Here is a 56018-nt window from a genome sequence, read left to right as displayed (position 1 = left end):
TCAGCGCCTGGTGCTCCTCTGGGTTGTGGGAGGCGTCCATGCGCTGGAGCCGGCCCAGCAGATTGGCCTTCTGGTGGGTGATCTTGAGCTCCACCAGCCGGTTGAGGATGGACTGGCAGTACTTCTCCAGATGCTCGTCGCTGTTGGTGGGCAGCGAGGTGACGGCCAGCTCGGAGACGAAGGACTTGATCGGCTCCGGCACCTCGTCGCGCACCGCCTGGACCCAGTTGCGCGGATCCGAGGCGGAGGCCGCGGCGATTCGCACGCCGTCGTGGATGGCCTGGTGCACCGGTGCGGTGAAGCGCACCGTGAAGATCTCCTCCCACTGCTCCGCGGTCAGATGGGTGGGGTGCTGCAGGATCACCTCCAGCGCCTGACGCTCCATGAGCACCGCCGGGTCGCGGGTGTCCGGGCGCGGATAGCCCGGCGCGCTGCGACGCAGCTGCTCCCCGTCCGGTTCGCCCTGACGCTGATCCCCCTGCCGCTGACTGCCTGTGCCCTGGTTGTTCGCGGCGGCCTTCTCGGCCTCCTGATGGGGTGAGGGCTGGTGCTTCTGCGCGTAGGCCACCGCCCGGGCGACGTCGTCCATCTCGGCTCCCAGCCAGCCGGCCAGTTCGCGGGTGTAGGCCGGGCGCAGCGCCGGGTCCTTGATCGCGCCGACGATCGGGGCGGTGGCGCGCAGCGCGCCGACCCTGCCCTCGATGGTGTTCAGGTCGAATTCACGCAGCTTCGCCCGGATCGCGAACTCGAAGAGCGGGGTCTTGGAGCTGATCAGCTCGCGCACCGCCTCATCGCCGCGGTGCTGACGAATGTCACAGGGGTCCATGCCTTCGGGGCCCACGGCGATGAAGGTCTTGGCGAGGAACATGTGGTCCTCCTTGAACGCCTTCAGCGCGGCCTGCTGGCCGGCCGCATCACCGTCGAAGGTGAAGATCACCTCGCCGACGCCGCCCTCGTCGGAGATCAGCCGGCGCGCGATCCTGATGTGGCCCTCGCCGAAGGCGGTGCCGCAGGTCGCGACCGCGGTCTCCACCCCTGCCACGTGACAGGCCATGACGTCGGTGTAGCCCTCCACGACCACCAGCTGGCGCTGCTTGGCGACGTGACGCTTGGCGTGTTCGATCCCGTAGAGCACCTGCGACTTCTTATAGATCGCGGTCTCGGGCGAGTTCAGATATTTCGGGCCCTTGTCGTCCTCGTAGAGGTGGCGGCCGCCGAAGCCCACAGTGTTGCCGGTCATATTGCGGATCGGCCACATCAGCCGGCCGCGGAAGCGGTCGTAGATCCCGCGTCCGCCGGAGGAGAACATCCCGGTCTCGGTGAGCTCCTCGTCGGAGAAGCCCTTGGAGCGCAGGTGTTTGAGCAGGTTGTCCCAGCCTTTGGGGGCGTAGCCCACGGAGAACTGGGCGGCGTGTTCGCGGGTGAAGCCGCGCCCGGTGAGCATCTCGCGGGCGGTCTGCGCCTCGGGGCTCTGCAGCGCGGCCTGGAAGAACTCGTCCGCGATCTTGTGCGCGTCCAGCAGCCGCTGCCGGCGCCCGACCTCGGCCTTGTCCGGGCCCTTGCCGCCGTCCTCGTAGCGCAGCTCGATGCCCATTCGTCCGGCGAGCTTCTCCACGGTCTCCTGGAAGCTGGTGTGCTCCATGCCCATCAGGAACGCGATCACGTCACCGGATTCTCCGCAGCCGAAACAGTGGAAGGTGCCGACCTGCGGGCGGATGTGGAAGCTCGGTGAGCGCTCGTCGTGGAAGGGGCAGAGGCCCTTCCAGGAGCCGATGCCGGCACCCCTGAGCGTCACGTACTGCTCGACCACCTCGCGAAGGTCTGCGCGCTCACGGACGGCGTCGATGTCTTCGCGTTTGATCAGTCCGGCCATGGCTCTAATCTACTCGGCACGGCCAAATGCCGAGCGGGTGTTCCCGGCCCTGTGGAGGGTGCCGGGGACTGATGCTCGGGAGTGCGCAGGTGGTGGCGCGGCGGAGCGGACCAAGTCTGGCTAGGCTGGGATCATGACTGAGCTTTCCGGACGTGAGCGTGTGCAGGCCGACGCCGATTCCCGCGCGGTGACCCTTGAATTCGTCCAGCGCGGACCCTCCTCCTCGCTGGAGGAGGCCGCCGAGAACCTCGGGGTCGCGCCGCGGGAGATCGTGAAGACCCTCGTCGCCAAGGCCAAGCTCACCCAGTCAGCCACCGAGCACAGCTACGTGGTGGCGCTGATCCCCGGGGACAAGCAGGTGGACTGGGCGAAGCTGCGCAGGCTGGCCGGGATGAAGAAGATGTCGATGACCGCGCCGGACGAGGCCGTGGCGGCCACCGGGTATCACCCCGGCACCATCACCCCCTTCGGCGCCCGCACCCCCGAGGGACAGGTGTGGCCGGTCTACGCGGATGAATCGATCTCCGGGCGGATCGCCATGGGAGCCGGGGAACCAGATCTCAACCTCTTCGTGGAGGCCGCCGAGCTGTTCGAGGCATTCGACGTCGTCGTCGGCGACATCGGGAAGTAACACCCCACCTCCCGCGTCGAGGGGCGGAGGATCAGGCGAAGAGGCGGTTGAAGACCGGGCGGCCGTGGACCAGGGTGGCGTACCACTCGAGCGCCGCACCGTCGGTGAGTGAGGCGATCTGGTCGATGATCGCGCGCTGCCGGGCAGCCTCATCGGCGGCGTCGTGGAAGTCGGCTTGGAAGGGCGGCTCGAGGAACTGGTCCCCGGTCTCGGTCAGCAGCCCGTGCAGGCCCTCGATGACCTCGCGCTGGCGGGCGTAGACCGGCTTCTGCTCGCGTGAGGCCATGATGTAGGTCGCGGCGATGCCCTTCATCAGCGAGACCTCCTCCAGCGTCTCCACCGGCACCACCAGGTCGGCCTCGTGGCGGACCAGCGGACGGTCCCCGTAGACCTCGCGGGTGGCGGTGAAGATGGCGTGGCAGAACCTGCCGATCAGCTCGCTGGTCATGTTCTTCAGCGCGGCCAGCGCCTGGCGGGAGCCGTCGGACTCCCCCACCCAGGCACCGGCGGAGGAGAGCCGCTCGAGCGCGGCCTCGATCCGCGCCGGGTCGGTCTCGGGCAGGTACCACTCGTGGGTGGTCTGGACCACGCGGCGGCGCTGCAGCGGGTCGGCGAGGAACTTCAGCTGGAACCGGCCGTTGACCACACCGTCCTCGATGTCATGCACCGAGTAGGCGATGTCGTCCGCGGCGTCCATCACCTGGGCCTCCATGGACTGGCGTCGGCCCTCGACGCCCTGTCGGATCCAGTCGAAGACCTCGACGTCGTCCTCATAGGCGCCGAACTTCTGGCTGCGGCTGCCGTCGGGCAGGGTCGGGGCCTCATGGGCGCGCCAGGGGTATTTCACCGCGGCGTCGAGGGAGGCGCGGGTGAGATTGAGCCCGGCCGAGCGGCCGTCGGGGTGGAAGCGCTTCGTCTCCAGCCGGGTCAGCAGCCGCAGCGTCTGCGCGTTGCCCTCGAACCCGCCGTGGGGTGCGGCGAGGTCGTTGAGCACGTTCTCCCCGTTGTGCCCGAAGGGCGGGTGGCCCAGGTCGTGGGAGAGGCAGGCGGCGTCGACGACGTCGGGGTCACAGCCCAGCAGCCGGCCGAGGTCCCGGCCCACCTGGGCGACCTCCAGCGAGTGGGTCAGCCGGGTGCGGGAGAAGTCGTCGACGTCGGGCGAGACGACCTGGGTCTTCGCGCCGAGCCGGCGCAGCGCCGAGGAGTGCAGCAGCCTGGCCCGGTCGCGCTCGAAGCTGGAGCGGTAGACGGACTTGCCGTGTTCGGGCACCCAGCGCGCCTCGTCGGCCTCGGTGTATCCCGGTCGCAGGGCGGCGTATCCGCCCTCCACCCGCTCCACGTTCTGCGCAGTCATGGGGTCAACCCTAACCGCCGGAGATGTCGACCTCTGCGGCCTGGATCATCTCGCGCTGCGCCTCGTCGAGCTCCTGGGACTCCAGCCAGTCCTGCGGCAGGTGCACCTTCTTGGGCGAGCCGGCGCGGCCGCGCGGGCCCTCGGCGTCGGCGCCGGGGTAGCTCAGGGTCTGATCCAGCTGCCCGAGCAGGTCCTCGAGCTGGGCCATGGATTCCACCGCGACCAGCTGGGTGCGCAGGTGCGAGCCCACCGCGTAGCCCTTGAAGTACCAGGCCACATGCTTGCGGATGTCCTGCATGGCCTTGCGCTCGTCGCCGTCGAAATACGGGATCAGCATCTGCGCGTGGCGAAGCAGGGTGGCGGAGACCATGGGCAGGTCTGGGCGGTGCCGCTCCGTCCGGCCCTCGAAGGCGGCCTGGAGGTCACCGAAGAGCCAGGGCCGGCCCTGACAGCCGCGGCCGACGACGACGCCGTCCACCCCGGTCTGCTCCACCATCGCCACGGCATCCTCTGCGGACCAGATGTCACCGTTGCCGAGCACCGGGATGTCGGGCAGGGATTCGCGCAGCGCGGCGATCGCGGACCAGTCGGCCTGCCCGGAGTAGTGCTGCCGGGCGGTGCGTCCGTGCAGGGCGACCGCGGCCACCCCGGAGTCGCGGGCGATCTTGCCGGCCTCGATGTAGGTGAGGTGGTCCTCGTCGATGCCCTTGCGCATCTTCACGGTCACCGGGATGTTCGCCTTCGACGCCTCTCGCACGGCGGTGGCGACGATGGACTCGAAGAGCCGGATCTTCCAGGGCAGCGCGGATCCGCCGCCCTTGCGGGTGACCTTGGGGACCGGGCAGCCGAAGTTCATGTCGATGTGATCGGCGCGGCCTTCTTCGACCAGCATCCGCACCGCGTGGCCGGTGGTGACCGGGTCCACCGAGTACAGCTGCACCGAGCGCGGGACCTCGTCGGGCTCGTGCTTGATGATCCGCAGCGATTCGGGCCGGCGCTCCACCAGGGCGCGGGCGGTGACCATCTCGTTGACGAAGAGCCCGCCGCCGTAGTCGCGGCAGAGCCGACGGAAGGCGGTGTTGGTGATCCCAGCCATCGGGGCCAGCACCACCGGGGTCTTCACCGTGATGGGTCCCAGGGTCAGCGGCGGCAGCAGCGCGGTGCCCTGCCCGCCGGCCCTCGGCGCGCCGTTCTCGAGCGCGCCGGTGTCCAGCGCCGCGGTGTCGGTGGCCTCAGCGGTCATGGGCTGCCTGCTCAGGCTGCGTCTTTGGCGTAGATGAGCGCCTCGAAGTCGTACTCGGCCTCGCCGGCGGCGATGAGCTCATCGGTGACGGTCTTCAGCGGCACCATCGCATCGTCGACCTCGACCTTGACCGGGAAGTGCGCGGAGAGCAGCGCGAGCATGGCGCGGCAGGCGGTCTCGGCGTCGGAGTCTTCCAACCCGGTGTTCCAGCCCAGCAGCACATCGGCGGGCTCATCGGTGCGCTCGGAGGTGTAGCTGATCGCGAAGGCCAGGATGCCGTTGTTCCCGCCGGCGCTGGTGTCGCGCAGCACCACCGCACCCGAGGCGCCGGTCTCCGGTCCGAGCAGCATCTGCTGGGCCTTGCCGACGGTCATCTCGGCGCGATCCCAGGCGTGCACGGTGTTGTAGAAGTCCGCGACCAGCTGGGTCAGCTCCACCGATCCGGTGGCGAGGTCTTCGAGGTCCAGTCCCGCGCTGTCCAGGTCCGGCAGCGAGATGGCGCCCGGCTGGACGACCACCTGCCTGGAGGCCTGGATCTTGGTGAAGCCGTTGTCCTTGAGGAAGCACTGGGCGGCGGAGCGCTTGGCCACGCGGGCCTTCAGCGACTGGACCGCGCAGTTGGGGACCTCGGCCTCGAGGATCTGCAACATCTGCGCGGCGACGCCGCGGCGGCGGTGCTCCGGGGCGACCTCGGCGTAGAAGGAGAGCCGGTCCGGGTGCAGCGAGGAGCGGAAGATCGTCGCGGCGGCCACGGGCAGGCCCGCGGCCTCGGCCACGATGCAGCGGGACCAGGGCTCGTTCGAGGAGGGCCGCAGCAGGCTGCGGTCCTGGTGGTGCATCGAGTTCTCCGGGTCGCCCCAGACCTGGAGCAGCTTCAGGTCATCGCCGTCGGCCCAGGGGCGCACGGTGAGACCGGAGTCCAGGGTCAGCCGGGCCGGGTTCATCGGGCGAGCCGCGGCGTCGTGCTCAATACTCATCACATTTCCTTAGACGAGACGGTAAGTGTCGTTCAGACCAAACAAGCCATGGTAGTCCCGCACCCGCGCCCGGACAAAGCTCACCCCTCACCCGCCCGCCATACCGGCTGTTCAGCGCCCGGACGTTCAGCCCAGGGCTGAGCGCGGCATGGTCCCAGCCACCGGACCACGCCGCAGCCGACTCAGCCGAGCAGCTTCACCGCCAGGTAGGACTGGACCTTGTCCAGCGAGACCCGCTCCTGGGTCATCTCATCACGGTCGCGGATGGTGACCGCCTGATCCTCGAGGGTGTCGAAGTCCACCGTGATGCAGAACGGGGTGCCGATCTCGTCCTGGCGACGGTAGCGGCGTCCGATGGCGCCGGAGTCGTCGAAGTCGATGTTCCAGTGCTGGCGCAGCTGCTGGGCCAGGTCCTGGGAGACCCCGGCGAGCTCGGGCTTCTTCGACAGCGGCAGCACCGCGGCCTTCACCGGGGCCAGCTTCGGGTGCAGCTTGAGCACGGTGCGGGTGTCCACTCCGCCCTTGGTGTTCGGCGCCTCGTCCTCGGTGTAGGAGTCCACCAGGAAGGCCATCATCGCGCGGGTCAGGCCGAAGGACGGCTCGATCACGTAAGGGGTGTAGCGGGTCCCGCTGGCCTGGTCGAAGTACTGCAGCTTCGCGCCGGAGGCCTCGGTGTGGGAGTTCAGGTCATAGTCGGTGCGGTTGGCCACGCCCATGAGCTCGCCCCAGGCAGAGCCGGCGAAGTCGAAGCGGTATTCCAGGTCGATGGTGCCGGCCGAGTAGTGCGCGCGCTCATCTTCGGGCACGTCGAACTTGCGCAGGTTCTCCGGGTTCAGACCGAGGTCGATGAACCAGTTGTAGCAGGCGTCCACCCAGTGCTTGAACCATTCATCGGCCTCATCCGGGTGGGTGAAGTACTCGATCTCCATCTGCTCGAACTCGCGGGTCCGGAAGATGAAGTTGCCCGGGGTGATCTCGTTGCGGAAGGCCTTGCCGATCTGGCCGATGCCGAAGGGCGGCTTCTTCCGGGCCGAGGTCACCACATTGTTGAAGTTCACGAAGATGCCCTGGGCGGTCTCGGGCCGCATGTAGTGCAGCCCCTCCTGGTCATCCACCGGGCCCAGGAAGGTCTTCATCAGGCCGGAGAACTGCTGCGGCTCGGTCCATTTGCCGGGCTGGCCGGTCTCGGGGTCGCGGATGTCGGCGAGGCCGTTCTCCGGCGGGTGCCCATGCTTGGCCTCATAGGCCTCGATCAGGTGATCGGCGCGGTAGCGGCGGTGCGTGTGCAGCGACTCGACCAGCGGGTCGGAGAACGTCTTGACGTGGCCCGAGGCGTGCCAGACGGCCTGCGGCAGGATGATCGCGGAGTCCAGGCCGACCATGTCGCCGCGGCCGCGGATGAAGGTCTGCCACCATTCGGCCTTGATGTTCTCCTTGAGCTCGGTGCCCAGGGGTCCGTAGTCCCAAGCAGAGCGGGTGCCGCCGTAGATCTCTCCCGACTGGAACACGAAGCCGCGGCGCTTCGCCAGGGAGATGACTTTGTCGAGTGCGGTCTCTTTGGCCATGTGGCAGATACACCTCAGGTAGAACGGGGATGAACACAGATTGCGTCAGCTTATCGCGCGCACGCACCGGGTCCGAAAGCGGGTCAGTCTCTGGACTTCGGCCGCGGGCGACCGCGCAGGATGTCGGGCAGCGACGCGAGTATCACCGCGATCAGGGTCAGCCCGGTGCCCAGCACGGTGGCGGTGGTGACCAGCGAGCCGGGCGTGGGCAGCAGCACGTCGAGCAGCAGCGAGCCCAGCAGCTGGCCGGCGATCATGCCCATCGCGGCGATCAGCACCCCGACGCGGGTGACCAGCAGCGCGCCCAGGGCGATGAAGATGATTCCCAGCGGCCCGCCCAGGTAGTGCCACCAGGTCAGCGACAGGGCTGGCTCCACCCCGCTGACCAGGGCCTTGCCCGCCCAGACCAGCAGCAGGAACAGCGTGCCGGCGAGGAAGTTGAACAGCGTCCCCGGCGCCGGGGAGGCGTAGGCCGCAGAATGGCGACCGTTGATCGCCTGCTGGGCCGCCTGCAGGAAGCCGCCGGAGAGCGGCAGCAGCACCAGCGCCAGCCAGGCCGGCCCCTGCCCGGAGGCGGCCAGCTGCGGGGAGACCGCCCACAGCACGGCCAGCACGGTCAGCGCCGCGCCGCCGACCCGGAACGGGTTCAGCCGCATCCGCCCGGCAGGCCCCAGCCCGATCCGGTCCCAGAGCAGTCCGCCCAAGGTCTGTCCGGTGACCACGGCCACGGTGAACACGGCCACGCCGATCAGCCCGATGGTCAGCGTCTGGGTGAGCACGAAGTAGGCGCCCACGCAGCCGGCCAGGAAGTACCACCAGCGAATCCGCCCCTCCCGCACCGCCGGGGCCACCCGGGCGATGGCCCGTCGGCCACGGCCTGTGCCGAAGGTCACCAGGACCAGGATGATGCTGCCCACACTGAAGCTGATGGTCGCCGCGAGCACCGGGTCCCCGATCTCGGTGGTCAGCGCGGCATTGACCCGCCCCTGGGCGGGGATCGCCGCACCCGAGGCGAGCATCAGCAGAAGCAGGAAGACCCAGACCAGCGGGGAGCGGGGGCCCGCTGCGGGCTCGGCAGAACTCATGGGCTCACCTTATCCAGACCGCTCCCCCACGCTTCACCGGGCGCGCATGACAGACTTGGGCCATGAGCCGAGAAGTGTCTGAGATCCCGATCCGCGATGAGTCCATCCGTCTGGGTCAGCTGTTGAAGCTGGCCGGGGTGGTCGAGAACGGGGCGATCGCCCGCGAGGTGATCGACTCCTCCGGTGTCCGCGTCGACGGCGAGGTGGAGACCCGCCGCGGCGCTCAGATCAAGCGCGGACAGCTCGTGGAGTTCGACGGCGAGCCCTTCGGCCTGCCAGCCGCGCGACTCATGCCCGTTCAGGGCTGACGGGGCTGAATCCGCCTCCCTGAAACCGCGTGTACAGTGCCTCTATGGGCCGGGTGCGCGCGTGTGCGCCGGGCCTCACATGACATTTTCTGCGAGGTGCCTGCCGGTCTGAGATGACCGGCGCCGGGGGGCTGCGTCTCGCCCTGTGAACTAGGGGTGCGGTTGCGCATTTGCATCATCGCTTCGAGCCAGTTTCCCATTCGGGAACCCTTCGCCGGGGGGCTCGAGGCCTTTACACACACGGTGGCAAAGAAGCTCATCGGCAGAGGTCATTCGGTGACGCTGTTCGCCGCAGGCGGCAGCGACCCGGAGCTCGGCGCCCAGATGCTCCTCCCGGAGCGGCTGGAGCTGACCGCCGCTGCCCGCTCTGACGTGGGCGCGATGCCGGCGGACTGGATGCAGCAGCACCACGCTTATCTCGGCCTGATGCTGCGACTGGCGGAGTCCAAGGACTTCGACGTGGTCCACAACAACTCGCTGCACCACCTTCCGGTCGCGCTGTCATCGTTGATCCCGATGCCGGTGCTCACCACCTTGCACACTCCACCGACCCCATGGTTGGAGTCCGCGATGAACTACGCCGCGCCCTCCTCGGTGTTCACCGCCGTGAGTTCCGCCACGGCCAAGGCCTGGGCGAGCTCAGTGGCGTCCAGCGTGATCCCCAACGGCGTCGACACCGACGTGTGGCATCCCGGCCCTGGCGGCGACGGATGCGTCTGGACCGGGCGCCTGGTGCCCGAGAAGGCCCCGCATCTGGCCATCGACGCGGCGCGCGCCGCCGGTCGCAGCATCACCCTGGCGGGCCCCATCATGGACCGCAGCTACTTCGAGGGTCAGGTCGAGCCCCGGCTCGGCGACGACGCGGTGCATGTGGGGCATCTGCGCCACGCTGAACTGGTCGAGCTCGTGGGCTCCTCCGCAGTGGCCGTGGTCAGCTCCCAGTGGGATGAGCCCTACGGCCTGGTGGCGGCTGAAGCCATGTCCTGTGGGACGCCTGTCGCGGCCTTCCCGCGCGGCGGGCTGGTAGAGATCGTCACCGAATCCTCCGGGGCCCTCGCCGCGGACGGGTCGGTGGCCGCCCTCGCCGAGGCGATCACCCGGGCCGCACGCTGCGATCGCACCCAGGTCCGCCAGCGCGCCGAAGGAGATCTCTCGCTGGAGCGGATGGTCGACGAGTACGAGCAGCTCTACACCCAGATGGCTATGGAAGCCTCCCCGCAGCCCAGCGCATCAGCGCGATGATCGGCTGGTACATCCACCATCAGGGCCGCGGACACCTTCACCGCGCCAGCGCCGTGGCTCATGCCGCCGCCGCGCGCGGGGTCCGCATCACGGGGGTCTCCTCGCTGCCCCCGCCCGCCGACTGGCCGGCGGACTGGCTCCAGCTGGACCGCGATGACGCCCCCGACCCGGACGACGGCGGCAGGTTCCGCGAACCCACCGCCGGCGGCGCGCTGCACTGGGCCCCCCTGCACCACTCCGGGCTGCGCCGGCGCAGCGCGCAGGTCTCGGCCTGGATCGATCACGCCGCACCTGAGCTGCTCGTGGCCGATGTCTCGGTGGAGATCGCACTGCTCGCCCGGCTCCACGGGATCCCGGTGGTCACCGTGGCGCTGCCCGGCGACCGCAGCGATCCTGCGCATCGGCTGGGCTATTCGATCTCCTCGGCCGTGGTGGGGATGTGGCCCGCGCAGGCCACCGAGATCCTCGCCGGGGCACCCGACGTCCAGGCGCTGGGCGGGCTCTCCCGCTTCACCCCGGACGGGACCCCGGTTGAGAATCAGCAGCTCGAGGTCCTGGTGCTCAGCGGAGGCGGCGGCGGCGCGGTGAGCGCCGCGGCGATCGCCCAGCTGCGCCGGACCCTGCCGCAGGCGCGACTGCGCATCCTGGGCGGCGAGTCCTCCTGGGAGGCCGACCCCTGGCCGCTGCTGAAGCGCGCCGACCTGGTGCTCACTGCGGCCGGGCAGAACTCCATCGCCGAGGTCGCCGCCAGCCGCACCCCCGCGCTGGTCACCGCGCTGGACCGTCCCCACCAGGAACAGGCCCATATGCTCGCCGCACTCGAACGCGGCCCCTGGCCGGCGGTCCGCGCCCCCGCGCCCGACGACGACGCCGGCTGGGACCGGGCCGTGGCGCATACGCTCAGCCTCGACGGTGCGGACTGGACCAGCTGGTGCGACGGCGCTGCCGCGGACCGGTTCGCAGCGCTGCTTCACTCGATGCTCGCCCCCACGCGCAGGACCTCGCCGACGGCACCGAGGTGACCCGATGAGCAGGCCCAGCCCCACAGGACCACCCAGCCCCACCGGACCATCCAGCTCCCCGGGACCTTCCAGCCGACCCAGGACGACACCGCGCGCCGTCGTGGTCACCGCCGTCCATTCCCGGCACACCCATCTGCGCCGTCAGCGCACCGCGCTGGCACTCAGCGATCAGTCCCCGGTGGCGCACGTGGTGGTGGCCATGGAGGACCCGCAGATCAGCGCGCAGCTGGCGGTGGATCAGCCGACCAGCAACAGTCGGGCCAGCGACAGCGCGGCCCGGGCCGACGCCGGGCTGTCCACCCAGGTGCTGGAGATTCCGCGCAGCTCAGGCCGGCTGCCGCTCGCCGCGGCCCGGAATCTGGGCGCCGCACGGGCCCTCGAGCAGCTCAGCGGACCCGATGACCTGCTGATCTTCCTGGATGTGGACTGCATCCCGGACCCCGGACTGATCAGCGCATACATCGAGGCCTCGCGGCTGCGGCCCGAGGATCTGCTCTGCGGACCGGTGGCGTATCTGCCCGAGCTCCCCGGGGAGGTGCTCGACGCGGCCACGGCAGATCAGCTCGCCGAGTGGGCCGCGCCGCATCCGGCACGGCCGGCACCGGCACCCGGGGAGATCCTCACCCATGGAGAGCATGCGCTCTTCTGGTCATTGTCCTTCGCGGTGCGCCGGATCGTCTGGGAACGGATCGGCGGATTCGACGAGGCCTATACCGGCTACGGCGCCGAGGACACCGACTTCTCCTGGCGGGCCAGAGCTCGCGGAGTCGAGCTGACCTGGGTGGGAGGGGCCTGCGCCTACCACCAGCACCATCCGGTCTCCCGGCCGCCGGTGGAGCATCTCACCGACATCCTGCGCAACGGTGCCATCTTCGCGGACCGGTGGGGACACTGGCCGATGGAGGGCTGGCTGCAGGAGTTCGAACGGCTGGGGCTGGTACGGCGCGACGGTGAGGACTGGGTGCTCAGCGAGAGTTGAGCACCGTGTGGGTCAGGAACTCCCCCACGTGACTGATCTCCTGCGGCACGACGCCGTGCCCGGCCCCGGCGTAGAGCACCTTGGTCAGCTTCACCGACTTGGTCGCCCAGCCGTGGGTGTACTCCACATGCTCCGCCGGAATGATCGGATCCTCCTGGTCGCGGCCCCAGAAGAACGGCACCTTCGCGGAGGCCAGCGCCTCGTCGTCGAAGTAGTCCTCGATCCCCTCTCCTCGGGTGGGGTCCACGGCGAAGCCGGAGAGCCCGACGACGGTGGCGAACTCCTCAGGCCGGCTGCGCAGCAGCGAGGTGGCGACCGCCATCCCCATGGAGAATCCGAGCAGGCTCACCGAGCTGTGCTGGTCCTTGACCGCGGCGATCCACTCCCAGAGATCCTCCACCGCCTCGCGTGCGGCCGATGACGAATAGGCCAGCCGCTCGACATCCAGGTCGAACCAGGTGTAGCCGCCGACCTCCATCTTCACCGGCGCGCGCACGGAGGCATAGGTGAAGCCGGCGGGCAGCCCGGGGACCAGTCCCATCAGGTCCTGCTCGTGGGAGCCGTAGCCGTGGAGCAGCACCACCAGCGGGGTGCCGGCGCGGTCCTCGGGTTCGCGGGACCAGGCGACGTGCGGTGAGGCAGACATGAAATGACCTTTGCGTGACGGGAAGGGTGACTGACCCACTCTAATCAGCCCATGGGTGGATGCATGAAGAGGGGGTGGTCAGCGACAATGTCCGGGTGAACGAAACTGATGAGACCCTCGAAACACCAGACCTGCCCGCCGACGCCGAGATCGCTGAGACTCCGCGGCACCCCTGGACCCGCTACGTGGCCCTGGGGGACTCCTTCACCGAAGGCATCGGGGATCCCGATCAGACCCGACCGGGCTACCACCGCGGCTGGGCGGACCGAGTGGCTGAGGAGCTGGCCCTCGGTGCCGCCGCCGTGGAAGGTTCTCCCAAGTTCTCCTACGCCAACCTGGCGGTGCGCGGAAAGCTCATCGGTCAGATCCGAGACGAACAGCTCGCCCCGGCCCTGGAGCTGCGCCCGGACCTGATCACCCTGTGCGCCGGCGGCAATGACGTGATCCGGCCCGGCGGGGACCCCGATGAGACCGCCAGGATCCTGGACACCCTGGTGCAGATCCTGACCACCACTGGGGCCACCATCGTGCTGTTCAACGGCCCCGATGTGCGCGAGACCCCGGTGGTCGGCTCGATCCGCGGGAAGGTGGCGATCTTCAACGAGAACGTGCGCACCATCGCGGCCCGGCATGACGCCGTGGTCGCCGATATGTGGTCCCTACGCGAGCTGACCCGCCCGGAGATGTGGGACGACGACCGGCTGCACTTCTCCGCGCTGGGCCACCACACGATCGCCCGCATGGTGTTGGAGACGATGAACGTCGAGCACGATCTCAAGCCCTCGGAGCCGCGCCCGGTTCCGGTGCGGAGCTGGCGTGCGGCCCGGGTGGATGACGCCGTCTGGGCGCGCCACCACCTCTTCCCCTGGGTGGTCCGGCGGCTCCGCGGGAGGTCCTCCGGGGATGGGATCTACGCGAAGCGACCGACCTTCGAGCCGCTCTTCGGCGGGTCCATGCCCCCGGGTGGCGGCGTCGACGACGCCTGAGCCGCCGGAGGTTCAGAGGCGCAGGAGGTTCAGAGCCGCCGGAGGTTCAGAGGCGCAGGGGCGCGCGGCTCCCCAGCTGGAGAGTCTCCCGCATGGCGTCGCCGAGCTGCTCCGCGCTGGTGAGGAATCCGTCGTGGCCGATCGGAGAGTCGATCATGTGCACCTGATGGTCCCCGGGGATCGCGTCGGCGATCTCCTGGGACTGTTTCGGGAAGTACAGCCGGTCCGTGGTCACGGCCGCCAAGAACGGCACGGCGGTGACCCCGGCGAGCGCCTGGTCCACTCCCCCGCGTCCGCGGCCGACGTCGTGGCTCATCAAGGCCTCGGCGAGGACGATGTAGGCGTTGGGGTCGAAGCGCTGGAGCAGCTTCTCCGCCTGGTGGTCCAGGTAGGACTCCACCTGGTAGCGACCGCGCCTGCGCTGGGACCAGCCGACGGGGTCTTCCATGCCCTGGGCGGAGCGGCCGAAGCGCACCGCCAGCTCGTACTCCGCGCGGTAGGTGATGTGCGCGATCCGGCGCGCCAGTCCCAGCCCGGCCTGCGGCGCCGGGCCGCCGTAATAGTCGCCGCCGGCGAAATGGGGATCGTTCTCCACAGCCAGCACCTGGGCCTGGCCGAAGGCGATCTGCTCCGCGGTGGAGGCCGCTCCGCAGGCGAAGACGGCCACGCCTTCGACCATCTCCGGGTAGGTCACGGCCCATTCCAGCGCCCGGGCGCCTCCCATGGATCCGCCGATCACCGTGTGGAACTTCCGAATGCCCAGGGCATGAGCCAGCCGGGCTTCGAGATGCACGGAGTCGCGAATGGTCACGAAGGGGAATCGGGAGCCGTAGGGCTTCCCCTCGGGATCCAGGGAGGCGGGTCCGGTGGAGCCGTAGCAGCCACCCACCATGGCCGGGGCGATCACGAACCACCGCTCGGTGTCGATCGGGCGGCCCGGTCCGAGCAGCCCTTCCCACCATCCGACGGAGGCATCCGCCGCGGTGGCGGCGACGTGGGAGTCACCGGTGAGGGCGTGGGCGACCAGGACGGCGTTGCTGCCGTCCTCGTTCAGCGTGCCCCAGGTCTCGTAGGCGAGGGTGACTTCGGGCAGCCGCCCGCCGGCCTCGAAGGTGTACGCGCCGACCTCAGCGGTCTTCAACGCACCGGCGGGCCTGTTCCCAAAGTCATTCAGCACCTGATCACCCTAACCTCAGACCGCCGCTGCGGTTTCTTGCTTCGTCACATTGTCCGCGCCGGCCTCCGCTGCCGCGTTCACAGCGCCCTGGGCGGCCTTCTCGAAGCCCTGGTCCAGATCGGCGATGATGTCGTCGATATGCTCCAGGCCCACCGAGAGCCGGACCAGTCCGGGCTTGACTCCGGCGGCGCGCTGCTCGGCGTCGCTGAGCTGGCTGTGCGTGGTCGAGGCGGGGTGGATCACCAGGGAGCGGACGTCGCCGACATTGGCCACCAGCGAGTGCAGCTCCAGCGCGTCCACGAAGGCCTGGCCCGCCCGGGCCTGACCTGAAGCGCCGTGGGCTGCTCCTCCGGCGAGCTCGAAGGACAGCACCGCCCCGGATCCGCGGGGCAGGTACTTCTGAGCGCGCTCGAAGCAGGGGCTCGAGGGCAGACCGGAGTAGTAGACCCGTCGCACGGCGTCATGGGCCTCCAGGTACTCGGCGACCTTCTGCGCGTTCTCGACATGGCGTTCGATCCGCAGCGAGAGGGTCTCCAGCCCCAGGTTGATCTCGAAGGCGTTGTGCGGGGACAGTGCCGGACCGAGGTCGCGCAGCAGCTGGACCCGGGCCTTGAGAATGAAGGAGAGGTTGACCCCGAAGATCCCGTCGGCGCCGAGATCCCGGCCGAAGACCAGCCCGTGGTAGCTCTCGTCCGGGGTGGAGAAGCCGGGGAAGCGCTCCGGGTGGGCGAAGTAGTCGAAGCGCCCGGAGTCCACGATCACCCCGGCGATGGCCGTGCCGTGGCCGCCGAGGAATTTGGTGGCCGAGTGCACGACGACGTCGGCGCCGAAGTCGATCGGCTTGATCAGGTATGGGGTGGTCAGCGTGGAGTCGATGATCAGCGGTGCCCCGAACTCATGCGCCACCGAGGCGACGCCTTCGATGTCCAGCACGTCCCCGCGCGGGTTCGCCACGGATTCGCCGAAGAAGGCGACCGTGTTCTCCCGGGTGGCGGCGCGCCAGGATTCCAGGTCATCGGGGTCCTCCACGAAGGAGACTTCGATGCCGAACTTCGGCAGGGTGTGCTTGAAGAGGTTCTGTGTGCCGCCGTAGAGGGTGGGTGAGGCGACGATGTGGCTGCCGGCCGAAGCGATGTTCAGCAGCGCCAGCGTGGTGGCAGCCTGTCCGGAGCCGACGGCGAGCGCCCCGACTCCGCCTTCGAGGGCGGCGATCTTATCCTCCACCGCCTGGACGGTGGGATTGCCGATGCGCGAGTAGATCGGGGCGATCTCCTCGAGTCCGAAGCGGCGCGCGGCGGCGGCGGTGTCCGGGAAGACGAAGGAGGTGGTCTGCTGGATCGGCAGCGCCCGTGCTCCGGTGACCGGGTCGGGGGCGACTCCGGCATGGATCTGCTGGGTCTCGAACTGCCAGGTGTTCTCGTTGCTCAAAGGATTCTCCGTTCAATGCGGCCCAGGAACTGGGCCGGATGTGAACGTCGCTGCCGGTGATCGAGCTTCCGGCGCTGAATCCTGTACGGCCCTGTCCTGAGGACTGGGATGTTGGGCCCGCACTGGTGTGTGGCCCGCGCTTGCTGAGTGAGTCGGTGAATTGCTTCACTGACTGTTTCAGCCAGGTCGTCACCCGGGGCACCCCACCGCGAACTGGAGGGTTGCCGGCCAGCAAACCGGGGTTTTGCGCTGGCACTCTTGACCTAGGACCAAGTCTGCATCGCGGAATGCTTCCTTGCAAGTGCGGGCCAGGGGTCGGGTTCGCAGTTCGTCATGTTCGGCCACACTGCCGCGAGTCACTCCGGCCCGAGGAACGCGAACGGCTCCGCGGGCTCGAAGAGATCACTGACGTCGCCGGCGTGGCCGTCGGGCGGGCCATCAGCAAGATCCATGCGGCGGACACCTGAGCCTTCTCGCAGGTCGAGTCGGTCCAGGGACACCCAGATGACGCTGGGCCGCAGCGCGGAGTCGAAGAAGTAGCGACGGTCCTTGTGGTCCGCCACGGTGCGCCACTGGGTCGAGGAGATGTTCGGCTGCCCCGGAGTGCTGATCCCGTAGGGGACCGACGCGTTGCGGATCACCCCGAACACCGCCGCGGTCGCGATGGTGCGGTCTTCCACCTGCGGCACCGCGTTGATGTAGAAGCTTGCCCGGACATAGCGGTCGGCGGCGCGATTGGTGCCCGGGAGCATGACGGTACCGCCGATGCCGCGCCAGTAGGTGTCGATCGCCAGCTGTTGAGCGAAGGGCGGTGAATTGGTCATGACCTGGTGGGTGCGGTCGTGGTGTATCTGCAGCGTCCCGTCCAGGTACTCACAGATGGCGCTGTCCCCGGAGGCATCCGAGATCGACAGGTGCATGGTCGCCTGGCGCGGCTGCCCTGGCACGCCGGCGGTGACCACGGCGAAGTCTTCACGGGCGAGTGATTCGACCGCCTCCGTCACGGTCGCGAAGCTGTCCAGCACGTACTGGGCCCAGGCGCCGAGGGAGAGCTTCGGCCGGGCATCGTCGAGCCCCGGGTAGCGCGACTCGACCAGCCACAGGGCATTGGCGACCAGCCCCCGCTCGTTCATCCCATCGGTGGTCGAGATGTCATAGCCGGAGGCGATCACGCTGCCATAGCGGGACGTCCAGGTCAGCGACTCCGACCCGGCTCCTCCCTCGCGCGGCAGCCCCCGGGGGAAGACCCACAGATTCGTCCCCAGGTCGGCGTTCCAGTCCATGGAACGGGCCGTCAGCACACGATCCTGCTCGCCCAGGTAGACCACACGTGTGCACATCAGACTGGCCTCTCACCGAACCTGGGCTCCAACTGGGCCTCAGTGTGTCGGAGGCCATATCCGGAGGTCAACCCTGACCTAGACTCACCTTTCATGAGTGCCTCCGACAATGACGTCCTGACAGCCCTGCGCAGCGCCTTCACGCCGGGCACCTTGACCACCGACGCCGCGGAGCTCGACGCCCACGCGGTCGACCAGGGGCCGCTGGAGCATTGGCAGGTGCACCCGCCGCTCGCCGTGGTCTTTGCTGAATCGACGCAGGACGTCCAACTGCTGGTGCGACTCTCCTGCGAGCATGGCTTCGCGCTGATCACCCGCGGGGCTGGGACTTCCGTCTCCGGCGGGGCGAACTCCACCGAGGGTTCGGTGGTGCTGAACCTGACCCGGATGAACCAGATCCTGGCGATGCGACCCGAGGATGAGGTCGCCGTCGTCGAACCGGGCGTGATCAACGCCGACCTCAACGCCGCCGCCGCAGAACACGGGCTGATGTACGCCCCGGATCCGGCGAGCTACCGCACCTCCACCATCGGCGGCAATGTCGCCACCAACGCCGGCGGGCTGCGCTGTGCGAAGTACGGGGTGACCCGCGATTCGGTGCTTGCCCTGGACGTGGTGCTCGCCGACGGCACGCTGATCCACACCGGACAGGCCACCTTCAAGGGCGTCGCCGGCTATGACCTGACCAGCCTGTTCGTCGGCTCCGAGGGGACCCTCGGCATCGTCGTCGGGGTCACCGTGCGGCTGCGCCACCTGAGTGCGCACACCGAGACCATCGCCGCGTTCTTCGACGAGCTGACCACCGCCGCCCAAGGGGTCCTGGACATCGGCAGGGCCCGGGTGCAGCCGGCGATCACGGAGCTGCTGGATCGCCGCACCATGCTCGCCCTGGATGAGGCGCAGGGCTCGGACCTGGCCCAGCGCGGAGACACGCTGCTGCTGATCCAGACCGACGGCCACGGTGCTGCCATCGAGGCCGAGATCATCCGTGAGGTGCTGCGAGCACTCGGCGCCCTGGTCAGCGACCCCGGCTCCACCGAGTCCGAGCGGCTGATCGAGCTGCGCCGGCACGCCCGCGGCGACGGAATCGTCAACGAGGTGCGCGTGGGCGAAGACGTCGCGGTCCCGCGGTCGCGGCTGGTGGACTACATCCGCGCCATCGAAGACCTCGCCGAGGAGCACCAGGTCCAGCTCAAGGTGGTCGCGCACGCCGGGGACGGCAACCTGCACCCCACCTTCAGCGTCCCCAGCTCAGAGCTCGGCACCGACACCGGCACCGGCACCGGCACCGGCACCGAGACAAGACCCGACGACGACGCGGCCTCCCCCGCACAGCCCGAGGCCGCCCCCGTGACGATCGACGCCACCGAGGGCGGCCTCCCGACCTCGGCCGTCTCGCGGCTGCATGCTGCCCTGGACGGTTCGGTCCGGCTGGCACTGGAGATGGGCGGGACCATCACCGGGGAGCACGGGATCGGCACCTATAAGCTGCGCTGGCTGGACTGGGAGCAGTCCGCCGAGGTGATCGCGCTGCAGCGCCGGATCAAGGACGTGTTCGATCCGGAGCGCCGGCTCAATCCTGGGCGGGCGATCCTGTAGCCGCGCCGCCCGGACCGAAAAGGACCGCGCGGGCCGCGGCGTCGGCGTCGGCGAGGGATCGCGCGGAGGAATCGCCATCTCCGCCGGCCTCCGCGGCGATGGCGGTGCCCCATTGGACCGAGCTGAGCTGCAGGCCCAGCACGTAGATCTCTTCCGGCTCGGCGCGGTCCGCCGGGATCAGCCGATGTGGAAGTCGCGTGACGTCGAAGCCCTTGCCCGCCCGCGGCGCCCCGGAGGCGTCCACGAGTTCGCGCGGCCGGGCGAGGCCGCTGCGCAGCAGTCCCGCCACCAGGGGCGAGCGCGAGAGCTGGATCCGATTGGCGGGCATCATCGCCTCAAGCAGCCAGCGCGCCTGGTACGCCGGCGCGGCCACGGCCGGGGATTCGGCGGTGTAGAAGCCGGTCTCGCGGTCCACGTCGAAGATCGGGTCGGGTCCCAGGAACTCCACCACCCCGGCGCGGGTCAGGGCGGCGAGCTCCTCGATCCGCTGCAGCGGCGGGCCGCTGGCCAGGCCCTCCACCAGGGACTCGAACCAGCCCTCGATCTCGCTGATCTGGCTGGACTGGGAGACCCGGCCCTGGCTGATCAGCGCCTTGACCTCCATCCGGGCCAGGTGCAGCGCACCGATGGCCATCTTCACCGGGCTGCGCGCTCCGGCGGCGGAGGTGGCCGCGTCATCCTCGAGGTAGGCGCTCATGTGCTGCTGGTACTGCTCGGCGGACTCGAAGGTCAGCCCGCCGAAGGGCCTGCCCAGCGAGCGGATGTCGAACCAGAGGACATCCGGGGCGAGCTCGCGCAGCAGCCGCTGACCACGGGTCTGCAGCACCGCCTCGCCCAGGTGGGTGTCCGCGAGCAGCTCCTGAAGCGCGGCTTCGAAACCGGCGCGGAAGAGCTCCGGGGCGAGCTCCACCAGGGTCCGGTAATAGGTGCGCAGCACGTCGCGCTGGATCAGCGGCCAGAGGTGGGCTGAGAAGTCGAGCAGGTCGTGGCGCCGTTCGGCCTCGGCCACCGCCTCGGGGCTGAGGTGGTGCAGCGTGATGCCGACGGGCGCGAACCCGGGCGCCTCGGTGAGCGCGGTGGACTTGGCTCGATACGGGGTGCCGCGCCGGGACCCGGCCACCAGGTGCGGCTCGTCCCCGGTGGCGAGGTATTCCAGGCGCTGCCCGGCGGGGTGGTCGGCGTGTTCGTGGAACACTCCGCCGCGGCCCACGCTGGCCTGGATCATCAGGTCGAAGAAGTTCAGCCCCATCCCGCGGACCAGCACGTTCTCCCCGGCGGGCAGCGAGTAGTAGTCCACCTCGGTGGGGATCGCCGGCGGCTGGTAGTGCAGCCCGAGCTGCTCGGCCACCTCGGTGAAGTGTTCACCGGACTCGTTCAGCCCGGCAGGTATGTGACCCAGCGCCAGCACCACCTGGTCGGCGCGGAGCCGATCATCCCGGGGCGGGTCGGCGTCGTCGTCGTCGGGGCGCAGCCTCAGCTCATACCCGGAGTCGGCGCGGCGCAGCTCGGCGACCTCCGCGGAGATGTGCTCGACGCTGATCCCGGGATGGCGCGCAAGTGCCGCGCAGACCTCGGTGTGCAGCCAGGTGAGGTACTGCCCGTAGGCGGCGCGGGTGGGGTAGTCGGTGTCGGTCCCGCCATGGTCGATCCCCTTCAAGACGGGCGGCTCGAAGCCGTCGGCGCGCACCGAGGTGGCGGTCTCCTCGGCCTCATGCTCGTGCCGCCACTGGGCGAAGGAGCGGGAGACCGACGACGAGGCCAGCTGGGCCTGAGTCGCGCCGACGGGCGCTGCGGTGGGGAAGCTGGCGGGGGTGTTCATCAGGTACAACGGGGACTGCTGCGGGTTCCAGACCCGGCCGGGCCCGTGTGGGGCGGGGTCTATGACCAGGACGCGCAACCGGGATGCCTGGGCGTCGGGCGTGCCGCGCTCCACCGCCGCCAGCAGCCGTTCCAGGAAGGAGGTGCCGCGGGGCCCGGCACCGATCAGCGCGACTCTGCGTTCCTCGGTCTGGCGGGGCATGGGTGGCGTGTTCTCCTGGTGCATTCCTCGGCTGTCTCGTCCCGTCCAGAGTACTGCGAGCGCACGCTTTGTCAGTTTCCCAGCCGAACCGCTAGTCTAGACGGGCGCATGAGAACGGTTCGCCGAATTCGTGGGCACAGGAGGCGTGCCAGAGCGGCCGAATGGGCTTCACTGCTAATGAAGTGTCCGCCTCAAAGCGGACCGGGGGTTCAAATCCCCCCGCCTCCGCCATTGTGAGAAGAACCCCCGTCGGGAGAGATCCGGACAGGGGTTCTTCTGCGTCCCGCGCAGGTGCTCACTGACATCGAGACTTGTGGCCCGCGTCGATCACCGCATCCTGCGGGAAATCGCTAGGCTCGGACCATGACTGCCTCCGCCGCCCCGCTCCCCGCCGACTCACCCACCCCGCGCGCCGTGCTGCTGGGCTGCGGCGACGTCGGCACGCGGATCGGCCATCGACTTCTGGACCAGGGCTGGAACGTCTCGGGATGGCGCCGCAGCCCGGAGCGTCTGCCCGCCTCCTTCGACGGCACGGCCGTGGACCTCACCGAGGAATCCACGGTCCCGGCCCCGCCGGCCGACACCACGGCGGTGGTCTTCTCGCCCGCCGCCGGCAGCCGCGATCCGCAGCGCTATGAGCAGGTCTACCTGCGCGGGCTCGAAACGGTGCTGGACCGCATCACGCAGGCAAACCTCGCCGAGACTGTGCAGGTGCTGCTGGTGTCCTCCACCTCGGTCCTCGGCGACGCCTCGGGGCGACTGGACGAATCTGCGCCGCTGACCCCCGCCGGCCCGACGGGTGAGATCCTTGCCCGCACCGAGCAGCTTCTGCAGAAGTGGCGGGACGCCGGCGCTGAGTCCTCGGCCCGCTCGCGCAGCGGGATCCTGCGACTCTCCGGCATCTATGGTCCGGGCCGAGATCGGCTCATCAAACAGCTGCGCTCCGGTTCCGTGGGTGAAGCCGCAGATCAGGACGCCCATGAGGCCTGGAGAATCTCAAATCGGATCCATTCCGACGACGCCGCGCGGGCCGCCGTCGAGCTGTTGACCTCCGCGGCCCCGCCGGAACTGGTGCTGGGCGTGGACAAGCTCCCGGTGCCCCTGGGCGCGGTGCACAACTGGATGGCTGACCAGCTCGAGCTCCCCCGCCCGTGGAGCGATCCGAGGCTCGATCCCCAGGTGCTGGATTCGATGCCGCTGAACTCGCCGGTCCGCCATCACGCGGACTCCCCGTCTGGCTCCGTCCTGACCGATTCCAGCCCGTCGGGGGAGGACCTGTTCGACTCAGCGCTGCTCGGCGCGGGCCATGGCAAGGCGCTGGACGGGTCGCTGCTGCACCGCCTGCTCGGCGAGCTGCTGCATCCCGATTTCCGTTCGGGCTACACCGCCGCGCTGCGCGAGTAGCGAACCCCGGGCGGGCGTCGAGCCGCACCCGGTCACCGGGTACCCTCCATCGCCCATGCCGGGCCAACAGGTGGACCGACCCGAGCTGTGCTTGACATCACATCCGTTCCGGTGCTTCAGTTGACTTACCGACCAATCGGTCTGGAAATGCGATGAGGAGCACCGATGACTGAGTCCACCCAACTCGCCCCCGAGGGCCTGAACTCGAGCACCGCAGGTCGCCCTCGACATCGGATGCTGGACAACGATCGAGCCTCCGAGGCTCTCGGCATCGTGGTCCTCACAGCTGACCCAGGCCACGCTCGGATCAGCATGGTGATCCGCGAAGACATGACCAACGGCTTCGACATCGCCCACGGGGGAATGCTCTTCGCCCTGGCCGACACCTGCTTCGCCATGGCCTGCAACCACCCGAGCCTCGATGAGGGCACCATCACCGTGGCCTCCGGCGTCGACATCAACTTCTTGAAACCAGCTCTGCTCGGCGAGACGATCATCGCCGAGGCGATCGGAGTGGCCAACACAGGACGCAGCGGCGTCTACGACGTGACCATCACCCGGGGAGAAGACCTCCTCGGCGTGTTCCGCGGCCGCTCGCGCACCATCGCCTCCCCCGGAAAGAAGTGACCCGATGAGCATCCTCAACACCGAAATCACCGCGATCCCCGCAACCGACCCCGGTCTGCCCGATACCGAGGAGCTGATGAGCCGCGAGGAGATCGAGGCGCTCCAGCTCACCCGGCTGCAGCAGACCCTGCGCCATGCCTACGACAACGTCGCGGCCTACCGCGAGCTCTACGACGCCCACGGCGTCGGCCCCGATGACCTGCAGACGCTCGAGGACCTGGCCAAGTTCCCCTTCACGGACAAGGAGTTCCTCCGCGCGGCCTACCCGTTCAAGGCCTTCGCCGTGCCGATGGAACAGGTCCGCCGGGTGCACGCCTCCTCCGGCACCACCGGGCGCCCGACGGTGGTCGGCTACACCGATGCGGACATCGACAGCTGGGCGACTCTGCTCGCCCGCTGCCTGCGCTACTCCGGGGTGCGCCCGGGAGACCTGGTGCACAACGCCTACGGCTACGGCCTGTTCACCGGCGGCCTGGGCGCCCACTATGGGATCGAGAAGCTCAAGGCGACCGTGATCCCGATGTCCGGGGGGCAGAGCGAGAAGCAGGTCCAGCTCATCCAGGACTTCAAGCCCCGGGTGATCCTATGCACTCCGACCTACCTGTTGGCGCTGGCAGATTCCTTCCGCGCCGCTGGCGTGGACCCCAAGGACACCTCGCTGGAGGTCGCCGTGCTCGGCGCCGAACCGTGGACGGACAGGATGCGCCACGAGATCGAGCAGACCTTCGCGTTGAAGGCCTGCGACATCTACGGACTCTCCGAGGTGATGGGCCCGGGCGTCGCCGGTGAATCAGTGGAGCGCCAGGACGGCTCGACCATCTGGGAGGACCATTTCCGCCCGGAGATCATCGATCCGATCAGCGAGGAGGTGCTGCGCACCGGCGAGCACGGCGAGCTGGTCTTCACCACGCTGACAAAGCAGGCGCTGCCGATGATCCGCTATCGCACCCACGACCTGACCCGGCTGCTGCCGGGCTCCGAACGTCCCGGGCACCGACGGATGGGCCGGATCACCGGACGCAGCGACGACATGATCATCCTGCGCGGGGTCAACCTCTTCCCGTCCCAGATCGAGGAGATCGCCCTGGAGATCAAGGAGCTCTCCCCGCACTTCCAGCTGCGTCTGGCCCGACCGGGAAAGATGGATGAGATGACCGTGCACATCGAGCGGCGCGCGGAGACCTCCGCCGAGGACGCCGAGACAGCAGGAGCTGTGCTGGCTCGGCAGATCAAGGTCAAGGTCGGCTCCAGCTGCAAGATCAGCGTGGAGGAGCCAGGGTCCCTGGGTCGCTCCTCGGGCAAGCTGCGCCGGATCTATGATCAGCGGCCCCAATAGTCACCCGACTAGGGTGGAGTCATGACCCCCACTTCGACGACGGCGTCCGCCTCCCGCCGGGGCCGCCCCGGCTATGACCGCGAGGGGCTCATCACCGTCTGTGTCGAGACCTTCAACCGCCATGGCTACGAGGCCACCTCGATGGGCGCGCTCTCCCGCGAGCTGGGCATCTCCAAGTCGGCGATCTACCACCACGTGAGCTCCAAAGAGGAGATCCTCGACATCGCGCTGAACCGATCACTCGCCGAGCTGGAGCGGGTGATCACCGAGGCTGAGGCGCTGGACGCCTCCGCGGTGGCCGAGCTGGAGATGATCCTGAGCGAATCGGTGAAGGTGCTGACCACTTCATTGCCCTATGTGACGCTGCTGCTGCGGCTGCGCGGGAACTCCGAGATGGAGGTCAAGGCGCTGCAGCGGCGCCGCGAGATCACCCTGCGCATCGCAGACCTGATCAGGCAGGCCCAGAACGACGGTGACCTGCGTCAGGACATCGACGCCCGCACCGCCTCGCGTCTGGCCATGGGCACGATCAACTCGATCGTGGACTGGTACCGCCCTGTCGGCGGCGCCCCGGACGCGGCCCTGGCCGAGACCGTGAAGCAGATAATCCTCGGGGGACTGCGCACGGCCGAGCGGCCCTGAGTCACACCAGGACATAGTGCCGCCGCCTGCGCGGCCATCGATGAGGCGATCGCCGAGTCAAGTCACAAGGGGCCTGCCCAGAGTCAGTAGTCACAGAAGCGCGCAGCCCCGTCCATGCTTTTCGGAGCATCGACGGGGCTTTTCGCCGCCCGCCTGCGCCAGATCTCCCAGACGCCATGGATGCGGGAGACTGAGGCCATGGACGAGCCCCGCCCCGCGGCGTCAGACCGCGATATGGAGAACGCGATCCTCGACCTGCTCGCGAAGCGGGCCGAGACGGCGACGATCTGCCCCTCCGAGGCTGCGCGCGCAGTCGCCGGCGAGGACTGGCGAGACCAGATGGACGCCGCACGGGCAGCGGCTCGACGTCTCGAGGCCGCCGGCGTCGTGGAGATCACCCAACGAGGCACAGCGGTCGACCCCGCGACCGCACGTGGGCCTATCCGTATCCGCCGACGCCCGCCAGACACGGACACGCGTTGATCCAGAAGACCAGACGGCGTCGGCGCCGCGGTCCGGCGCACTCGCCCGGCTGCGGTGAGAACGCCTGTTCCAACCGCGCCGACCCCAGCCATCTCACCCTTCTCGCAGCCAAGTGTTGACCGTCACATCTCCAGTGCTATACTGAACGAACGGTCGGTAAATAATGCGACGGAATAGAGGATGACCATGTCACCCGAGAACCACCAGCACGCTCCCCTGCACCTCGCCGACGAGAGCGACGCCGCTGCGGCGCTCGCCGAGGCAGAGTCCGGGCAGAACCGCTTCGACGAGATCATCGCCGAGGACTCCCGCGTCGAACCGCGGGACTGGATGCCCGAGTCCTACCGGAAGTCACTGGTGCGCCAGGTCTCCCAGCACGCGCACTCCGAGATCATCGGCATGCAGCCTGAGGGCAACTGGATCTCCCGCGCCCCCAGCCTGAAGCGCAAGGCGATCCTGATCGCCAAGGTCCAGGACGAGGCAGGCCACGGGCTCTACCTCTACTCCGCCGCCGAGACCCTCGGCCGCCCCCGCGAAGAGATGTATGACCAGCTCTACAGCGGCAAGGCCAAGTACTCGTCGATCTTCAACTACCCGGCCCGTACCTGGGCGGACATCGGCGCGATCGGCTGGCTGGTCGACGGCGCAGCGATCGTCAACCAGGTGCCGCTCTGCCGCGCCTCCTATGGCCCCTATGGCCGCGCCATGGTGCGCATCTGCAAGGAGGAATCCTTCCATCAGCGCCAGGGCTGGGAGATCCTCTACTCGCTCTCCCACGGCACCGAGGCGCAGCACCAGATGGCCCAGGAGGCCGTGAACCGCTTCTACGGTCCGGCGCTGCAGATGTTCGGCCCCCCGGACGGGGACTCCCCGAACTCCCAGCAGTCCATGGCGTGGAAGATCAAGCGCTTCACCAACGATGAGCTGCGCCAGCGCTTCGTCGACATGCTGGTCCCCCAGGTCGAGGCACTCGGCCTCACCCTTCCGGATCCCGAGCTGAAGTGGAACGAGGAGCGCGGCCACTACGACTTCGGCGACCTGGACTGGGACGAGTTCTTCGCCGTCATCAAGGGCAACGGCCCGCTGAGCCGGCAACGCCTGGAGCACTACCGCAAGGCCCGCGACGAAGGGGCATGGGTCCGCGAAGCCGCGACCGCCTACGCCAACCGTCAGTCCCAGGACCAGGCCGCCCTCATCGGCGCCTGAGTCCCACCCGCTGCACCCCCAAGACATCACCGCTAGAAAGGCGAGGCCATGACCTCCAGCGCAGATTCAAGCTCCTGGCCCCTCTGGGAGGTCTTCATCCGGTCCTCACGCGGGCTCTCCCATGTCCACGCAGGCTCGCTGCACGCACCTGATGCCACCATGGCGATCCGCAACGCCCGGGACCTCTACACCCGGCGCAATGAGGGCACCTCGGTGTGGGTCGTGCCGGCCGCGGCGATCATGGCCTCGGACCCCGACTCCAAGGGCGCATATTTCGAGTCCGCCCAGGGCAAGAGCTACCGCCATGCCACGTATTACACCCAGTCCGAAGGGGTGAAGCACCTGTGAGCTTCGCATCGCATGACTCCGCCACCCGCCAGTCCCAGGGCGAGGCGATCACCGCCGAGGAGATCGCCGCCTCCGACGCCAAGGCCGACGACGCCACCGCCAGGTACGCCCTGCTGCTGGGCGACGACGCGCTGATCCTCTCCCAGCGCCTGGGCGCCTGGGTCTCCCGGGCACCCGAGCTTGAGGAAGATGTCGCGCTGGCGAACATCGCCCTGGACCTGCTCGGCCACGCCCGGTTCCTGCTCACCTACGCCGGCACCGCCTGGGGCAAGTCCGAGGATGACCTCGCGTACTTCCGCAGCGAGGAGGAGTTCCGCTCCTGCCGGCTGGTGGAGCAGGAGAACGGCGACTTCGGCAAGACCATCGCCCGGCAGCTGATCTTCAGCTTCTACCAGCACGAGCTCTACAGCCGACTGGTGAACTCCACGGACACCACCCTCGCGGCGATCGCCGCGAAGGCGCTCAAGGAGGTCGACTACCACCAGGATCACGCCGCCCAGTGGATCCTGCGGCTGGGCCTCGGCACCGAGGAGTCCGCCCGGCGAGTCCAGGCAGGCCTGGACTCGGTCTGGTCCTATGTCGAGGAGCTCTTCACCGACGTCGAGCCGATCACCGAGCTCGGCGACATCGCTGTGCTGCCCTCCTCGCTGCGCGAGGCCACGCTGGCCCGGCTGCACCAGGTGATCGAGCAGGCCGGGCTGAGCATCCCCGACATGTCCGGCGCCCACGGCGCCGACCGCTCCGGGCGCCATTCCGAGCAGCGCGGACTGATCCTGGCCGAGATGCAGGTGCTGGCCCGCCAGCACCCCGGGGCCACCTGGTGAGAGGAGCACTCATGGCCGTCATGGGACCCGAATCCGTGACTCTGCCCGCCGATGCCACGGTCTGGGAGATCGCCGCCAGCGTCAATGATCCAGAGATCCCGGTGCTCAGCATCGCGGACCTGGGGATCCTGCGCGAGGCACGGGTGGACGAGGACGGCACCGCCGTCGTCGTCATCACCCCGACCTACTCCGGCTGCCCGGCCATGGACACGATCAACGCCGACGTGAGTGCCGCGCTGCGCCACGCCGGGCACCAGAAGGTGCGTATCGAGACCGTGCTCCATCCGGCGTGGACCACCGACTGGATGACCGAGGAGGGCAAGGTGAAGCTGCGCGAATACGGCATCGCCCCGCCCACCGGCAAGGCAGCCGTAGGACCCATCCGCGTCGGCCTGAGCGTGAAATGCCCCCGCTGTGACTCCCCCAATACTCGTGAGATGACCCGCTTCGGCTCCACCGCATGCAAGGCGCTGTACCAGTGCCGCGACTGCCTGGAGCCCTTCGACCACTTCAAGGTGCACTGATGTCGACGACCACACGCCGCCGCGCGACCTTCTCCACCCTCACCGTCTCCGAGGTGCGCCCGCTCACCGCAGACTCCGTGGAGGTCACCTTCGCCGTGCCCCCGGAGCTGCAGGAGGACTTCGACTACGCGCCGGGCCAGTACGTGGCGCTGCGCACCGAGCTCGAGGGCCAGGAGATCCGCCGCTCCTATTCGATCTGCACCGAGCCGACCCCCGGGGAGATCCGGGTGGCGATCAAGCGCGACATCGGTGGCCTGTTCTCCAACTGGGCCAATGAGTCGCTCAAGCCCGGGGACCAGATGGAGGTGATGAACCCCTCCGGAGCGTTCGTCTCCAAGACTGCGATCACTTCGATGAACAACCCGGCCAAGCTCGCCGAGGAGGCCGTGGCGCTGCGCTCGGATGTGCACCTGGTCGCCTTCGCCGCCGGCTCCGGGATCACCCCGATCATGGCCATCGCCCGTTCGGTGCTGGCCGCCTCGAAGGACTCCACCTTCGACCTGATCTACGCCAACCGCTCCGCCGGGGACGTGATGTTCGCCGAGGAGCTCGGCGATCTCAAGGACCGCTACCCCGCCCGGCTCGCGGTGCATCATGTGCTCAGCCGCGAGCAGCGGATCAACCCGCTGCTCACCGGCCGGATCGACGATGAGAAGCTCAGCGATCTCCTGGACAAGGTGCTGCGCGTGCAGGACACCGACGAATGGTTCCTCTGCGGACCCTTCGAGCTGGTCCAGATGGCGCGCGACTCCCTGGCCGCCCGCGGGGTCGACGAGGGCGACATCCGCTTCGAGCTCTTCACCACCGGACGCCCCGACCGCCCCGAAGGCCAGCAGGGCCGCAAGGTCGAAGCCGACCCGCAGGGTGACAACGTCCAGATCGAGTTCACCCTCGACGGGCTCACCGGCCAGATCGCGTCCCCCGCGGGCTCCGGGGAGACCGTGCTCAACGCCGCGCTGCGCGCCCGGCCCGATGTGCCCTTCGCCTGCGCCGGCGGAGTCTGCGGCACCTGCCGCGCGAAGGTCGTCTCCGGCGACTTCGAAATGGAGGAGAACTTCGCGCTGGAGTCCGACGAGGTCAAGGCCGGATACATCCTGACCTGCCAGACCCGGCCCACCTCCAAGCAGCTCGTCGTCGACTACGACGCCTGAGCGCGTCCCAACCCTGGAGACCCCATGATCAGCCTCACCATCACCGACGACATCGCCGAGATCGTCCTGGACGCCCCGAAGAAGCTCAACTCCCTGGATGAGCAGGCCCTCGATGACCTCGATGCCGCCTACCGGGAGGCTGAAGCTGCGGGCGTGCGCGCCCTGCTGCTGCGTGGCGAGGGCAAGGGGTTCTGCGCCGGCCGGGACATCTCCGACGTGGTGCCCGCCACCGACGACGCGCTCGGCTACCTGCAGGACAAGGTCACCCCGCTGATGCGCCGGATGGCGGCGTTCCCCGCGCCGACCTTCGCCGCCGTGCAGGGCGCCTGCCTCGGGGTGGGACTGGGCCTGGCCGTCGCCACCGACGTGGTCTACGTGGCCGAGAACGCCAAGATCGGCTCACCCTTCGCCGCGCTCGGAGCCACTCTGGACTCCGGCGGACATGCGCTCTTCGTGGAGCGCCTCGGCGCGCACCGGACCCTGGATCTGATCTACACCGCTGACCTGATGTCAGGCGCGGAGGCCGTGACCGCGGGACTCTTCTCCCGCGCCGTGCCGGCCGAGGAGCTCCTCGACTTCACCCGGGCGAAGGTCGCTGTGGCCGCGGCCGGCGCGACCCTGGCCTTCCGCGAATCCAAGGCCCTCGTGGCCGCGGTCCGGGACCAGCGGATCGGCCTCTGGGAATCTCTGAACGAGGAGAACCACGCCCAGGGCCGGCTGTGCGATTCCGCGGACTACACCGAGGGATTCGCCGCCTTCCAGCAGAAGCGGAAGCCGGTCTTCCACGGACGCTGAGTCTCCACAGCCGCTGTTCAGCCGCCGGCGACCTCACGTCGGAACGAACGGGGCGAGACTCCGTATTCCTGCTTGAATGCCCGGCTGAAGCTCGATGCCTCCGGATACCCCCAGCGGGCGGCCACCGCGCTGATCGACCGATGCGCCTGGGAGGGGTCCCCGAGTTCCATCCGGCACCGTTCCAACCTGCGCTGACGGACCCAGTCACTGATGGTGGTGCCCTCCTGGGCGAAAATCCCCTGCAGATAACGGACTGACACGTGCAGCGCGCGCGCCACGGCGCCGACGCCGAGTTCGGGGTCCCCCAGGTGGTCGTCGATATGCCTGACCGCCTCCAGATAGACCACATCGCGAGTCGGCACCTCGGCGGCGGGCCGGAACCGGGAGAGCAGCGTCGCCTGGACCAGCTGCAGCACCGCCGAAGCCGCCCGCGGGTCCGGAGCCATCTCACCCTTCCTCAGCTGATCATCAAGGCTGCCCAGCAGCGAGGACGTCAGCGCACCGAGACCGGCGGACCCGGGGATCCGCTGCGCCACCACGGCGCGGGCCTGCTCGGCCGAGAGCCCCAGGTGCTCCACCGCGATCTGCACCACGAACATCCGGTACGCCCCGCCGAAGACAAGGTCATAGGGACGCCGGGTGTCGTAGACGACCAGATCCCCCGGAGACAGCAGCGCCTCCCGGCCGTCCTGCCTGGTGAGCGAGCTGCCCTGAACCTGCAGCGCAAACTTGAAGACCCCGGGATCCCCCGCGGCGATCGCCTGCCGGCTGCGCCGCACGGTGACCGCATCACCACCCACCCCGGCGACGCTGAGCGACCCCAGCGCCAACCCCGTGAGCGCGCCGTTGAACCGGCTCGGGTCCTCGGTGCTGGCATCCAGCGGCACGAACGCGGTGTTCACCGCGTGTCTCCATGCCTCGAAGCGATCCTGAGGCGGCAGCTGGGTGGGATCGAAGGACACCTGTCCCGTCGTCGTGCTCACCGGATGGGCCTCTTGTTCCTCAGCATCGCTCCAGTCTCCCACCCTGTTGTGACGCGCGCCACAACATGTGCACCTGATGCACAGGTCTGTGCGCCTGCGATCAAGGCGGCACCGTCGTCGGTGACGATGCTGGGAACACTGCCGAAAGAACTGCGCTCCGAGACGCACTGTGATCCAAGGAGAGATGAGCACCGTGAATGAAGCCATGACCACCGACTACGTCGTCATCGGCGCCGGGTCCGCCGGTTCCGTGATCACCCGCAGACTGCTCGACGCCGGCCACAGCGTCCACCTGATCGAGGCCGGCGGCCGTGACGAGGACCCCAACATCCACAGTCCCCAGGGCTGGCCGATGCTGATGCAGGGAACCTCGGACTGGGCGCTGACCACGGTGCCGCAGATCCACGCGAACCACCGCAGCATCGCCTGGCCCCGAGGGAAGGTGCTCGGCGGCTCCGGGTCGCTGAACGGCATGATCTACATCCGCGGCCACCGCTCGGACTACGACAAGTGGGCCGCGGCCGGCTGTGAGGGCTGGGGCTGGGACGACGTGCTGCCGCTGTTCAAGCGTTCCGAGGACCATGAGGACGGAGAATCCGAGTTTCACGGCGCCGGCGGGCCGCTGCACGTGGAGAAGATCATGAATCGCCACGCCAGCTCAGAGGCCTTCGTCCAGGCCGCGGGCGCTGTGGGGATCTCCGAGACCCAGGACTTCAACGGCGCACAGATGTCCGGCGCCGGGTTCAACCACACCACCACCAAGGACGGGAAGCGGCACAGCCCCTGGCGCGCCTTCATGCATCCGATCCTCGGCCACGAGCGGCTCACCCTCACCACCGATGCGCTGGTGCACCGGATCACCGTGGAAGCCGGTCGCGCCACCGGCGTGGAGTACAGCACCGGGACCGGGACGCACACCGCGCATGCCTCGGCGGAGATCGTGCTCTGCGGAGGGGCGATCGGCTCCCCCAGCATCCTGCAGCGCTCCGGCATCGGTGATCCCACCGACCTGCGCCAGGCCGGGATCGACACGGTTCTTCAGCTTCCCGGAGTGGGCAAGAACCTGCACGACCATGTCCTGGCCAGCGTCATCTATGAGGCGCCGGAGCCCCTGGCCGAGGGGCGGCACAATCTGCTCGAGGCCCAGCTCTTCGCACACAGTCGGCAGACCGAGGAGGAGGCGCCGGACATCCAGCCGCTCTTCATGCACTTCCCCTACCCCACCGACGGCGGTGCGGTCCCCGCCGCAGGGTTCACCGTCAACGCCGGAATCGTGCGCCCGCTCTCGCGCGGCACGCTGCGGGTGACCAGCACGGACCCTCGGCTCGCTCCGCTGCTGGACCCCAACCTGCTGGCCGAGGAGTATGACCTCGAGGCGCTCTGTGACGCCATCGAACTGTGCCGGGAGATCGGCGCCCAGGACGCGCTCGCCCCCTACCGCAGGGCGGAGTTCAATCCTTCGGCCCCGCTTGAGACCCGCGACCAGGTGCGCGCACACGCCCGGGCGATGGCCGGCACCTATCACCACCAGGCGGGCACCTGCCGGATGGGCATCGATGACCACTCGGTGGTGGATCCGCAGCTCCGCGTGCGCGGCGTCGCCGGGCTGCGCGTGGCCGACGCCTCGATCATGCCGGCACTGCCCAGCGGCAACACCAACGCCCCCTCGATCATGATCGGCGAGAAGGCGGCTGACCTGCTGCTGGGCCGCAGAGCCGATCTGACCCCAGCACAGCTGACCACAGCCGACCACGGCTGACCTCGGCCGCCCTGACGACCTGACGACCTGACGACCTGACGACACCACCAAGGAGAACATCATGACCACCACCACGCTGCTCGAGGAGATCACAACCTCCGAGGGCCAAGAGATCCACGACCCCGCCACCGGTGAGCTCATCGGCCATGCCCCGCTCACCTCCGCCGCAGACCTCGACGACGCCGTCGCCCGTGCCCTGCACGCCCAGGTCTCGTGGGCCGCGACCCCGGACGGGGAACGGCAGGCCGCGCTGCATGCCGCAGCGGACGCGGTGGAGGCCCACGCCGAGGAGCTCGCCCAGCTGCTCTCCCGGGAGCAGGGAAAGCCGCTGAACGGACCCAACGCCCGCTTCGAGGTCGGCGCCTGCGTGGCCTGGCTGCGCACCGCCGCGTCGATCCCGGTGGAGCCCGAGGTGCTCGTCGATGATGAGTCCGGCTATGCGGAGCTGCACTATCGTCCGCTCGGCGTCGTCGGGGCCATCGGTCCGTGGAACTGGCCGATGATGATCTCGATCTGGCAGATCGCGCCGAGCCTGCGGATGGGCAACACCGTGGTGATCAAACCCTCGGAGTACACCCCGCTGAGCGTGCTGGCCCTGGTCAAGGTGCTCAACTCCGCGCTGCCGGCCGATGTGCTGATCGCGGTCCCGGGTGACGGTTCGCTGGGCAGGAAGCTCACCGAGCATGCAGATATCGCGAAGATCATGTTCACCGGCTCGGCGACCACCGGCAAGGCGATCGTCAAGACCGCCGCGGACACCATGAAGCGGATGACGATGGAGCTCGGCGGCAACGACGCTGGGATCGTGCTGGACGACGCCGACCCGCAGGCCATCGCCGAGGACCTCTTCTGGGGCGCGTTCATCAACACCGGGCAGACCTGCGCGGCGCTGAAGCGGCTCTACGTGCCGGATTCCATCTACGACGAGGTCTGCCATGCGTTGACCGAGGTGGCGGCCAAGATGCCGATGGGCATCGGCCTCGAGGAGCAGAACGTGCTCGGGCCGCTGCAGAACGCGAAGCAGCGTGACATCGTCGCCCGGCTGGTGGACGCTGCGAAGGACTCCGGCGCCCGCGTGCTGATCGGGGCAGATCCCGACGAAGACGCCCCGGGCTTCTTCTATCCCGCCACCCTGGTGGCCGACATCGATCCGCAGAACCCGCTGGTGATCGAGGAGCAGTTCGGTCCGGCGCTGCCGATCATCCGCTACACCGATCTGGAGCAGGCGATCGCGTGGGCGAACGGCCTCGAGGTCGGGCTGGGCTCCTCGGTCTGGTCCTCGAACCCCGAACGCGCCACCGAGGTGGCCGCCCGGATCGAGGCGGGCACCACCTGGATCAACAAGCACGGCGCCATCGATCCGCGGGTGCCCTTCGGCGGCGCCAAGCAGTCAGGCTTCGGCCTGGAGTTCGGCCTGCAGGGACTCAAGGAGGTCGCCCAGCCGCATGTGATCAGCCGCTGAGCGCACCGGCCGGGTCTTGCCGTTCGCAGCCGTCACACCGGGACGCCGGGGATGCGGCCCCTGGCTGGCAGTTCCGCACCCCGAGCAAACCCAGCCCAGAGCGCCCGGACGGCCGTGCCTGCTTCATCGAGCTCCTCCCAGGACGCTCCCTGCAGCAGCTTCAGCCCTTCGGTGTTCGCCGGAGTTCCGAAGAGCAGCGCCACATCGATCCCGTGTGCCGAGCGATAGAAGTTGTCGGGCGCAGCCCAGTCGAAGATGAAGTAGTGCGATCGGCCTCCGGCACGACGGTGACGCCTGACGAAGGAGCGGATGCCCCTGACGTAGACCTGCCTGGTCGCAAGCCGGCTCAGCAGCGTCGTCGCGCCCGAACCGAGCAGCGGAATCCCGCGAAGCCATTTCACCGGATGCGCGACCGGTATGAACAGCCTCGTCTCGTCTGCGGTGTGCGTGATCATGATGTCGATGTGCGGAGCGACTGCGTCCCAGGCCTGATCGATCTGGGATTCCTCAGGCAGCGGCCAGACTCCGTACTGGGTCCCGAAGGGCATGAGTCCGCGCAGACCGAACGGGGCGGCCGCTGCCCGCGCCTTCTCCTGGACGCGCAGCACCTCCTTGACCGGGGCGTCTGCAGGCAGGGAGGAACCGGCAGCGGCCATGGCTGCCGTCATCTTGTGTCGTCCCCGTGAGATCCCCAGCGGCGGACTCTGCATGATGGCCCGGCGGAAGAGCTCTGACGCTCTCGGTGTGGCCATCAGATGAGCGATGGCGTCGCCTCCGGCGGACTGGCCGAAGAGGGTGACCCCGTCCGGGTCGCCGCCGAAGGCGCCGATGTTGCGCTGCACCCATTCCAGCGCGCTGAGCTGATCCAGCAGACCGAGGTTGGCAGGCCGACCCTCGCCGCCGAGATATCCGAAGGCTCCGAGACGGTACGTCACGGAGACGACGACGACGCGCTGTTCACTCACCAGGGCACTCGGGTCGTAGATCGGCGCGTCTCCTGCACCTGAGATATAGGACCCGCCGTGGATCCACACCATGACCGGCAGGAGCTCTCCCTGCTGCCGGTTCTCCGGTGTCGTGACCGTGAGATTCTGGCAGTGCTCGTCCTGGGGAAGCCTTCCGGTCTGGCTCCCCATCACCGGTTCCAGTTCTCTGATCCGCCACTGCGGGCAGGCCGGTGCTGGATCGAGTGCGGAGTACGGCTCAGACCAGTCATCCACGGGCTGCGGCGGCTGGAATCGCTGGGCCCGTGCGTAGGGAATGCCAGATGCCTTGAGGACCGGCCCGACGCGCTGTCCGATGACCGGGCCGCACGGAGGGGTGAAACGCTGCTCGGATCTCATGCACGGCCCATCTGCTCGACGATATGTCCTCCCAGTGAACCACTGCCTTCTCGCGCTGGGCGTCGGCCTCGGGCTGGGCAGCAGCTCGACGCGGCCGGGACTCTCCTCGGTGACGACACGGACCTCATAGCTGATCTCGGTGAACTCAGGCGGGCTGTCCCGCCGGCGGGCCTGGCAGCCCGGACGGCTGTTCGGCGCCCCAGTGGGCGTCGATCGGGATCAGCCGGCCGGCGGTCCCTGAAGATACCGCGCGGCCCAAGGCTCAGGAACGTCTGCGGGAATGCTGGGGCTCGGGAGATCGGTCCGCTCTCCATAGGGACTGCGGAACCGCGAAGACGGCGGAACGTCTCGGTTCGCGACGTCGGTGCGTCGCGCTTCCAAGAGCGGGGCGGGAAGCGCGGCATCGCGGAGTCTACGAACCTTGTAGTGCTCGGACGGTCGACTCGGCAGCAGCGCGGTGCGCACCCAGTTCCATTGCACAGCTTCATTGACCGCCACAAGGTCCGCCTTCTCAGCAATGCTGAGTGTTCCATTCTCGGTGAGCGTGTCGTCGAGCAGGGCCGCTTCCCAATCTGCGATCAACGGCGGAAAGAAGCCGGGCTCCTCTTGCACTTCCCAGGCGTCACCGGTGGAGAGCTGCTTGACCACGAATCGCACCCCGAAGGAATCGTCGAGCAGATGCGTGCCGTACCTGACCCGACCACCGGTCAGGTACGCGGCGATGTCACCCAGGCATGGGCTGTTCTTCGAGACGACCAGAAGGTCGGTGCGGTCGATGACCCCTCCTGGGAATGCGTCGAGGACCAGTGCGGCGAAGGCGTATGCACCCCGAAGCAGCCCGTCACAGGCATGGCCGTGGAAGAGGATCAGATCTGCGAGGGTGACCTTCTTGGCGCGAGATTCGATCCGACCCTGCGCGGACCTGGTATCCAGAACCTGGAACCCCGGCAGCTCGGTCGCTTCTCGCAGCCACGACGGGACTTCCCAGTGCGATTCCTCTCGCTCTTCGTGGGACGCCTCCTCACCTGCGTCATCAATCGGTGTCGTCATGTCAGAAGCTGATCACCGCCGCACCTTCGAGGGCGTAGCGGACAAAGGCGTCGCGTGCGTATTCAAGAGTCACCCCGCGCGAGATGAGCGCCTCGGCCGTACCGACGGCGTTCGCCGCGTTCAGGCAGGCATGCACTTCGACGCCGTCTCGAGTGAGTGCCTCGATCTGGTGCCGGTAGCCTGCTCGGACCGGGTCGTCGCTCTCCTCGGTCAGGGCGGCCTGCGCGGGACCGAAGCAGAAGACCTCGAGCTCCACGCCCTGGCCTTCGGCGACCTGGCGGATCCTCTCCGCTACATGGGAACCAGCCTCGAGTGAACTGTTGTCGTCATGGAACAGGAAGATCACGGTCTTTGCCATGGGGCCATCATCCTCGATCTCACCCGGGATCGCGCCCCTTCCCGACCGGCACCCAGAAACACACCGAGACCTCATTACGCTCGACCAGCCGGGTCAGTCCCTTGCGCCGGGTCAGTCCAGTGTGCCGGGTGAGCCGGGTGTGGCGGCGTCGTCCCACGCCTCGGAGTAGAACTCCGAGGAACGCGACCTCAGCAGCTCGGAATACACCGCCGGGGACAGCGACTGCGCTGAATCCTCTGGCACCTGGGAGGAGAACGCGGACACCCCCACCCCGGCCTGACCATCGGAGAGGGTCAGGCCGGCGACCTCCAGAAGCGTGGGGTACATGCTCAGCTGGTCCACGCCCTTGCGCAGCGTGGCGTCCGCCCCTCCGCCTGGAATCCAGATCCGGTTGAAGATGCTGCGGTCCGGGTGGTCTTCGAGCTGCTCCTGGAAGGCGTCGCCGGTGTTGACCGGCTTGAGGTGGTCGCCCATGATCACCACGGCGGTGTCCTCGAGGTATCCCTGCTCCTCCATGTGTTCCACGAATCCCGCCACCTGCGCCATGGAGCAGGAGAACACTGAGGTGGCCTGGTCCTGCGTGTCCACGTCGCAGTAGTCGAACACGTGGACCGGTTCATGGGTGTCCAGGGTCAGCACTGAGAGGTTGAACGGCGCCCCGGTCCGCACGGAATCCGCATGGAGCTCATCGAGCTCGTCCTTGGCCCGGGCCATCAGGCGCTGGTCACTCAGGCCCCAGTCGCTGCGGAAGCTGCTCGCCGATTCGCCGGCGGCCCGCCAGTCGGCGAGACCCTTGATCTGCGTGTAGCCGTGGCTGGCCAGAAAGTTGTCCTTCTCGGCGAAGGAGGAGCTGGCGCCGCCCAGGAAGACATTGGTGTATCCGTGATCGTCCAAGACATCACCCAGGCAGGTCGTTCCACCCAGGTAGGCCTCATCGCCCTCGCGAAGCTCACCGAGCGCGCCGCTGCTCGCGGCAGAGGTGGCGCCCGCCAGCGGGATGCCGCACTGGGTCGAGGTGAGACCGGACATGGTCCAGCCGCCGCCCTCGTACTGCCGGAGATCTTCCACGCTCTGCCAGCCCGCGTCAGCCGCGGTCACGTCCTTGAGCGGGGCGAACGCATCCTTCTCGAAGAGCGCCTCATCTTCGAGCGTGGCCTCGCCGGCCTCAAGGTAGATCAGCACCACGTTGCGCTTCTGCTCGTCGCCGGTGATGCGCGGCTGAAGGTAGTGGTCGCTGAGGTCGTACTCGGAGTTCCCCGCATTGATGTGGTCAGCGAGGCCCACCGCTGTGGCGAAGGAGGCAGTCCCGAGGACCACTGTTGAAGCGGCCGCCGCACTCGCGACGGCGCGCATCAGCCACGGCGAGCGCCAGGCTCGGTCGTGATCCCCGCGCAACCGGCGTATGCGGCGTCGGAATCGCACCGACAGCGCGATCCCGGCGGTGATCACCAGCGGGAGGACTCCGATGCCCAGGACGCCGACCCAGACCAGGGCTCCACCTCCACCGTCGGTCTCCACGGAGACCAGGTTCAGCAGCACCTGGCCCACGGTGATCTCTCCCCAGAGGAGGCGGATCATGGCTGCGGCGATCAGCAGGGCGAGCCCGATCCAGACCAGCAGAAAGAGCGTGATTCGGCCGAGGATCGCGCCAGACCGCCGGGCCACGTGGGGAATCCGGGCGCGCGCAGGGTCATTTGGCATTGCCGCTGCCACCATGTGCGCCCCTTGCCTGACCTCGAGCCCACTCAGGGGCGATGAAAACTCAGCCCCTTACGCTACGCGCCGTTCCCGAGGAGAGCCTGGAGGTCGGACACGGCAGAGGGCGGAGCCGAGGTTCTCCCCCGGCCCCGCCCCTTCACTGCTCGAGCATGTGCCTGCGTGCGCCTGAGGTCTGCGGGCGTCAGGCCCGCGCAGCCGACGTCAGCCGACGTCAGCCGACGACGGCGTCACACCCACTCGGGCTTGTTCTGCTTCGCCACCCGGGTCAGCACGTCATAGGTCGCGACGATCTCATCGTGCTGGTTGTGCAGCACGGTGTCCCAGCGGACCTCGCCATAGTCGTCGGTCTCGCGCGGGATGATCTGCTTCGCGGTCAGCGTCACGCGGATCGAGTCGTCGTAGGTCACCGGGGTCTGGAAGGAGAGGTTCTCCAGGCCGGTGTTCGCCAGCACCGGCCCCGGAGCCGGCTCCACGAAGAGTCCGGCAGCCCAGGCCACCAGCAGGTACCCGTGGGCCACTCGGCGCGGGAAGAACGGGTTCGCCGTCGCCGCCTCCTCGTTGGTGTGGGCGTAGAAGGTGTCCCCGGTGGACTCGGCGAAGGAGGTGATGTCCTCCAACGCCACGGTGCGCAGCCCCGAGGCGAACTGGTCCCCGATGCGCAGCTCGGTCAGGGATTTGCGGAACGGGTGCACGGCGGTGCCGTCGGCCACCGTCTCAGGGGTCGCGGTGATGGCCTTGGCGCCACGGTGCCAGACCCCGGTCACCCCGGTGAGCAGGTCCGGGGAGCCCTGGACGGCGGTGCGCTGCATGTAGTGCTTGACCGCGCGGATCCCACCGAGCTCCTCGCCGCCGCCGGCCCGTCCGGGGCCGCCGTGGACCAGGTGGGGCAGCGGAGAGCCGTGACCGGTGGAGGTCTTGGCGTCGTCGCGGTCCAGGAAGAGCACGCGCCCATGGTGGGAGGCGATGCCGCGGGTGAACTCGGCGGCGATCTCCGGGTCATGGGTGCAGACGGTGGCGACGAGGGACCCGCCGCCGAGGGCGGCGAGGTCCACGGCGTCGTCGATGTCGGCGTAGCCCAGCACCGAGGTGACCGGACCGAAGGCCTCCACCGAGTGCACCTCAGGGGTGCGGGCCTCGGCGAAGGAGAGCACGGTGGCCGGGAAGTACGCGCCGAGCGCGGCATCGGCCGAGCCGGTGCCGGACTCCGGGCCCCCCACCCGCACTGCGCCGCCGGCGCTGACCAGTGTGTCCACCGCACGGGCGACCTCGTCGCGCTGATCGGTGGAGGCCAGCGGGCCCATCGTGGTGTCGGCGTCACGCGGGTCTCCCAGGACCACGCGGGAGTCCAGCCGCTTCCGCAGCGCCTCGACCACCGGGTCCACCTGGGCCGAGGGCACGATGACGCGGCGGATCGCGGTGCACTTCTGGCCGGTCTTCGCGGTCATCTCCAGGGCCACCGACTTGATGAAGGCGTCGAACTCGACCGTGTCCGGGCCGGCGTCGGGACCCAGGATGGCGGCGTTGAGCGAATCGGTCTCCGCGGTGAAGCGCACACCCTGGTTGGCCACGTTGTCATGGGAGCGCAGCAGCTGCGCGGTGTTAGCCGAGCCGGTGAAGGCCACGTGGTCGCGGTGATCCAGGTGGTCCAGCAGGTCCCGGGCGGAGCCGGAGATCAGCTGCAGCGCACCGGTGGGGATCAGCCCCGAGTCGATCATCAGCCGCACACAGGCCTGGGTGACGTAGGCGGTCTGCGAGGCGGGCTTCACGATGGTGGGCACCCCGGCGATGAAGCTCGGGGCGAACTTCTCCAGCATCCCCCAGACCGGGAAGTTGAAGGCGTTGATCTGCACGGCCACCCCGGTGAGCCGGGTGTAGATGTGCTCACCGAGGAAGGAGCCGTCGCGGGAGAGCTGCTCCACCTGCCCGTCGACGATGACGTTGGCGTTGGGCAGCTCCTTCCGACCCTTCGAGGAGAAGGTGCGGATGGTGCCGATGCCGCCGTCCACGTCGATCAGGTGGTCACGCCGGGTGGAGCCGGTGCGGTCGGAGAGCTCGTAGAGCTCCTCGCGGTGCTCGTGGAGGTAGGCCGCCAGGTGCTTCAGCCGCAGTGCGCGCTGGTGGATGGTCAGCTGCCCCAGGCTCTCCTGGCCGACCGAGCGGGCGTGGGCGACGGCGGCGGAGGTGTCCAGTCCCTCGGTGGAGACCAGGCAGACCGGCTCAGAGGTGGAGGCGTCAAGGATCTCGCTGACCTTGCTCGGGGCCTCCGGGGTCCACCAGGAGTCCTGGATGTAGCTGGGCAGGAGACGGGGAGCCGCAGATGTGTCAGTGGCAGCCATGGGGTCCTCTCAACGACAGGTAGAACTGACCGAACGGTCGGTAATTGACCCCATCCTAGCCCGGGAGGCGAGAATGTGACACCCCGCACAGAATCCGCCGCGCCACGTCCGCTGCTCCAGCTCAGCTCGCCGACTCAGCTCCCCAGGTTCACCGCTGCAGCTTCATCCCTTCACCTTCACCACCGTGCGGCCGCGGACCTGGCCGGCGAGGATCTGCTCGGCCTGCTCGAAGACCCCGTCCAGCGGGATCTCCTGGGTCATCTCATCGAGCAGCTCCAGGGGCAGGTCGCTGGCCAGTCGGGCCCACGCCTGTGAACGCAGCTCAGGCGACGCGGTCACGGAGTTGATCCCGGCGAGGGTGACCCCGCGCAGGATGAAGGGCATCACGGTGGTGGGCAGGTCGACGCCCTGGGCCAGCCCGCAGCTGGCGACGGTCCCGTCGTCGTCGGTCTGCGAGAGGATGTTCGCCAGGGTGGCCGAGCCGGCGGAGTCGATCCCACCCGCCCAGCGGCGCTTCTGCAGCGCAGACCCTGCCTCGGCGAAGTCCTGGCGGTCCAGCAGCTCGGAGGCGCCGAGGTGGCGCAGATACTCGCCCTGCTCATGGACCCGGCCGGTCACCGCGGTGACCTTATAGCCGAGCTGGTTGAGCACCGCGATCGCCACCGAGCCGACCCCTCCAGCCGCCCCGCTGACGACGACGGCGCCCGACTCGGGCCGCACTCCGCCGCGCTCCAGCGCGAGCACCGCGAGCATCGCGGTGAACCCTGCGGTTCCGATCGCCGCGGCCCGCCGTGGGCTCAGCCCCGCGGGGAGTTTGACCAGGTATTTCGCGGAGACCCGGGCTCGCTCGGCCAGGCCGCCGTGGGCCGCCTCGCCGATCCCGCCGCCGGTGAGCACCACGACGTCGCCCGGGCTGAACTGCGGATCGGCGGAGGCGGTGACCTCGCCGACCAGGTCGATGCCCGGGATCAGCGGGGAGGTCCGCGCCACCCCGGGCTTGCCGGCCAGGGCGAGGCCGTCCTTGTAGTTGATCCCGGAGTAGTGGACAGCGATGTCCACCGGGGCGTCTCCCCCGGCGCCGTCGAGGTAGTCCTCGGGAAGGTCCTGCAAGGTCGCCTGGTGATCCTGAACGCGTCCGCGCTCCAGTGTCTGTTCGATCAGGGCTGCTCGAAAGGTCATGAAGGTCTCCTTGGCATCGGGTGCTCGTATTGGGTGTGGTCGTCGAAGATCAGGGCGGTCTGGGAGGACTGTACGCAGGCCAGCGACTGGATCCGCTCGAAGACCACGCGGCGCAGCTCCTCCACGGTGCGGGTGCGCACCAGCAGCACCGCGTCGTACTGTCCGCCGACCAGCGCCAGATGCCGCACCGCGGGCTCATCGGCGAGCGCCCCGCGCAGCACCTCCCAGTCATCCTGCTTCAGGGTGAGAAAGACGTAGGCCGCCGTGGACATCCCGGCCGCCCGAGGATCGATCACCGCGGTATAGCCCTGCAGCACTCCGGCGGCGCGCAGCCGGGAGATCCGCTCATAGGCGTTGGCCCGGGACAGGTGCAGCCCGGAGGCCAGGGCGCTCACCGATTGGCGGGCATCCTGACTCAGCGCATGCAGGATCCGGTGGTCCACGGAGTCCAGCGAGATCTGACCTCTCGCCGCCTCGTCTCGTTCATCGCCCATAGCTCTGGACGATACCAGCCGTGGCGCACCCCACACGAGCAGTTCGTCCAGCCCCGGGGACCCCCGGGCGGACGCCGTCTTGGATGTGTCTGCGCAGTGGTCACGCGCAGGCGAGCTGGGTGACACTCGTACCAAGAGTGTGATGCACGACACCTGCACGAGAGACTTTTTTAGGAGGACTCGCGATGACCAGCGAGACACGGGACGGGACCCCGATCCAGGGCTCCCACATCAAGGAGACGAGCAGCAGCTTCGGGATCACCCCGGAGCAGTACATGCTCCCGGCCGCCCAGCAGATCCGGATGCTCGGACCCGACGGGCAGCTGATCGCCGAGGAGGCCCAGGGCACCAGCCCCGGGCACGAATACCCGATCCCCGAGGACGACGCCCTGCTGGCCGCCTACGAGGCGCTGGTGGTGGGCCGCCGGGTCAATGACCAGAACTATGCCCTGGTCCGCCAGGGCCGGCTCGCCGTCTACCCCTCCTCCCACGGCCAGGAGGCATGCCAGGTCGGTGCCGCCCTTGCACTGGGCACCGGAGACTGGATGTTCCCCACCTACCGCGACACCGTCGCCACGATCACCCGCGGGGTGGACCCGCTGGAGGTCATGGTCTCCTTCCGCGGCGACTGGCACTGCGGCTATGACCCGCTGGACTACAAGATCTCTGCCATGTCGACGCCGCTGACCACCCAGCTGCTCCACGCCGTCGGCGTGGCCCACGCGGCGAAGCTGCGCGGCGAGGACACCGTGGTGCTCGCGATGTGCGGCGACGGCGCCACCAGCGAGGGCGACTTCCACGAGGCGCTGAACTTCGCCGCGGTCTTCGAGGTCCCGGTGGTGTTCTTCGTGCAGAACAACGGCTACGCCATCTCGGTGCCGCTCTCGGCGCAGACCGCTGCGCCTTCGCTGGCGCACAAGGCCATCGGCTACGGCATGGCCGGGGAGCAGGTGGACGGCAACGACATGGTGGCCGTGCTGGCCACGCTGCGCCGCGCCGTCGAGCTGGCCCGGAAGAACTCGATGCCGCTGCTGCTCGAAGCCATCACCTATCGGATGCAGGCCCACACCAACGCCGACGACGACTCCCGCTACCGCGAGTCCGCCGAGGTCGAGCAGTGGAAGCAGCGTGACCCGCTGCTGCGCATGCGCACCTTCCTCACCGAGCGCGGGGTCCTCGACTCCGACGCCGAGACCCGGATCAGCGGGAAGGCCGAGGAGGTCGCGGCCGCACTGCGTCTGGCCATGACCACCGAACCGGACATGGACCCGCTGGAGATCTTCGACCACGTCTATGCCGCCCCGACCGCCCAGCTGCGCGAACAGCGCGCCAAGCTGGCCGATGAGCTCGAGCGAAGCCAGGAGGGCTGACCCATGGCCACTGCCACCACCCCCGCGCCGGCCGGCGCCACCACCAAGCCCACCACCTTCGCCGCAGCGCTGAACACCGCGATGTCCGACGCCATGGAGGGCGACCGCTCGGTCTGCGTCTTCGGCGAGGACGTCGGCACACTCGGCGGAGTCTTCCGGATCACCGACGGGCTGACCCAGCGCTTCGGCGCGAACCGCTGCTTCGACACCCCGCTGGCCGAATCAGGCATCGCCGGCATGGCCATGGGCATGGCGATCAACGGGATGCGCCCGGTGATCGAGATGCAGTTCGACGCCTTCGCCTACCCGGCGCTGGAGCAGATCTTCAGCCACATCGCCAAGACCGCCAACCGGTCCCGCGGGCGGGTCCGCCTGCCCATGGTCATCCGGATCCCCTACGGCGGCGGAGTCGGCGGCGTGGAGCACCACTGCGACTCCTCCGAGGCCTACTACGCGCACACCCCGGGGCTGAAGATCTACACCCCGGCCACGGTCAGCGACGCCTACCTGATGCTGCGCGAGGCCATCGACTCCCCGGACCCGGTGATCTTCTTCGAGCCGAAGAAGCTCTACTGGACCAAGGAGGCCGTCGACCTCAGCGCACTGCGCACCCAGTACGAGGCCGCTGCGAACGATGAGTCCGCACCGGCGGCCGGGGTCGGGGCTGAAGGCCGCGCCGTCGTCGTCCGTGAGGGCACCGACGTCTCATTGATCAGCTACGGGCCCAGTGTGTCCACCGCGCTGAAGGCCGCCGCGGCCGCCGCCGAGGACGGGATCTCTGCGGAGGTCCTGGACCTGCGCAGCATCGTGCCCTTCGACGACGCCGCCTTGGAGGCCACGGTGACCAAGACCGGTCGCGCAGTGGTGATCGCCGAGGCGCAGGGCTTCGTCTCGGTGGCCGCCGAGATCGTGGCCCGGATCCAGGAGCGCAGCTTCCATTCACTGTCCTCCCCGGTCAAGCGGGTCACCGGGTTCGACATTCCATATCCATCGCCGAAGCTAGAGGAGCACCACCTGCCCAGCGTGGACCGCATCCTGGACGCGCTCGACGAGCTGCAGTGGGAGGACTGAGATGACCACTTTCAACCTGCCCGACCTGGGCGAAGGACTGACCGAGGCCACGCTGCTGAGCTGGCTGGTGGCCGAGGGCGAGACGATCGTGGTGGATCAGCCCATCGCCGAGGTCGAGACCGCCAAGTCCGCCATCGAGGTGCCCACCCCCTACGCCGGAGTGGTCACCAAGCTCCACGGCGCCGTGGGCGAGACCCTGATCGTGGACGAACCGCTGATCAGCGTGGGTGCCGAGGGTGAAGCCGGAAGCGGATCCGCCGCGGATGACTCCGCCGGCGCCGGAGCAGACGGCGCCGCCAACGGCTCCTCCGCGGGAGCACTGAGCTACCGCGAGGAGGAGCGCGCCGGCACGATGCCCGCCACCGGAGCGGCCACGGCCCCCGAATCCGCCGCTGACTCCGCGGAGGATGAAGGATCGGGCAATGTCCTGATCGGCTACGGCACCTCCACCTCGAAGAGCAGCGGGCGACGCCGCCGACGCAACGGCGCCTCCCGCCCGGCAGCCGCCGGCGGTGCCGCCTCCCCGGCGAGCGACGCTCCAGCCGTCACAGCTCCAGCGCAGAAGGCCCCTCGGGTGTCCTCGCCACTGGTGCGCCGACTGGCTCGCGAGCATGCCCTCACCCTGGGCGAGCTCACGGGCACCGGTCCGGAGGGGATGATCCTGCGCGCCGACGTGCTCGCCGCGATCGACTCCTCCGCCCAGGCAGCCCCTGCCTCCGCCGAGGCGGTCAGCTCTGCGCCTGCCTCGGCATCTGCGTCCGGTCCCACACAGCCCTCCGCGGGCTCGTCGAAGACCGGCGCACCCGCAGCGGCACCGGCACCGGGTGGCCTCGAGGTCCGCGAACGCGTCCCGATGTCGGGGATGCGCAAGGCTGTGGCCACCACTCTGACCCGTTCGCGCCGAGAGATCCCGGAGGCCACAGTCTGGCAGGACGTGGACATGACCGAGGTCCTCGCGCTGCGCTCCCGACTCAAGGCGCAGGCCGCCAAGGACGGCACCACCGCGCCGTCGCTGCTGGCGCTGCTCAGCCGGTTCGTGCTGGCCGGGCTCTCCCGCTATCCGGACCTGGCCACCAGGCTCGAGGACACGGCAGACGGCACCCAGGAGATCGTGCACTACGACGGCGTGAACCTGGGCTTCGCGGCCCAGACACCGGCAGGGCTGGTGGTTCCGGTGATCCGGCACGCCGAGCGGCTCTCCGCCCGGGCGCTGCACGGGGAGATCTCACGGCTGGTCGGTGAGGCCCGCGAGGGCAAGATCTCGGGCAAGGAGCTCACCGGAGGCACCTTCACGGTGAACAACTACGGGGTCTTCGGCTCCGACGGCGCCACCCCGATCATCAACCACCCCGAGGTCGGAATCCTCGGCATCGGCCGGATCCTTGACCGCGCCTGGGCGGTGAACGGGGAGCTCGCAGTCCGCAAGGTCGCCACCTTGACCATCGCCTTCGATCACCGGGTGTGCGACGGCGGCACCGCCGGCGGGTTCCTGAACTTCGTGGCCACCTGCTTGGAGGACCCGTCCTCCGCGCTGGCGGATCTCTGAGGATCAATAGGCTGCACCATTGAGGGATGAGCAGAACGGGCCGGGGCCGACAACAGATGTCGGCCCCGGCCTCTTCCCTAGACTGGACCCTTCCCCGCGAGAAGGAGACAGCATGACCGGAGACCTCACCAGCGGAGAACCCGCGACCGCTGACCCCGCCGTCCCAGACACTGCGAGCGCACGGACAGCGAGGCCGCGCACCTACGATCAGCCCGCCGCGTATCAGTCGATGCCCTCAGGACCGCTGGACCCGGATCGCAGCTTCTATGACGCCGTGGCCTCCGCCGAGCGGACGCTGACCCGGGAGTTCGAGATCCCGGTCCGCTCCGGTCACGCCTGGGAGGTCAGTGCCGGGTCGATCGTGCGGATCAGCGCCATCGAGGGTCCACAGGTCGGTGACCTGAACCTGTGGAACCTGCACAACCCGCGCGAACGGTTCTGGGCCGCCCGGACCCGGCAGCTGCAGCGCGCCTCGATGACCACCTATGACCGTTTCTGGTCCACACTCCCCCACCTGCGCCCGATGGCCACGGTGATCGGGGACTCCCTGGCCGAGCACCCCGACGCCGAGGTCATCCACGACCTGCTGGGCACCCGCTGTGACCCCTATGTCAATCGGATGCTCACCGGTGAGGACTTCGACTACCACTGCCACTCCAACCTCACCCGGGCCATCCACGGTCACGGCCTCACCGAGTACGACGTCCACGATGTGCTCAACGTGTTCCAGTTCGCAGGCCTCAATGAGAAGCGTGAGTACTTCATGGATGCCTGCCCCACCCAGCCCGGTGACTACTTCGAGTTCTTCGCCGAGATCGATCTGCTCTGCGCGCTCTCCACCTGCCCCGGGGGCGACCTCTCGGTGCACATGTGGGGACCCGATGCGGCGACCACCGAAGAGCAGCTCGAGCACTGTCACCCGCTGGGCGTGCAGGTCTTCGCCGTCGAGGAGGAGGCGCTCGGCGCCTGGAGGCCCCCGGAGACGGCGACGTACCGCGGCAGACGCGGGCGTCACGGGCTGGTGGCCACCCCACATCCCGGTCGAGGGTCCAGACTCCCCTGACACGTCGCCCTCGCTGCGGCGCCCCTCACCCGACGCACCTGACACGCAGACGGGCCCGCACCGATCTCAAGGGATCAGCACGGGCCCGTTCAGCTGCGCGCAGCTGTCTGCCGCTCGACGTCGGCTGCTTGAGTGCTACTTGACGTCCTCGTCCACCCAGTCGAACGTCCGGGTCACGGCCTTCTTCCAGAGACGCATCTGGCGATCACGCTCGGCGTCGTCCATCGACGGCAGCCAGCGCTTGTCCTCCGCCCAGTTGGTCGCCAGCTCATCGGTGTCGCTCCAGAAGCCCACCGCCAGGCCCGCCGCATAGGCCGCACCAAGCGCCGTGGTCTCGACCACCTTCGGCCGGATCACCGGGATCCCAAGGATGTCGGCCTGGAACTGCATCAGCGCATCGTTGGCCACCATCCCGCCGTCGACCCGCAGGTCCGCCATGTCGACCCCCGCATCGGCGTTGGCCGCGTCGAGCACCTCGCGGGTCTGGAAGGCCGTGGCCTCCAGCGCGGCCCGGGCGATGTGGCCCTTGTTCACGAAGCGGGTGAGACCCACGATGACCCCGCGCGCCTCGCCCCGCCAGTAGGGAGCGAACAGCCCGGAGAAGGCGGGCACCACGTAGACCCCGCCGTTGTCCTCCACCGACTTGGCCAGCTCCTCCACCTCGGGTGCCGTCTTGATGAACCCCAGGTTGTCGCGCAGCCACTGGATCAGCGATCCGGTCACGGCGATCGCGCCCTCCAGGGCGTAGACCGGCTTGGCGTCGCCCAGCTTGTAGCAGACGGTGGTGAGCAGCCCGTTCTTCGAGTGGACGATCTCCTCACCGGTGTTGACGATCAGGAAGTTGCCGGTGCCATAGGTGTTCTTCGCCCCGCCCTTCTCGAACGCGGCCTGACCGAACGTCGCGGCCTGCTGGTCACCGAGGATCCCGGCCACCGGCGTCTCGCGCAGCAGCTGAGCGGTGTGGACCGTGCCGTAGACCTCCGAGGAGGACTTGATCTCCGGCAGCATCGAGCGGGGCACCCCGAAGGCCTTCAGGAGCTCGTCATCCCATGAGAGGGTCTCGAGGTCCATGAACATGGTCCGTGAGGCGTTGGTGACATCGGTGATGTGCACGCCGCCCTCGGTGCCGCCGGTGAGGTGCCAGGTGATCCAGGAGTCGGTGTTCCCGAAGTAGAGGTCCCCGGCCTCGGCCCTGGCGCGGGCACCTTCCACGTTGTCCAGGATCCACTTCACCTTGGTGCCGGAGAAGTAGGTCGCCAGCGGCAGACCGACCTTCGTCTTGAAGCGCTCCACCCCGCCGTCGGCGGCGAGCTCGTCCACGATCGACTGGGTGCGAGTGTCCTGCCAGACGATCGCGTTGTAGACGGGCTCTCCGGTGTGCTTGTCCCACACCACCGTGGTCTCACGCTGGTTGGTGATGCCCACCGCGGCGATGTCGTGCCGGGTCAGGTTCACCTTCGAGAGTGCGTTGCCGATGACTTCCCTGGTGTTGTTCCAGATCTCCATCGGGTCGTGCTCGACCCAGCCCGCCTTGGGGAAGATCTGCTCGTGCTCCTTCTGACCCGAGGACACGATGTTCCCGCTGTGGTCAAAGATGATGGCTCGACTCGAGGTGGTGCCCTGGTCGATCGCGATGACGTACTTCGACATGTTGTTCTCCTCGTTGAGTGTGCAGTCGGTGAAAGTTCCGATTACGGGCAGCAGCCGAGCCGCCCGCGATGCTTCTGCGCTATCCGTTCACGACGGGAAGGGTGACCATCATGGCCAGCAGACCGCCCAGAGCACCGCCGATCAGGGGGCCGAGAATCGGAACCCAGGCGTAGGACCAGTCGCTTCCGCCCTTGCCCTTGATGGGCAGCAGCGCATGGACGATTCTGGGCCCAAGGTCACGAGTCGGGTTGATGGCGTAGCCCGTGGGCCCACCGAGGGAGGCGCCGATGCCGACCACCAGCAGTGCCACCGCGAGGGGTCCGAGACCCGAAGGTGTACCCGCGAAGGCGATGATGACGAACACCAGCACGAAGGTGCCGATGATCTCGGTCATGAGGTTCCAGGGGGAGGACCTGATGGCTGGGCCGGTGGCGAAAACGGCCAGCTTGGCCCCTGGGTCAGGCTCCGCGTCGAAGTGCTTCTTATAAGAGAGGTAGCACAGGAAGGCTCCGATCATGGCGCCCAGCAGCTGCGCCGCGAAGTAGAGCACCACGTTGAGAGCCGACTTCTCGATGTCGGGGCCCAGCGTCTCGATGTCGCCGTTGACCAGCAGACCTACCGTGACGGCGGGGTTCAGATGCGCTCCGGAGAGCGCCGCGACGTAGACGCCGGCGAAGACGCCGAGCCCCCAGCCGAAGTTGATCATCAGAAATCCGCCGTTGTTGCCCTTGGTGCCTCGCAGGACGGCGTTGGCGACCACGCCACAACCGAGCAGCAGCAGCAGCATGGTGCCGAATGTCTCGGCGACGAAAGCTTCTAGAGACATCTTTGGCTCCTTTCGTTATTCATTTTTCAGGGGGTTCCCGTCGGGCTGCTGCCCGCCGGAGTCAGGCCACCAGATCCTTGAGCTCAACGGTGTGCCATTCACGCAGCACTCGTTGTGCGTCCTTGATCTCGGAGGCGATGGTCTCTGCGTCCCAGCCCAGCAGCGGCGCGAGGCTCTCACCCAGCTCGCTGAGCAGCTCGGCGGTGACGAGCCCGCGGAAGGCCAGGGAGGTGCGGCGGATCAGGACGTCGATCAGGTGGCCGATCTGCTCGTGCTCCACCATGTAGGCCAGCTCGCGCTGGCTCAGCTCAGGCGTCGAGTCGAGGTCCTTGTCCGCGCCGGCACGGAGGTGATCGATAACCTCCGCGGCACGGGTCCCGTACCGGGTCAGCAGCACTTCCACCCGCTCGGCGGAGAGGCCGTCTCGGGCGTGGGCCATGATCCAGGCCTTCTCTGCGGAGGGTGTCTTCGGGAAGTCGGCGCCGCCGCCGATGGCGAGCCCGGCGGTGCTGACCGTGCGGGGCTTGCCCAGGACTTCGAGCACATCATCGGTCAGGTGCTCGGAGAGCGCCCGGAAGGTGGTCCATTTCCCACCGACCAGGCTGAGCGTGGTCACAGACTGTCCAGCGATCCGGTCCTCGCGCTTCTCGATGCGGTAGTCCCGCGAGACGAAGCCCGGCTGGGTCGCGTCGTGGCGGGGCAGCGGCCTGACGCCGGAGAAGCTGTAGACCACGTGCCCGGGCTCCACTGCGATCCGGGGGAACACCTGTCCGACCAGGTCGATGAAGTAGTCGACCTCCTCGGGGGTGCACACGGCGGGTTCGTTCACGTCGACGTCGATGTCAGTGGTGCCCACCAGCACTCGGTCCTCGATGGGGTAGATCAGCACGATGCGACCGTCGGTGTTCTCGAAGAACATCTCGCGACCCGCACAGGCGGCCAGCAGCTCGGGGTGATCGAGCACGATGTGGGAGCCCTTGGTGCCGCCCATGAAGGCGCTGGGCTCACCGAGGGACTCGTTGGTCCCATCGACCCAGGCCCCGGTGGCGTTGACGATCACGTCGGCGGTGAACGGGAACTCAGCTCCGGTGAGCTCGTCGCGGAGCATCACGGACTCCCCGCTGCGGCTCACCGCGCTGACGTAGTTCGTGGCCCGGACCTCCGGGTTGGCGTTGAGACCGTCACGCAGCACATCCAGGGTCATCCGCTCCGGGTTGTGCACCGAGGCGTCGAAGTAGGTGGCCGTGTAGCGCACGTCGGGACGCAGATCCGGGAGCTGCGCGAGGGATGCGCGGCGACCGGCGAAACGGTGCCGCGGGACCGCGCCGCCTGCGCGGGAGAACCAGTCATACATGGTCAGGCCCGCCTTGATCAGGAATGCTCCCCGTTCGCGAGGCTGCCCGTGCTGGCGGTGCGTGATGAACCGCAGCGGGGCGGCGAGGACCCCGGAGAAGGTGCTGAAGATGGGGATCGTGGTCTGAAGCGGCTTCACGTAGTGCGGGGCGGTCTTCAGCAGGCCATTGCGCTCGACCACCGATTCGCGGACCAGCCTGAACTCGCCGTTCTCCAGGTAGCGGATCCCACCGTGGATCATGTGCGAGGACGCCCCGGATGCTCCTTGGCAATAGTCGCCGCGCTCCACGAGCGCCACGTCCACGCCCTGCAGCGCCAGGTCTCGGAAGGTGCCGACACCGTTGATTCCGCCGCCGATGATCAGCACCGAAGCCCGCGGGGTCTCTCGGAGCTGCCGAACCTCTGCTCTCTCAGCGGGGATCCGGGTGTCGCCATTGGTCGCCATTGTGTCGGCCATCACATTCTCCTCAGGGTGTCAGGTGCTACATCGGGGTCACCGTGCGTATAGGTACACTCTTGAAACTTCGGGACAAATAGTCAATGGTGGTGCACAGACGTGCAGAATCTACGGAAGGATTGATCATCAACACATCGCCAGGGGACGACAGATCTCAGCCCGCTGCACGTTCATCCACCGCGGAGTCCGCACGCTCCAGGAGCGGCGATGCCCTGCGCGCGGCGCAGATGTACTACCTCCAGGACCTGACGATGAACGCCATCGCACGGGAGCTCATGACCTCGCGGTCCACGGTCTCCCGCCTGCTCTCGATGGCGCGAGACACCGGTCTGGTCGAGATTCAGGTCAATAACCCGGCGCACCGGGCTCCGTCTCTGGAGAACGAGATCCGGCGACGCTTCGGAGTGGACGCCCATGTCGTGCCGGTCTCGGATCTGGTCAGTGATTCAGAGTCGCTGGACCGGGTGGCGATCCAGGCGGCCCGGACCATAGGCCCTCTGGTCGATTCCAATGCGATCATCGGCGTGGCCTGGGGCTCCACGCTCAGCGCCGTGAGCCAGCACCTGAGCCGGAGGATCACCCACGACAGCACGATCGTGCAGCTCAACGGGGCCGGGAACACCCAGACCACGGGGATCGCCTATGCCAGTGAGATCCTGCGCCGATTCGGTCACGCCTATGGCGCCCGCGTCGAGCAGTTTCCGGTCCCGGCCTTCTTCGATCACGCCGACACCAAGACCGCGATGTGGGCCGAACGCAGCGTGCTGAGGATCCTCGAGCTCCAGCGACGCATGACCATGGCGATCTTCGGGGTCGGCTCGACCAACTCCGGGATCCCCAGCCACGTTTACTCGGGCGGGTACCTCGATGAGGCGGACCTGCGCGCGCTGGACGCGGAGCGGGTGGTCGGAGACGTGGCGACCATGTTCTTCCGCGCCGACGGCAGCCACCGTGACCTGCTGATCAATCAGCGCAGCACGGGACCGGACCTGGAGCTGCTGCGACAGGTGCCGCGGCGGATCTGCATCGTCTCGGGTGAGGCGAAGATCAGCGGCCTGCGCGGGGCCCTGGCTGCCGGGCTGCCCACTGATCTCATCCTCGATGAGGCCACGGCGCGATGGCTGGTCCAGGATGCGTCGCGCTGATCCCGCCGCTCGCGATCTGGACCTGCGGGGTCAGGACCTGAGGCTCAGGCCTCGGGATAGTCGTAGAAGCCCTTGCCGGACTTCTGTCCCAGCTCGCCGCGCGCCACCATCTCGCGCATCAGCTGCGGCGGAGCGAAACGCTCGCCCAGCTGGGACTCCAGGTATTCAGCGATCCCCAGCCGCACGTCGAGGCCGACGATGTCGGTCAGCGCCAGCGGCCCGATCGGGAACTTGTAGCCGAGCACCATCGCGTTGTCGATGTCGGCCGGAGCGGCCACGCCTTCTTCGACCATCCGGATGGCTTCGAGCCCGATCGCCACTCCCAGCCGGGAGGAGGCGAAGCCGGGTGCGTCCTTGACCACCACGGGCGTCTTGCCCAGGGCCTCGACCCAGCGCGGGCTGAGCGCGGCGAGCTCTTCGCCGGTGCGCTCGGCGAGCACCACCTCCACCAGCTTCGAGGCCGGCACCGGATTGAAGAAGTGCAGCCCGCAGAACCGCTCGGGCCGCTGCAGGTGCTCCGCCAGCGCGGTGATGGACAGCGAGGAGGTGTTCGTGGCCAGCCAGGCCTCCGGGGTCAGCTGCGCCTCGGCCCGGCGCAGCGAATCGACCTTGAGCGCCATATCCTCGGGCACCGCTTCGACCACCAGGCCGCAGCGGGTGAACGCGGTGACATCGGCGGTGGCGGTGAGCCGGTCTGCCCAGCTCGCAAGCTCGCCGTCGATCTTCCCCCGGCTCAGCGAGGCCTGGAGATCCTTGGTGATCCGCGCGGCGGCGGTCTGGGCCGCTGCCTCTGAGACATCGACGACGACGACCTCTTCGGCTCCGGCGATGAGGAACGCGTGGGCGATCCCAGCCCCCATGCGGCCTCCGCCGAGCACTCCGACGGTGGCGGGGAAAGGCTGTGTCGCTGCGGTCGAGGTGCTCATCCGTGGTCTCCTGATGTCTGTGCTGGCTTGGGATCGGCCTTCGCCGCGGTCTTCTCTGCGTCCTTCGCCGCGGTCTTGGCCTCGCGGCGGTCCAGGAAGGCCTGCATGCGTTCGAACTTGGCCTCGGACTCGAACAGGATCGCCTGGGCGAGGTTGTCGACCTGCGGGTGGGCCTCGCGCGGCATGGAGAAGACCTGCTTGCTGATTCGCACCGCAAGCGGGTCCTGTCTGCCGATCCGGTCCGCCAGGGCGTGGGCGGCGTCGAGCAGCTCTGCGGCGGGGTGCACCGCGTTGAGCAGCCCGTGGTCCAGGGACTCTTGGGCGTCGAGGATGCGCCCGGCGAGCAGGATCTCCTTGGCGACGCCCTCACCGGTGAGCTCACGCAGCCGCCAGAGCGCCCCGGCGGCCGGGATGATGCCCAGCCCGGTCTCGGGCTGGCCGATCTTCACCGCAGGGGTGCCGAGCCGAAAGTCGGCGGCCCAGGCCAGTTCCGCGCCGCCGCCGAGGGCGTAGCCGTCCAGTGCGGCGATCACCGGCATGGGCAGCTTGGCCAGGCGTTCGAAGGCGGTGGAGTTGACTCCGCGCAGCGCGTCCGCGCGTCGTCGGTCTCTGAGCTGTCCGATGTCAGCCCCGGAGGCGAAGATGCCTTTGCCGCCGGACTCGGTGCCGGAGAGGATCAGCACCTTCGGGTGGTGCTCCAGGTGTGCGCAGACCGCGTGCAGCTCGGTGATCATGGTGGCGTCGATGGCGTTGCGGACCTCGGGGCGGTCCAGCTGGGCGTGCAGCCGGTCCGCGGACTCGGTGATCGTCAGCGTGCTGAAGTCCGCTGCGTCGAGCAGCGTGGGATCTGGTGCGCTCATGGGCTCAGGCCTTCTCCAGCAGCAGCGCGGCGCCCTGGCCGACGCCCACGCACATGGTGGCGAGCCCGCGGGCCACGCCTTCGTCCTCCATCCGCCGGGCCAGGGTCAGCACGATCCGGCAGCCGGAGGAGCCCAGCGGGTGGCCCAGCGCGATCGCTCCGCCGTCGGCGTTGACCATTCCGGGGTCCAGGCCGAGCCGGCGCATGCTGGCAAGGGACTGGGTGGCGAAGGCCTCGTTGAGCTCCACGGCGCC

At 68.7% G+C, this 56018-nt stretch carries 50 protein-coding genes, 1 tRNA gene and 1 riboswitch (2 of these 52 running past the window's edge); of the genes, 26 read left to right on the top strand and 25 right to left on the bottom strand.

Going from position 1 to position 56018, the window contains the following annotated elements; genetic code table 11:
• A protein-coding gene (gene dnaG / locus LTH96_RS01300) for a DNA primase (RefSeq protein WP_241463811.1) crosses the window boundary here: on the bottom strand, positions 1 to 1873 show its 5' portion. 62 nt of this gene lie to the left of the window's left edge; the window shows 1873 of its 1935 coding nt (coding positions 1–1873); it begins with the start codon at positions 1871 to 1873; the stop codon falls past the left edge of the window.
• Positions 1874 to 2006: 133 nt separating this feature from the next.
• Between dnaG and LTH96_RS01295 the strand changes: the two genes are divergently transcribed.
• Positions 2007 to 2504, top strand: coding sequence for an aminoacyl-tRNA deacylase (locus LTH96_RS01295; protein ID WP_241463809.1), 498 nt, complete (start codon positions 2007 to 2009; stop codon positions 2502 to 2504).
• Positions 2505 to 2535: 31 nt separating this feature from the next.
• Here the strand turns inward: LTH96_RS01295 and LTH96_RS01290 are convergent, their stop codons facing one another.
• From LTH96_RS01290 to LTH96_RS01270, 5 genes are all read right to left on the bottom strand, one after another.
• The gene (locus LTH96_RS01290) at positions 2536 to 3858 is read right to left on the bottom strand and encodes a deoxyguanosinetriphosphate triphosphohydrolase (RefSeq protein WP_241463807.1); all 1323 of its coding nucleotides are present in this window, start codon (positions 3856 to 3858) and stop codon (positions 2536 to 2538) included.
• A 10-nt stretch (positions 3859 to 3868) separates the two neighbouring features.
• Positions 3869 to 5101, bottom strand: a complete 1233-nt coding sequence (dusB, locus tag LTH96_RS01285) for a tRNA dihydrouridine synthase DusB (RefSeq protein ID WP_241463805.1) — start codon at positions 5099 to 5101, stop codon at positions 3869 to 3871.
• Positions 5102 to 5112: 11 nt separating this feature from the next.
• The gene (locus LTH96_RS01280) at positions 5113 to 6078 is read right to left on the bottom strand and encodes a GNAT family N-acetyltransferase (protein WP_241463804.1); all 966 of its coding nucleotides are present in this window, start codon (positions 6076 to 6078) and stop codon (positions 5113 to 5115) included.
• A 182-nt stretch (positions 6079 to 6260) separates the two neighbouring features.
• A complete protein-coding gene (locus LTH96_RS01275; protein WP_241463802.1) occupies positions 6261 to 7643 on the bottom strand; it encodes a glycine--tRNA ligase in 1383 nt (460 codons plus the stop codon).
• Between the two features lie 83 nt (positions 7644 to 7726).
• Complete coding sequence (locus tag LTH96_RS01270; RefSeq protein ID WP_241463800.1) at positions 7727 to 8728, bottom strand: DMT family transporter; 1002 nt, start codon at positions 8726 to 8728, stop codon at positions 7727 to 7729.
• A 62-nt stretch (positions 8729 to 8790) separates the two neighbouring features.
• On the opposite strand from LTH96_RS01270, the gene LTH96_RS01265 reads away from it, so the two are divergent.
• The 4 genes from LTH96_RS01265 (at position 8791) to LTH96_RS01250 (ending at position 12279) form a co-directional block, all read left to right on the top strand.
• Complete coding sequence (locus LTH96_RS01265) at positions 8791 to 9036, top strand: RNA-binding S4 domain-containing protein (protein ID WP_241463798.1); 246 nt, start codon at positions 8791 to 8793, stop codon at positions 9034 to 9036.
• A 156-nt stretch (positions 9037 to 9192) separates the two neighbouring features.
• Positions 9193 to 10278, top strand: a complete 1086-nt coding sequence (locus LTH96_RS01260) for a glycosyltransferase family 4 protein (RefSeq protein ID WP_342357783.1) — start codon at positions 9193 to 9195, stop codon at positions 10276 to 10278.
• Positions 10275 to 11300 carry a hypothetical protein gene (locus LTH96_RS01255; protein WP_241463794.1) on the top strand — a complete coding sequence of 342 codons (1026 nt, stop codon included), beginning with the start codon at positions 10275 to 10277 and terminating at the stop codon, positions 11298 to 11300. Before LTH96_RS01260 ends, LTH96_RS01255 begins: the two co-directional genes overlap by 4 nt.
• A gap of 4 nt (positions 11301 to 11304) precedes the next feature.
• On the top strand, positions 11305 to 12279 hold the full coding sequence (locus LTH96_RS01250) for a glycosyltransferase family 2 protein (protein ID WP_241463793.1): 975 nt from the start codon (positions 11305 to 11307) through the stop codon (positions 12277 to 12279).
• Here the strand turns inward: LTH96_RS01250 and LTH96_RS01245 are convergent.
• The gene (locus tag LTH96_RS01245) at positions 12266 to 12925 is read right to left on the bottom strand and encodes an alpha/beta hydrolase (protein ID WP_241463792.1); all 660 of its coding nucleotides are present in this window, start codon (positions 12923 to 12925) and stop codon (positions 12266 to 12268) included. The genes LTH96_RS01250 and LTH96_RS01245 overlap by 14 nt on opposite strands.
• Before the next feature lie 95 nt (positions 12926 to 13020).
• Here LTH96_RS01245 and LTH96_RS01240 point away from each other — a divergent pair, with 95 nt between their 5' ends.
• The gene (locus LTH96_RS01240; protein ID WP_370642664.1) at positions 13021 to 13911 is read left to right on the top strand and encodes an SGNH/GDSL hydrolase family protein; all 891 of its coding nucleotides are present in this window, start codon (positions 13021 to 13023) and stop codon (positions 13909 to 13911) included.
• Between the two features lie 46 nt (positions 13912 to 13957).
• Here LTH96_RS01240 and LTH96_RS01235 read toward each other — a convergent pair whose 3' ends face one another.
• The 3 genes from LTH96_RS01235 to LTH96_RS01225 all read right to left on the bottom strand — a co-directional run bounded on the left by LTH96_RS01235 (position 13958) and on the right by LTH96_RS01225 (position 17856).
• Positions 13958 to 15088: a homoserine O-acetyltransferase gene (locus tag LTH96_RS01235; protein WP_370644353.1), complete on the bottom strand. Its 1131-nt coding sequence runs from the start codon at positions 15086 to 15088 to the stop codon at positions 13958 to 13960.
• Positions 15089 to 15103: 15 nt separating this feature from the next.
• Positions 15104 to 16516: an O-acetylhomoserine aminocarboxypropyltransferase/cysteine synthase family protein gene (locus LTH96_RS01230; RefSeq protein ID WP_241463791.1), complete on the bottom strand. Its 1413-nt coding sequence runs from the start codon at positions 16514 to 16516 to the stop codon at positions 15104 to 15106.
• A 131-nt stretch (positions 16517 to 16647) separates the two neighbouring features.
• Positions 16648 to 16780: riboswitch (SAM riboswitch) on the bottom strand.
• 92 nt (positions 16781 to 16872) lie between these two features.
• Positions 16873 to 17856 (bottom strand): linear amide C-N hydrolase, encoded by a 984-nt coding sequence (locus tag LTH96_RS01225; RefSeq protein ID WP_241463790.1) that lies wholly within the window; start codon positions 17854 to 17856, stop codon positions 16873 to 16875.
• Between the two features lie 93 nt (positions 17857 to 17949).
• Here LTH96_RS01225 and LTH96_RS01220 point away from each other — a divergent pair, with 93 nt between their 5' ends.
• Positions 17950 to 19455, top strand: a complete 1506-nt coding sequence (locus LTH96_RS01220; protein ID WP_241463789.1) for an FAD-binding oxidoreductase — start codon at positions 17950 to 17952, stop codon at positions 19453 to 19455.
• Here LTH96_RS01220 and LTH96_RS01215 read toward each other — a convergent pair.
• Positions 19430 to 21475 carry an FAD/NAD(P)-binding domain-containing protein gene (locus LTH96_RS01215; protein ID WP_241463788.1) on the bottom strand — a complete coding sequence of 682 codons (2046 nt, stop codon included), beginning with the start codon at positions 21473 to 21475 and terminating at the stop codon, positions 19430 to 19432. The two genes, LTH96_RS01220 and LTH96_RS01215, sit on opposite strands and share 26 nt — an antisense overlap.
• 139 nt (positions 21476 to 21614) lie before the next feature.
• On the opposite strand from LTH96_RS01215, the gene LTH96_RS01210 reads away from it, so the two are divergent.
• From LTH96_RS01210 to LTH96_RS01155, 12 genes are all read left to right on the top strand, one after another.
• Positions 21615 to 21706 (top strand) — tRNA-Ser (locus tag LTH96_RS01210).
• Positions 21707 to 21838: 132 nt separating this feature from the next.
• Positions 21839 to 22879: an NAD-dependent epimerase/dehydratase family protein gene (locus LTH96_RS01205; protein WP_241463787.1), complete on the top strand. Its 1041-nt coding sequence runs from the start codon at positions 21839 to 21841 to the stop codon at positions 22877 to 22879.
• 165 nt (positions 22880 to 23044) lie between these two features.
• A complete protein-coding gene (gene paaI, locus LTH96_RS01200; protein WP_241463786.1) occupies positions 23045 to 23506 on the top strand; it encodes a hydroxyphenylacetyl-CoA thioesterase PaaI in 462 nt (153 codons plus the stop codon).
• 4 nt (positions 23507 to 23510) lie between these two features.
• The gene (locus tag LTH96_RS01195; RefSeq protein ID WP_241463785.1) at positions 23511 to 24842 is read left to right on the top strand and encodes an AMP-binding protein; all 1332 of its coding nucleotides are present in this window, start codon (positions 23511 to 23513) and stop codon (positions 24840 to 24842) included.
• Positions 24843 to 24863: 21 nt separating this feature from the next.
• A complete protein-coding gene (locus LTH96_RS01190; RefSeq protein WP_241463784.1) occupies positions 24864 to 25484 on the top strand; it encodes a TetR/AcrR family transcriptional regulator in 621 nt (206 codons plus the stop codon).
• Positions 25485 to 25682: 198 nt separating this feature from the next.
• Positions 25683 to 25967, top strand: a complete 285-nt coding sequence (locus LTH96_RS01185) for a DUF3253 domain-containing protein (protein WP_241463783.1) — start codon at positions 25683 to 25685, stop codon at positions 25965 to 25967.
• A gap of 186 nt (positions 25968 to 26153) precedes the next feature.
• Positions 26154 to 27173, top strand: coding sequence for a 1,2-phenylacetyl-CoA epoxidase subunit PaaA (gene paaA / locus LTH96_RS01180; RefSeq protein ID WP_241463782.1), 1020 nt, complete (start codon positions 26154 to 26156; stop codon positions 27171 to 27173).
• Positions 27174 to 27221: 48 nt separating this feature from the next.
• Positions 27222 to 27521: a 1,2-phenylacetyl-CoA epoxidase subunit PaaB gene (gene paaB / locus LTH96_RS01175; RefSeq protein WP_036474355.1), complete on the top strand. Its 300-nt coding sequence runs from the start codon at positions 27222 to 27224 to the stop codon at positions 27519 to 27521.
• Positions 27518 to 28345: a 1,2-phenylacetyl-CoA epoxidase subunit PaaC gene (gene paaC / locus LTH96_RS01170; RefSeq protein WP_241463781.1), complete on the top strand. Its 828-nt coding sequence runs from the start codon at positions 27518 to 27520 to the stop codon at positions 28343 to 28345. Before paaB ends, paaC begins: the two co-directional genes overlap by 4 nt.
• Positions 28346 to 28356: 11 nt before the next feature.
• Positions 28357 to 28869 carry a 1,2-phenylacetyl-CoA epoxidase subunit PaaD gene (paaD, locus tag LTH96_RS01165; protein WP_241463780.1) on the top strand — a complete coding sequence of 171 codons (513 nt, stop codon included), beginning with the start codon at positions 28357 to 28359 and terminating at the stop codon, positions 28867 to 28869.
• Positions 28869 to 30020 carry a 1,2-phenylacetyl-CoA epoxidase subunit PaaE gene (gene paaE / locus LTH96_RS01160; RefSeq protein WP_241463779.1) on the top strand — a complete coding sequence of 384 codons (1152 nt, stop codon included), beginning with the start codon at positions 28869 to 28871 and terminating at the stop codon, positions 30018 to 30020. The genes paaD and paaE overlap by 1 nt, the downstream gene beginning before the upstream one ends.
• 24 nt (positions 30021 to 30044) lie before the next feature.
• On the top strand, positions 30045 to 30815 hold the full coding sequence (locus LTH96_RS01155; protein WP_241463778.1) for an enoyl-CoA hydratase/isomerase family protein: 771 nt from the start codon (positions 30045 to 30047) through the stop codon (positions 30813 to 30815).
• 17 nt (positions 30816 to 30832) lie between these two features.
• Here LTH96_RS01155 and LTH96_RS01150 read toward each other — a convergent pair whose 3' ends face one another.
• Positions 30833 to 31798, bottom strand: coding sequence for a helix-turn-helix domain-containing protein (locus LTH96_RS01150; RefSeq protein WP_241463777.1), 966 nt, complete (start codon positions 31796 to 31798; stop codon positions 30833 to 30835).
• 184 nt (positions 31799 to 31982) lie between these two features.
• On the opposite strand from LTH96_RS01150, the gene LTH96_RS01145 reads away from it, so the two are divergent.
• Complete coding sequence (locus tag LTH96_RS01145; protein WP_241463776.1) at positions 31983 to 33557, top strand: GMC family oxidoreductase; 1575 nt, start codon at positions 31983 to 31985, stop codon at positions 33555 to 33557.
• Positions 33558 to 33615: 58 nt separating this feature from the next.
• Positions 33616 to 35019 (top strand): aldehyde dehydrogenase family protein, encoded by a 1404-nt coding sequence (locus LTH96_RS01140; protein ID WP_370644377.1) that lies wholly within the window; start codon positions 33616 to 33618, stop codon positions 35017 to 35019.
• Between the two features lie 32 nt (positions 35020 to 35051).
• Here LTH96_RS01140 and LTH96_RS01135 read toward each other — a convergent pair whose 3' ends face one another.
• The 7 genes from LTH96_RS01135 to LTH96_RS01105 form a co-directional block, all read right to left on the bottom strand.
• Positions 35052 to 36362: a carboxylesterase family protein gene (locus LTH96_RS01135; RefSeq protein ID WP_241463774.1), complete on the bottom strand. Its 1311-nt coding sequence runs from the start codon at positions 36360 to 36362 to the stop codon at positions 35052 to 35054.
• Between the two features lie 219 nt (positions 36363 to 36581).
• A complete protein-coding gene (locus LTH96_RS01130; protein ID WP_241463773.1) occupies positions 36582 to 37412 on the bottom strand; it encodes a formylmethanofuran dehydrogenase subunit E family protein in 831 nt (276 codons plus the stop codon).
• 1 nt (position 37413) lies between these two features.
• On the bottom strand, positions 37414 to 37770 hold the full coding sequence (locus LTH96_RS01125) for a DsrE family protein (RefSeq protein WP_241463772.1): 357 nt from the start codon (positions 37768 to 37770) through the stop codon (positions 37414 to 37416).
• A 111-nt stretch (positions 37771 to 37881) separates the two neighbouring features.
• Complete coding sequence (locus tag LTH96_RS01120) at positions 37882 to 39471, bottom strand: LTA synthase family protein (RefSeq protein WP_241463771.1); 1590 nt, start codon at positions 39469 to 39471, stop codon at positions 37882 to 37884.
• Between the two features lie 245 nt (positions 39472 to 39716).
• Entirely contained in the window at positions 39717 to 41825 is a 2109-nt protein-coding gene (gene paaZ, locus LTH96_RS01115) for a phenylacetic acid degradation bifunctional protein PaaZ (RefSeq protein ID WP_241463770.1), read from the bottom strand.
• A gap of 162 nt (positions 41826 to 41987) precedes the next feature.
• Complete coding sequence (locus LTH96_RS01110; protein WP_241463769.1) at positions 41988 to 43004, bottom strand: MDR family oxidoreductase; 1017 nt, start codon at positions 43002 to 43004, stop codon at positions 41988 to 41990.
• Positions 43001 to 43498, bottom strand: coding sequence for an Lrp/AsnC family transcriptional regulator (locus LTH96_RS01105; protein ID WP_241463768.1), 498 nt, complete (start codon positions 43496 to 43498; stop codon positions 43001 to 43003). The genes LTH96_RS01110 and LTH96_RS01105 overlap by 4 nt, the downstream gene beginning before the upstream one ends.
• A 185-nt stretch (positions 43499 to 43683) precedes the next feature.
• Here LTH96_RS01105 and pdhA point away from each other — a divergent pair, with 185 nt between their 5' ends.
• The 4 genes from pdhA to LTH96_RS01085 all read left to right on the top strand — a co-directional run bounded on the left by pdhA (position 43684) and on the right by LTH96_RS01085 (position 48548).
• Positions 43684 to 44868, top strand: coding sequence for a pyruvate dehydrogenase (acetyl-transferring) E1 component subunit alpha (gene pdhA, locus LTH96_RS01100; protein ID WP_241463767.1), 1185 nt, complete (start codon positions 43684 to 43686; stop codon positions 44866 to 44868).
• A gap of 3 nt (positions 44869 to 44871) precedes the next feature.
• Positions 44872 to 45939 carry an alpha-ketoacid dehydrogenase subunit beta gene (locus tag LTH96_RS01095; protein WP_241463766.1) on the top strand — a complete coding sequence of 356 codons (1068 nt, stop codon included), beginning with the start codon at positions 44872 to 44874 and terminating at the stop codon, positions 45937 to 45939.
• Between the two features lies 1 nt (position 45940).
• Positions 45941 to 47485: a dihydrolipoamide acetyltransferase family protein gene (locus tag LTH96_RS01090; RefSeq protein ID WP_241463765.1), complete on the top strand. Its 1545-nt coding sequence runs from the start codon at positions 45941 to 45943 to the stop codon at positions 47483 to 47485.
• 112 nt (positions 47486 to 47597) lie between these two features.
• Positions 47598 to 48548, top strand: a complete 951-nt coding sequence (locus LTH96_RS01085; RefSeq protein WP_241463764.1) for an urea carboxylase-associated family protein — start codon at positions 47598 to 47600, stop codon at positions 48546 to 48548.
• A gap of 135 nt (positions 48549 to 48683) precedes the next feature.
• On the opposite strand, the gene glpK is transcribed toward LTH96_RS01085, so the two are convergent.
• From glpK to LTH96_RS01070, 3 genes are all read right to left on the bottom strand, one after another.
• Entirely contained in the window at positions 48684 to 50198 is a 1515-nt protein-coding gene (gene glpK / locus LTH96_RS01080; RefSeq protein ID WP_241463763.1) for a glycerol kinase GlpK, read from the bottom strand.
• Between the two features lie 79 nt (positions 50199 to 50277).
• Positions 50278 to 51024: an MIP/aquaporin family protein gene (locus tag LTH96_RS01075; RefSeq protein WP_241463762.1), complete on the bottom strand. Its 747-nt coding sequence runs from the start codon at positions 51022 to 51024 to the stop codon at positions 50278 to 50280.
• A 61-nt stretch (positions 51025 to 51085) separates the two neighbouring features.
• Positions 51086 to 52834, bottom strand: a complete 1749-nt coding sequence (locus LTH96_RS01070) for a glycerol-3-phosphate dehydrogenase/oxidase (protein ID WP_370644352.1) — start codon at positions 52832 to 52834, stop codon at positions 51086 to 51088.
• Between the two features lie 227 nt (positions 52835 to 53061).
• Between LTH96_RS01070 and LTH96_RS01065 the strand changes: the two genes are divergently transcribed.
• Positions 53062 to 53979, top strand: a complete 918-nt coding sequence (locus LTH96_RS01065) for a sugar-binding transcriptional regulator (RefSeq protein WP_241464422.1) — start codon at positions 53062 to 53064, stop codon at positions 53977 to 53979.
• 44 nt (positions 53980 to 54023) lie between these two features.
• On the opposite strand, the gene LTH96_RS01060 is transcribed toward LTH96_RS01065, so the two are convergent.
• The 3 genes in view from LTH96_RS01060 to LTH96_RS01050 are tightly spaced (at most 4 nt apart) and all read right to left on the bottom strand, a layout consistent with a single transcriptional unit that may run on beyond the window.
• Positions 54024 to 54905: a 3-hydroxyacyl-CoA dehydrogenase family protein gene (locus tag LTH96_RS01060; protein WP_241463761.1), complete on the bottom strand. Its 882-nt coding sequence runs from the start codon at positions 54903 to 54905 to the stop codon at positions 54024 to 54026.
• Positions 54902 to 55765, bottom strand: a complete 864-nt coding sequence (locus LTH96_RS01055; RefSeq protein ID WP_241463760.1) for an enoyl-CoA hydratase/isomerase family protein — start codon at positions 55763 to 55765, stop codon at positions 54902 to 54904. The genes LTH96_RS01060 and LTH96_RS01055 overlap by 4 nt, the downstream gene beginning before the upstream one ends.
• A gap of 4 nt (positions 55766 to 55769) precedes the next feature.
• On the bottom strand, positions 55770 to 56018 hold the 3' end of the coding sequence (locus tag LTH96_RS01050; protein ID WP_370642669.1) for an acetyl-CoA C-acyltransferase. Its footprint extends 957 nt past the window's final position; 249 of the gene's 1206 nt are visible here — the last part of the coding sequence; the start codon falls outside the window, past its right edge; its stop codon occupies positions 55770 to 55772.

Source organism: Nesterenkonia sp. LB17 (assembly GCF_022565915.1).
Taxonomy (GTDB): Bacteria; Actinomycetota; Actinomycetes; order Actinomycetales; family Micrococcaceae; genus Nesterenkonia.
The sequence above is the reverse complement of the archived record's forward strand: the minus strand, read 5'-3'. Positions and strand labels throughout refer to the sequence as shown.

Excerpts from the sequence above, each read along its gene's own strand:
- LTH96_RS01075 (WP_241463762.1), bottom strand. The coding sequence starts at position 51,024 with ATGTCTCTAGAAGCTTTCGTCGCCGAGACATTCGGCACCATGCTGCTG.
- LTH96_RS01090 (WP_241463765.1), top strand. The coding sequence starts at position 45,941 with ATGACCACTTTCAACCTGCCCGACCTGGGCGAAGGACTGACCGAGGCC.
- dusB (WP_241463805.1), bottom strand. The coding sequence starts at position 5,101 with ATGACCGCTGAGGCCACCGACACCGCGGCGCTGGACACCGGCGCGCTC.
- LTH96_RS01120 (WP_241463771.1), bottom strand. The coding sequence starts at position 39,471 with ATGCCAAATGACCCTGCGCGCGCCCGGATTCCCCACGTGGCCCGGCGG.
- LTH96_RS01270 (WP_241463800.1), bottom strand. The coding sequence starts at position 8,728 with ATGAGTTCTGCCGAGCCCGCAGCGGGCCCCCGCTCCCCGCTGGTCTGG.
- LTH96_RS01145 (WP_241463776.1), top strand. The coding sequence starts at position 31,983 with ATGAGCACCGTGAATGAAGCCATGACCACCGACTACGTCGTCATCGGC.
- LTH96_RS01070 (WP_370644352.1), bottom strand. The coding sequence starts at position 52,834 with ATGGCCGACACAATGGCGACCAATGGCGACACCCGGATCCCCGCTGAG.
- LTH96_RS01060 (WP_241463761.1), bottom strand. The coding sequence starts at position 54,905 with ATGAGCACCTCGACCGCAGCGACACAGCCTTTCCCCGCCACCGTCGGA.
- LTH96_RS01205 (WP_241463787.1), top strand. The coding sequence starts at position 21,839 with ATGACTGCCTCCGCCGCCCCGCTCCCCGCCGACTCACCCACCCCGCGC.
- LTH96_RS01295 (WP_241463809.1), top strand. The coding sequence starts at position 2,007 with ATGACTGAGCTTTCCGGACGTGAGCGTGTGCAGGCCGACGCCGATTCC.
- paaZ (WP_241463770.1), bottom strand. The coding sequence starts at position 41,825 with ATGGCTGCCACTGACACATCTGCGGCTCCCCGTCTCCTGCCCAGCTAC.
- LTH96_RS01055 (WP_241463760.1), bottom strand. The coding sequence starts at position 55,765 with ATGAGCGCACCAGATCCCACGCTGCTCGACGCAGCGGACTTCAGCACG.
- LTH96_RS01245 (WP_241463792.1), bottom strand. The coding sequence starts at position 12,925 with ATGTCTGCCTCACCGCACGTCGCCTGGTCCCGCGAACCCGAGGACCGC.
- LTH96_RS01215 (WP_241463788.1), bottom strand. The coding sequence starts at position 21,475 with ATGCCCCGCCAGACCGAGGAACGCAGAGTCGCGCTGATCGGTGCCGGG.
- pdhA (WP_241463767.1), top strand. The coding sequence starts at position 43,684 with ATGACCAGCGAGACACGGGACGGGACCCCGATCCAGGGCTCCCACATC.
- LTH96_RS01190 (WP_241463784.1), top strand. The coding sequence starts at position 24,864 with ATGACCCCCACTTCGACGACGGCGTCCGCCTCCCGCCGGGGCCGCCCC.
- paaD (WP_241463780.1), top strand. The coding sequence starts at position 28,357 with ATGGCCGTCATGGGACCCGAATCCGTGACTCTGCCCGCCGATGCCACG.
- LTH96_RS01255 (WP_241463794.1), top strand. The coding sequence starts at position 10,275 with ATGATCGGCTGGTACATCCACCATCAGGGCCGCGGACACCTTCACCGC.
- LTH96_RS01250 (WP_241463793.1), top strand. The coding sequence starts at position 11,305 with ATGAGCAGGCCCAGCCCCACAGGACCACCCAGCCCCACCGGACCATCC.
- LTH96_RS01195 (WP_241463785.1), top strand. The coding sequence starts at position 23,511 with ATGAGCATCCTCAACACCGAAATCACCGCGATCCCCGCAACCGACCCC.
- LTH96_RS01125 (WP_241463772.1), bottom strand. The coding sequence starts at position 37,770 with ATGGCAAAGACCGTGATCTTCCTGTTCCATGACGACAACAGTTCACTC.
- LTH96_RS01065 (WP_241464422.1), top strand. The coding sequence starts at position 53,062 with ATGTACTACCTCCAGGACCTGACGATGAACGCCATCGCACGGGAGCTC.
- LTH96_RS01130 (WP_241463773.1), bottom strand. The coding sequence starts at position 37,412 with ATGACGACACCGATTGATGACGCAGGTGAGGAGGCGTCCCACGAAGAG.
- LTH96_RS01275 (WP_241463802.1), bottom strand. The coding sequence starts at position 7,643 with ATGGCCAAAGAGACCGCACTCGACAAAGTCATCTCCCTGGCGAAGCGC.
- LTH96_RS01280 (WP_241463804.1), bottom strand. The coding sequence starts at position 6,078 with ATGAGTATTGAGCACGACGCCGCGGCTCGCCCGATGAACCCGGCCCGG.
- LTH96_RS01220 (WP_241463789.1), top strand. The coding sequence starts at position 17,950 with ATGAGTGCCTCCGACAATGACGTCCTGACAGCCCTGCGCAGCGCCTTC.
- LTH96_RS01225 (WP_241463790.1), bottom strand. The coding sequence starts at position 17,856 with ATGTGCACACGTGTGGTCTACCTGGGCGAGCAGGATCGTGTGCTGACG.
- LTH96_RS01110 (WP_241463769.1), bottom strand. The coding sequence starts at position 43,004 with ATGACCTTTCGAGCAGCCCTGATCGAACAGACACTGGAGCGCGGACGC.
- paaA (WP_241463782.1), top strand. The coding sequence starts at position 26,154 with ATGTCACCCGAGAACCACCAGCACGCTCCCCTGCACCTCGCCGACGAG.
- paaI (WP_241463786.1), top strand. The coding sequence starts at position 23,045 with ATGACTGAGTCCACCCAACTCGCCCCCGAGGGCCTGAACTCGAGCACC.
- LTH96_RS01265 (WP_241463798.1), top strand. The coding sequence starts at position 8,791 with ATGAGCCGAGAAGTGTCTGAGATCCCGATCCGCGATGAGTCCATCCGT.
- LTH96_RS01135 (WP_241463774.1), bottom strand. The coding sequence starts at position 36,362 with ATGAGATCCGAGCAGCGTTTCACCCCTCCGTGCGGCCCGGTCATCGGA.
- LTH96_RS01185 (WP_241463783.1), top strand. The coding sequence starts at position 25,683 with ATGGACGAGCCCCGCCCCGCGGCGTCAGACCGCGATATGGAGAACGCG.
- LTH96_RS01290 (WP_241463807.1), bottom strand. The coding sequence starts at position 3,858 with ATGACTGCGCAGAACGTGGAGCGGGTGGAGGGCGGATACGCCGCCCTG.
- paaB (WP_036474355.1), top strand. The coding sequence starts at position 27,222 with ATGACCTCCAGCGCAGATTCAAGCTCCTGGCCCCTCTGGGAGGTCTTC.
- LTH96_RS01105 (WP_241463768.1), bottom strand. The coding sequence starts at position 43,498 with ATGGGCGATGAACGAGACGAGGCGGCGAGAGGTCAGATCTCGCTGGAC.
- LTH96_RS01085 (WP_241463764.1), top strand. The coding sequence starts at position 47,598 with ATGACCGGAGACCTCACCAGCGGAGAACCCGCGACCGCTGACCCCGCC.
- LTH96_RS01095 (WP_241463766.1), top strand. The coding sequence starts at position 44,872 with ATGGCCACTGCCACCACCCCCGCGCCGGCCGGCGCCACCACCAAGCCC.
- paaE (WP_241463779.1), top strand. The coding sequence starts at position 28,869 with ATGTCGACGACCACACGCCGCCGCGCGACCTTCTCCACCCTCACCGTC.
- LTH96_RS01155 (WP_241463778.1), top strand. The coding sequence starts at position 30,045 with ATGATCAGCCTCACCATCACCGACGACATCGCCGAGATCGTCCTGGAC.
- glpK (WP_241463763.1), bottom strand. The coding sequence starts at position 50,198 with ATGTCGAAGTACGTCATCGCGATCGACCAGGGCACCACCTCGAGTCGA.